This window comes from Pseudoalteromonas obscura, assembly GCF_030135505.1.
GTDB lineage: Bacteria > Pseudomonadota > Gammaproteobacteria > Enterobacterales > Alteromonadaceae > Pseudoalteromonas > Pseudoalteromonas obscura.
This window is the reverse complement of sequence record NZ_JASJUT010000002.1, coordinates 457,878-514,714: the sequence shown is the minus strand read 5'-3', so window position 1 is coordinate 514,714 and position 56,837 is coordinate 457,878. Positions and strand designations below refer to the sequence as shown.

At 43.3% G+C, this 56,837-nt stretch carries 64 protein-coding genes and 1 tRNA gene (2 of these 65 cut by a window edge); 54 read left to right on the top strand and 11 right to left on the bottom strand.

Going from position 1 to position 56,837, the window contains the following annotated elements; genetic code table 11:
• The 3 genes from QNM18_RS06470 to QNM18_RS06460 all read left to right on the top strand — a co-directional run.
• On the top strand, positions 1-866 hold the 3' portion of the coding sequence (locus QNM18_RS06470) for a CTP synthase (RefSeq protein ID WP_211009810.1). 769 nt of this gene lie to the left of the window's left edge; 866 of the gene's 1,635 nt are visible here — the last part of the coding sequence; its start codon lies off the left edge, out of view; the stop codon is at positions 864-866.
• A gap of 147 nt (positions 867-1,013) precedes the next feature.
• Positions 1,014-2,306 (top strand): phosphopyruvate hydratase, encoded by a 1,293-nt coding sequence (gene eno / locus QNM18_RS06465; protein WP_023397140.1) that lies wholly within the window; start codon positions 1,014-1,016, stop codon positions 2,304-2,306.
• 276 nt (positions 2,307-2,582) lie between these two features.
• Positions 2,583-2,957, top strand: coding sequence for a hypothetical protein (locus tag QNM18_RS06460; RefSeq protein WP_211009809.1), 375 nt, complete (start codon positions 2,583-2,585; stop codon positions 2,955-2,957).
• Between the two features lie 56 nt (positions 2,958-3,013).
• Here the strand turns inward: QNM18_RS06460 and mutH are convergent, their stop codons facing one another.
• Positions 3,014-3,688: a DNA mismatch repair endonuclease MutH gene (gene mutH / locus QNM18_RS06455; protein ID WP_211009808.1), complete on the bottom strand. Its 675-nt coding sequence runs from the start codon at positions 3,686-3,688 to the stop codon at positions 3,014-3,016.
• Between the two features lie 425 nt (positions 3,689-4,113).
• Here mutH and rppH point away from each other — a divergent pair, with 425 nt between their 5' ends.
• The 8 genes from rppH to QNM18_RS06415 all read left to right on the top strand — a co-directional run bounded on the left by rppH (position 4,114) and on the right by QNM18_RS06415 (position 14,857).
• Positions 4,114-4,632: an RNA pyrophosphohydrolase gene (rppH, locus tag QNM18_RS06450; protein WP_023397137.1), complete on the top strand. Its 519-nt coding sequence runs from the start codon at positions 4,114-4,116 to the stop codon at positions 4,630-4,632.
• A gap of 13 nt (positions 4,633-4,645) precedes the next feature.
• Entirely contained in the window at positions 4,646-6,931 is a 2,286-nt protein-coding gene (gene ptsP, locus QNM18_RS06445; RefSeq protein ID WP_284136699.1) for a phosphoenolpyruvate--protein phosphotransferase, read from the top strand.
• Between the two features lie 156 nt (positions 6,932-7,087).
• A complete protein-coding gene (locus QNM18_RS06440) occupies positions 7,088-7,912 on the top strand; it encodes a sulfite exporter TauE/SafE family protein (protein WP_247687285.1) in 825 nt (274 codons plus the stop codon).
• 9 nt (positions 7,913-7,921) lie between these two features.
• Positions 7,922-8,716 carry a prolipoprotein diacylglyceryl transferase gene (gene lgt / locus QNM18_RS06435; RefSeq protein ID WP_023397134.1) on the top strand — a complete coding sequence of 265 codons (795 nt, stop codon included), beginning with the start codon at positions 7,922-7,924 and terminating at the stop codon, positions 8,714-8,716.
• A 114-nt stretch (positions 8,717-8,830) separates the two neighbouring features.
• Entirely contained in the window at positions 8,831-9,250 is a 420-nt protein-coding gene (locus QNM18_RS06430) for a hypothetical protein (RefSeq protein WP_211009806.1), read from the top strand.
• 146 nt (positions 9,251-9,396) lie between these two features.
• Entirely contained in the window at positions 9,397-9,885 is a 489-nt protein-coding gene (locus QNM18_RS06425) for a DUF411 domain-containing protein (protein ID WP_284136698.1), read from the top strand.
• 82 nt (positions 9,886-9,967) lie between these two features.
• Positions 9,968-11,692 carry an efflux RND transporter periplasmic adaptor subunit gene (locus tag QNM18_RS06420; protein ID WP_417714793.1) on the top strand — a complete coding sequence of 575 codons (1,725 nt, stop codon included), beginning with the start codon at positions 9,968-9,970 and terminating at the stop codon, positions 11,690-11,692.
• A 12-nt stretch (positions 11,693-11,704) separates the two neighbouring features.
• Positions 11,705-14,857, top strand: a complete 3,153-nt coding sequence (locus tag QNM18_RS06415; protein ID WP_284136696.1) for an efflux RND transporter permease subunit — start codon at positions 11,705-11,707, stop codon at positions 14,855-14,857.
• Positions 14,858-14,917: 60 nt separating this feature from the next.
• Here QNM18_RS06415 and QNM18_RS06410 read toward each other — a convergent pair whose 3' ends face one another.
• Complete coding sequence (locus tag QNM18_RS06410) at positions 14,918-15,112, bottom strand: hypothetical protein (RefSeq protein ID WP_211009803.1); 195 nt, start codon at positions 15,110-15,112, stop codon at positions 14,918-14,920.
• Between the two features lie 200 nt (positions 15,113-15,312).
• On the opposite strand from QNM18_RS06410, the gene QNM18_RS06405 reads away from it, so the two are divergent.
• The 10 genes from QNM18_RS06405 to QNM18_RS06360 all read left to right on the top strand — a co-directional run bounded on the left by QNM18_RS06405 (position 15,313) and on the right by QNM18_RS06360 (position 24,319).
• Positions 15,313-16,164 carry a thymidylate synthase gene (locus QNM18_RS06405; protein WP_023397128.1) on the top strand — a complete coding sequence of 284 codons (852 nt, stop codon included), beginning with the start codon at positions 15,313-15,315 and terminating at the stop codon, positions 16,162-16,164.
• 235 nt (positions 16,165-16,399) lie between these two features.
• Positions 16,400-17,044: a hypothetical protein gene (locus QNM18_RS06400; protein WP_284136695.1), complete on the top strand. Its 645-nt coding sequence runs from the start codon at positions 16,400-16,402 to the stop codon at positions 17,042-17,044.
• Between the two features lie 143 nt (positions 17,045-17,187).
• Positions 17,188-17,784: a DUF4402 domain-containing protein gene (locus QNM18_RS06395; protein WP_211009801.1), complete on the top strand. Its 597-nt coding sequence runs from the start codon at positions 17,188-17,190 to the stop codon at positions 17,782-17,784.
• Between the two features lie 12 nt (positions 17,785-17,796).
• Positions 17,797-18,294 (top strand): DUF4402 domain-containing protein, encoded by a 498-nt coding sequence (locus QNM18_RS06390; protein WP_211009800.1) that lies wholly within the window; start codon positions 17,797-17,799, stop codon positions 18,292-18,294.
• Positions 18,295-18,304: 10 nt separating this feature from the next.
• Complete coding sequence (locus QNM18_RS06385; protein ID WP_284136694.1) at positions 18,305-19,105, top strand: molecular chaperone; 801 nt, start codon at positions 18,305-18,307, stop codon at positions 19,103-19,105.
• Between the two features lie 8 nt (positions 19,106-19,113).
• Positions 19,114-22,026, top strand: a complete 2,913-nt coding sequence (locus tag QNM18_RS06380) for a carboxypeptidase-like regulatory domain-containing protein (protein WP_284136693.1) — start codon at positions 19,114-19,116, stop codon at positions 22,024-22,026.
• A gap of 122 nt (positions 22,027-22,148) precedes the next feature.
• On the top strand, positions 22,149-22,739 hold the full coding sequence (locus QNM18_RS06375) for a FlgO family outer membrane protein (protein WP_211009797.1): 591 nt from the start codon (positions 22,149-22,151) through the stop codon (positions 22,737-22,739).
• A gap of 11 nt (positions 22,740-22,750) precedes the next feature.
• The gene (locus tag QNM18_RS06370) at positions 22,751-23,407 is read left to right on the top strand and encodes a FlgO family outer membrane protein (RefSeq protein WP_211009796.1); all 657 of its coding nucleotides are present in this window, start codon (positions 22,751-22,753) and stop codon (positions 23,405-23,407) included.
• A gap of 5 nt (positions 23,408-23,412) precedes the next feature.
• Positions 23,413-24,051, top strand: a complete 639-nt coding sequence (locus QNM18_RS06365; RefSeq protein ID WP_211009795.1) for a FlgO family outer membrane protein — start codon at positions 23,413-23,415, stop codon at positions 24,049-24,051.
• Between the two features lie 193 nt (positions 24,052-24,244).
• Positions 24,245-24,319, top strand: a tRNA-Arg gene (locus QNM18_RS06360).
• A 40-nt stretch (positions 24,320-24,359) separates the two neighbouring features.
• Here QNM18_RS06360 and QNM18_RS06355 read toward each other — a convergent pair.
• On the bottom strand, positions 24,360-25,550 hold the full coding sequence (locus QNM18_RS06355; protein WP_211009794.1) for a flagellar assembly protein T N-terminal domain-containing protein: 1,191 nt from the start codon (positions 25,548-25,550) through the stop codon (positions 24,360-24,362).
• Between the two features lie 131 nt (positions 25,551-25,681).
• Here QNM18_RS06355 and QNM18_RS06350 point away from each other — a divergent pair, with 131 nt between their 5' ends.
• Complete coding sequence (locus QNM18_RS06350) at positions 25,682-26,152, top strand: LPP20 family lipoprotein (RefSeq protein ID WP_211009793.1); 471 nt, start codon at positions 25,682-25,684, stop codon at positions 26,150-26,152.
• Between the two features lie 58 nt (positions 26,153-26,210).
• On the opposite strand, the gene flgN is transcribed toward QNM18_RS06350, so the two are convergent.
• From flgN to flgA, 3 genes are all read right to left on the bottom strand, one after another.
• Positions 26,211-26,639 (bottom strand): flagellar export chaperone FlgN, encoded by a 429-nt coding sequence (flgN, locus tag QNM18_RS06345; RefSeq protein WP_211009792.1) that lies wholly within the window; start codon positions 26,637-26,639, stop codon positions 26,211-26,213.
• Positions 26,632-26,955, bottom strand: a complete 324-nt coding sequence (gene flgM / locus QNM18_RS06340) for a flagellar biosynthesis anti-sigma factor FlgM (protein WP_211009791.1) — start codon at positions 26,953-26,955, stop codon at positions 26,632-26,634. The genes flgN and flgM overlap by 8 nt, the downstream gene beginning before the upstream one ends.
• Before the next feature lie 71 nt (positions 26,956-27,026).
• Entirely contained in the window at positions 27,027-27,734 is a 708-nt protein-coding gene (flgA, locus tag QNM18_RS06335; protein ID WP_284136692.1) for a flagellar basal body P-ring formation chaperone FlgA, read from the bottom strand.
• A 140-nt stretch (positions 27,735-27,874) separates the two neighbouring features.
• Here flgA and QNM18_RS06330 point away from each other — a divergent pair, with 140 nt between their 5' ends.
• On the top strand, positions 27,875-28,807 hold the full coding sequence (locus tag QNM18_RS06330) for a chemotaxis protein CheV (RefSeq protein WP_023397114.1): 933 nt from the start codon (positions 27,875-27,877) through the stop codon (positions 28,805-28,807).
• A gap of 16 nt (positions 28,808-28,823) precedes the next feature.
• Complete coding sequence (locus QNM18_RS06325; RefSeq protein ID WP_023397113.1) at positions 28,824-29,657, top strand: CheR family methyltransferase; 834 nt, start codon at positions 28,824-28,826, stop codon at positions 29,655-29,657.
• A gap of 47 nt (positions 29,658-29,704) precedes the next feature.
• Here QNM18_RS06325 and QNM18_RS06320 read toward each other — a convergent pair whose 3' ends face one another.
• The 5 genes from QNM18_RS06320 to ettA form a co-directional block, all read right to left on the bottom strand.
• Positions 29,705-30,874, bottom strand: a complete 1,170-nt coding sequence (locus tag QNM18_RS06320) for a glutathionylspermidine synthase family protein (protein WP_211009927.1) — start codon at positions 30,872-30,874, stop codon at positions 29,705-29,707.
• Positions 30,875-30,911: 37 nt separating this feature from the next.
• Entirely contained in the window at positions 30,912-31,505 is a 594-nt protein-coding gene (locus QNM18_RS06315; protein ID WP_211009789.1) for a DUF1190 domain-containing protein, read from the bottom strand.
• Between the two features lie 9 nt (positions 31,506-31,514).
• Positions 31,515-31,919, bottom strand: coding sequence for a DUF350 domain-containing protein (locus tag QNM18_RS06310; protein ID WP_211009788.1), 405 nt, complete (start codon positions 31,917-31,919; stop codon positions 31,515-31,517).
• A gap of 23 nt (positions 31,920-31,942) precedes the next feature.
• Positions 31,943-32,305, bottom strand: coding sequence for a PilZ domain-containing protein (locus QNM18_RS06305; RefSeq protein ID WP_023397109.1), 363 nt, complete (start codon positions 32,303-32,305; stop codon positions 31,943-31,945).
• A 111-nt stretch (positions 32,306-32,416) separates the two neighbouring features.
• Positions 32,417-34,081 (bottom strand): energy-dependent translational throttle protein EttA, encoded by a 1,665-nt coding sequence (ettA, locus tag QNM18_RS06300; RefSeq protein WP_023397108.1) that lies wholly within the window; start codon positions 34,079-34,081, stop codon positions 32,417-32,419.
• Between the two features lie 584 nt (positions 34,082-34,665).
• On the opposite strand from ettA, the gene QNM18_RS06295 reads away from it, so the two are divergent.
• The 30 genes from QNM18_RS06295 to QNM18_RS06150 all read left to right on the top strand — a co-directional run.
• On the top strand, positions 34,666-34,941 hold the full coding sequence (locus QNM18_RS06295; RefSeq protein WP_023397107.1) for a helix-turn-helix domain-containing protein: 276 nt from the start codon (positions 34,666-34,668) through the stop codon (positions 34,939-34,941).
• Positions 34,916-35,275 carry a hypothetical protein gene (locus tag QNM18_RS06290; RefSeq protein ID WP_211009787.1) on the top strand — a complete coding sequence of 120 codons (360 nt, stop codon included), beginning with the start codon at positions 34,916-34,918 and terminating at the stop codon, positions 35,273-35,275. Before QNM18_RS06295 ends, QNM18_RS06290 begins: the two co-directional genes overlap by 26 nt.
• A gap of 15 nt (positions 35,276-35,290) precedes the next feature.
• Complete coding sequence (locus QNM18_RS06285) at positions 35,291-35,710, top strand: glycoside hydrolase family protein (RefSeq protein WP_211009786.1); 420 nt, start codon at positions 35,291-35,293, stop codon at positions 35,708-35,710.
• Positions 35,707-36,105 carry a 3TM-type holin gene (locus tag QNM18_RS06280; RefSeq protein ID WP_023397104.1) on the top strand — a complete coding sequence of 133 codons (399 nt, stop codon included), beginning with the start codon at positions 35,707-35,709 and terminating at the stop codon, positions 36,103-36,105. The genes QNM18_RS06285 and QNM18_RS06280 overlap by 4 nt, the downstream gene beginning before the upstream one ends.
• Positions 36,102-36,350 carry a hypothetical protein gene (locus tag QNM18_RS06275; protein ID WP_023397103.1) on the top strand — a complete coding sequence of 83 codons (249 nt, stop codon included), beginning with the start codon at positions 36,102-36,104 and terminating at the stop codon, positions 36,348-36,350. The genes QNM18_RS06280 and QNM18_RS06275 overlap by 4 nt, the downstream gene beginning before the upstream one ends.
• Positions 36,351-36,468: 118 nt before the next feature.
• A complete protein-coding gene (locus QNM18_RS06270) occupies positions 36,469-37,305 on the top strand; it encodes a baseplate assembly protein (RefSeq protein ID WP_211009785.1) in 837 nt (278 codons plus the stop codon).
• Positions 37,306-37,307: 2 nt separating this feature from the next.
• A complete protein-coding gene (locus tag QNM18_RS06265) occupies positions 37,308-38,318 on the top strand; it encodes a phage tail protein I (protein ID WP_284136691.1) in 1,011 nt (336 codons plus the stop codon).
• 25 nt (positions 38,319-38,343) lie between these two features.
• On the top strand, positions 38,344-38,898 hold the full coding sequence (locus QNM18_RS06260; protein WP_284136690.1) for a phage tail-collar fiber domain-containing protein: 555 nt from the start codon (positions 38,344-38,346) through the stop codon (positions 38,896-38,898).
• A gap of 9 nt (positions 38,899-38,907) precedes the next feature.
• Positions 38,908-39,177: a hypothetical protein gene (locus tag QNM18_RS06255; RefSeq protein ID WP_284136689.1), complete on the top strand. Its 270-nt coding sequence runs from the start codon at positions 38,908-38,910 to the stop codon at positions 39,175-39,177.
• Positions 39,178-39,239: 62 nt separating this feature from the next.
• Positions 39,240-40,016: a hypothetical protein gene (locus tag QNM18_RS06250; RefSeq protein WP_211009782.1), complete on the top strand. Its 777-nt coding sequence runs from the start codon at positions 39,240-39,242 to the stop codon at positions 40,014-40,016.
• Positions 40,017-40,037: 21 nt separating this feature from the next.
• Entirely contained in the window at positions 40,038-40,499 is a 462-nt protein-coding gene (locus tag QNM18_RS06245; RefSeq protein WP_211009781.1) for a hypothetical protein, read from the top strand.
• 115 nt (positions 40,500-40,614) lie between these two features.
• The gene (locus tag QNM18_RS06240; protein WP_284136688.1) at positions 40,615-41,229 is read left to right on the top strand and encodes a hypothetical protein; all 615 of its coding nucleotides are present in this window, start codon (positions 40,615-40,617) and stop codon (positions 41,227-41,229) included.
• 8 nt (positions 41,230-41,237) lie between these two features.
• Entirely contained in the window at positions 41,238-41,609 is a 372-nt protein-coding gene (locus QNM18_RS06235) for a hypothetical protein (RefSeq protein ID WP_284136687.1), read from the top strand.
• 99 nt (positions 41,610-41,708) lie between these two features.
• Positions 41,709-42,605 carry a hypothetical protein gene (locus QNM18_RS06230; RefSeq protein ID WP_211009778.1) on the top strand — a complete coding sequence of 299 codons (897 nt, stop codon included), beginning with the start codon at positions 41,709-41,711 and terminating at the stop codon, positions 42,603-42,605.
• 2 nt (positions 42,606-42,607) lie between these two features.
• Positions 42,608-42,910: a hypothetical protein gene (locus QNM18_RS06225; protein WP_211009777.1), complete on the top strand. Its 303-nt coding sequence runs from the start codon at positions 42,608-42,610 to the stop codon at positions 42,908-42,910.
• Between the two features lie 73 nt (positions 42,911-42,983).
• Complete coding sequence (locus tag QNM18_RS06220; protein ID WP_284136686.1) at positions 42,984-44,015, top strand: baseplate assembly protein; 1,032 nt, start codon at positions 42,984-42,986, stop codon at positions 44,013-44,015.
• The gene (locus QNM18_RS06215; RefSeq protein WP_284136685.1) at positions 44,008-44,898 is read left to right on the top strand and encodes a phage tail protein I; all 891 of its coding nucleotides are present in this window, start codon (positions 44,008-44,010) and stop codon (positions 44,896-44,898) included. The genes QNM18_RS06220 and QNM18_RS06215 overlap by 8 nt, the downstream gene beginning before the upstream one ends.
• 14 nt (positions 44,899-44,912) lie before the next feature.
• The gene (locus tag QNM18_RS06210; protein ID WP_284136684.1) at positions 44,913-45,467 is read left to right on the top strand and encodes a phage tail-collar fiber domain-containing protein; all 555 of its coding nucleotides are present in this window, start codon (positions 44,913-44,915) and stop codon (positions 45,465-45,467) included.
• A gap of 4 nt (positions 45,468-45,471) precedes the next feature.
• Entirely contained in the window at positions 45,472-46,392 is a 921-nt protein-coding gene (locus tag QNM18_RS06205; RefSeq protein WP_284136683.1) for a hypothetical protein, read from the top strand.
• A gap of 56 nt (positions 46,393-46,448) precedes the next feature.
• The gene (locus QNM18_RS06200) at positions 46,449-47,234 is read left to right on the top strand and encodes a hypothetical protein (RefSeq protein WP_211009773.1); all 786 of its coding nucleotides are present in this window, start codon (positions 46,449-46,451) and stop codon (positions 47,232-47,234) included.
• A gap of 7 nt (positions 47,235-47,241) precedes the next feature.
• Entirely contained in the window at positions 47,242-47,598 is a 357-nt protein-coding gene (locus QNM18_RS06195; RefSeq protein ID WP_211009772.1) for a hypothetical protein, read from the top strand.
• Between the two features lie 27 nt (positions 47,599-47,625).
• Positions 47,626-48,465 (top strand): baseplate assembly protein, encoded by an 840-nt coding sequence (locus QNM18_RS06190; RefSeq protein WP_211009771.1) that lies wholly within the window; start codon positions 47,626-47,628, stop codon positions 48,463-48,465.
• A complete protein-coding gene (locus QNM18_RS06185; RefSeq protein ID WP_284136682.1) occupies positions 48,450-49,304 on the top strand; it encodes a phage tail protein in 855 nt (284 codons plus the stop codon). The genes QNM18_RS06190 and QNM18_RS06185 overlap by 16 nt, the downstream gene beginning before the upstream one ends.
• 162 nt (positions 49,305-49,466) lie before the next feature.
• Positions 49,467-49,946 carry a hypothetical protein gene (locus QNM18_RS06180; RefSeq protein ID WP_284136681.1) on the top strand — a complete coding sequence of 160 codons (480 nt, stop codon included), beginning with the start codon at positions 49,467-49,469 and terminating at the stop codon, positions 49,944-49,946.
• An 8-nt stretch (positions 49,947-49,954) separates the two neighbouring features.
• Positions 49,955-51,919, top strand: a complete 1,965-nt coding sequence (locus tag QNM18_RS06175) for a DUF4815 domain-containing protein (protein ID WP_284136680.1) — start codon at positions 49,955-49,957, stop codon at positions 51,917-51,919.
• The gene (locus tag QNM18_RS06170) at positions 51,919-53,109 is read left to right on the top strand and encodes a hypothetical protein (protein ID WP_284136679.1); all 1,191 of its coding nucleotides are present in this window, start codon (positions 51,919-51,921) and stop codon (positions 53,107-53,109) included. Before QNM18_RS06175 ends, QNM18_RS06170 begins: the two co-directional genes overlap by 1 nt.
• An 8-nt stretch (positions 53,110-53,117) precedes the next feature.
• Positions 53,118-53,336, top strand: a complete 219-nt coding sequence (locus QNM18_RS06165; RefSeq protein ID WP_023397081.1) for a hypothetical protein — start codon at positions 53,118-53,120, stop codon at positions 53,334-53,336.
• Between the two features lie 9 nt (positions 53,337-53,345).
• Entirely contained in the window at positions 53,346-54,812 is a 1,467-nt protein-coding gene (locus QNM18_RS06160; protein WP_284136678.1) for a hypothetical protein, read from the top strand.
• A 9-nt stretch (positions 54,813-54,821) separates the two neighbouring features.
• Entirely contained in the window at positions 54,822-55,259 is a 438-nt protein-coding gene (locus tag QNM18_RS06155) for a hypothetical protein (protein ID WP_211009765.1), read from the top strand.
• Positions 55,260-56,524: 1,265 nt separating this feature from the next.
• Positions 56,525-56,837: the beginning of a baseplate assembly protein gene (locus tag QNM18_RS06150; protein WP_284136677.1), read on the top strand. Its footprint extends 587 nt past the window's final position; the window shows 313 of its 900 coding nt (coding positions 1-313); its start codon is at positions 56,525-56,527; the stop codon falls past the right edge of the window.

Sequence of the window (56,837 nt, the reverse complement as noted above, 5' to 3'; positions counted from 1 at the left end):
ATAACCTAGTTTGTCGTCGTTTCTACCTTGAGTGCCCTGAAGCTGATTTATCTGAGTGGGAACAAGTGCTTTATCAAGAGTCTAATCCGACTGGTGAAGTAACAATCGGTATGGTTGGTAAGTATATTGAGCTTCCTGATGCATACAAATCAGTTAACGAAGCCCTTAAGCACGCAGGTTTGAAAAACCGTGTAACAGTGAATATCGAATATGTTGACTCTCAAGATATCGAAAGCAAAGGTACTGAGAGACTAGATCACCTTGATGCAATACTAGTTCCTGGCGGATTTGGTAATCGTGGCGTTGAAGGCAAGATCCTTGCTGCTAAATATGCCCGTGAAAATAAGGTCCCTTATTTAGGCATTTGTCTTGGTATGCAAGTAGCGTTGATTGAATATGCGCGTAATGTTGCTGGCCTTGAAAATGCAAACTCTACTGAGTTTGATGTGAACACGCCAAGCCCAGTCGTTGGTTTGATCACTGAATGGCTAGATGCAGATGGCAATGTTGAAACTCGCACTGAAGATTCAGATCTTGGCGGGACAATGCGTTTGGGTGCTCAACTATGTCATTTAGCTGAAGGGTCCAAAGTACGTGAAGTATATGGTAGTGCAGAAATCACAGAGCGCCACCGCCATCGCTACGAAGTGAACAACAACTTTGTTGAGAAACTAGAGCAAGCAGGGTTGGCATTCACTGGTTTATCTGAAGATAAAAAGCTGGTGGAGATCATTGAAAATAAAGATCACCCTTGGTTTATTGCTGCTCAGTTCCACCCTGAGTTTACCTCGACTCCTCGCGATGGACACCCATTGTTTGAAGGGTTTGTTGGTGCAGCATTCAGCTACCAAAAAGAAAACTCTTAAGAGAAAAAGCCGTGCACGAGTGCACGGCTTTTTTGTTTAAATACCTTAGGTATTGCTATGCGACTGAAACACACAAATACGGTTGCATAGCAATGCGAATTAAGCAGAAATAAAAACACTCACCACTTTGGGAAAAGAGGAATCAAGATGTCAAAAATCGTAAAAGTGATTGGCCGTGAAGTTATGGACTCACGTGGTAACCCAACCGTTGAAGCCGATGTTCATTTAGACTCGGGTGCTTGGGGCCGCGCGTGTGCACCATCAGGTGCATCAACAGGAACTCGCGAAGCACTTGAATTACGTGATGGTGATAAGTCTCGTTACTTGGGTAAAGGTGTACTTACAGCAGTAAACTTTGTAAATAAAGAAATTGCACAAGCGCTAGAAGGCCAAAATGCGCTAGAGCAACGTGCTGTTGACCAAATCATGCTTGACCTAGATGGTACTGAAAACAAAGAAAAGCTAGGTGCAAACGCAATCTTAGCTGTATCTCTAGCAACAGCTAAAGCTGCTGCACAAGAGAAAGGTGTTGCATTGTATGAGCACATTGCAGACATTAATGGCACAGCAGGTCAGTTCTCAATGCCAGTACCTATGATGAACATCATCAACGGTGGTGAGCATGCTGACAACAATGTTGATATTCAAGAGTTTATGGTTCAGCCTGTTGGTGCTTCAAGCTTCCGTGAAGCATTACGTATGGGGGCTGAAATCTTCCATAGCCTGAAAAAAGTATTGAGTGCTCGTGGTTTGAATACAGCTGTTGGTGATGAAGGCGGCTTTGCTCCTGATCTTAAGTCAAACGAAGAAGCGTTAGAAGTAATCGTTGAAGCAGTCGCAGCAGCTGGTTATGAAATGAACAAAGACGTGACGCTGGCTCTTGATTGTGCATCTTCTGAGTTCTACAAAGATGGCAAGTATGACCTAAGTGGTGAAGGTAAGGCGTTCGACTCAGAAGGTTTTGCTGATTTCTTAGCTGATCTTGCAGCACGTTACCCAATTGTGTCTATTGAAGACGGCCTAGACGAGAGCGACTGGGATGGTTGGAAAATCCTAACAGACAAAATTGGTGAAAAAGTACAGCTTGTTGGTGACGACTTATTCGTAACTAACACGAAAATCTTAAAGCGTGGTATCGATGAGAAGATCGGTAACTCAATCTTGATTAAATTTAACCAAATTGGTTCTCTTTCTGAGACTCTTGATGCAATTAAGATGGCGCAAGATGCAGGTTTCACTGCGGTTATCTCTCACCGCTCAGGCGAGACCGAAGACGCGACAATTGCTGATTTAGCAGTTGGTACAGCGGCAGGCCAAATCAAAACTGGTTCTCTATGTCGTTCAGACCGTGTTGCTAAATACAACCAGCTTCTACGTATTGAAGAGGCTTTAGGCGACAAAGCTGTTTACAATGGTCGTTCAGAGATCAAAGGTCAGTAGACTTACTAATTGCTTTTAAAAAGATAAGCCACGACTGAGCTGTGTTCGTGGCTTTTTTATATCCATCGAAAGCGCTATAACGATCAATATTTCCGTCATATCTAAACTTAAACGCTCTCCACGTAAGCTTCCAAGTAAAAAACATCAGTCAATTAGATTTATATTTTATTTAAAGTTTCATAAATAATTGTATTTAAAGGGTTAAAATTAATTGCCCTTATAGGTACAATTCGCATGAAGACTATAAATTATAATTAATACAAGGAATTTAAACCCATGAATAAAAAAGCTCTCTCAGTTTTAGTCGGTGTGTTGGGCGTTGCAGCCAGCTTTGGTGCCTCAGCAAGCAAATCTTGGTGTAGCGGTAAAGTGACAGACTTGCAATTAGATAAGAATACTCGCTTATATGCGAGCTTTGCAGGAACAGGCAGCACTCCTTTGAAAGTGTCAAATGGCTCTCTGTGTTCTTTAAAAACTTCTCAGGGCGAGAATACTTTTTGTCAGGCATTGCATAGTCAAATGTTAGTTGCGTTGACCACTCAACAGACAGTTACTTTTTGGTTTAACAATAACAATGGCGAATGTCCAAGTGGTAGTTGGACCAACTTAGAAAGTAAAGGCTTGTACCACTTTAGAATAATCAAAGGATAAAAACCTTTACACAGCAGTGGCCGTGATCAGCTAATGCGAATTGATGATGGCCACTATTAGCACGAGAAGTGATTCTTCAGTATGTTTTGGGTAAATTGCGTCTTCAAATAAAATCCTCGGGGCAAGGTTTTTATCAACCCGCCTTCAGGCCCTATAGCATCGGTTAATACTTTGCTGTTAGCTGCCTTAGGTCTGATCTGCATGACTTCCCCAAGGTGCCCAGAAATTTCATTTACTCGACCTACGGCAATTAATTCAATCTGTTCTTCCCAGTCTCGTCTCAATTGTGCTTCTTGGAGCGAGTCCGGCTGCCATAAAAATCCAGTTCCAATAGTTCTATTAATCGGCGGAATATCACGTTCAGCTAAGATTGGAAGCCAAAGTACATGGTTGAGCTTTTTCTTAACGCTAGAGCTTTGCCATGTCAATCCCGTCAGGTTGGTCAGTGGTACAACAGACACATAGGTCGTTTCAAGGGGTTTGCCGGTATAACTTAGCGGTAAGGTTTTGAGCTCTATGCCGATATGCTCAAAGTCAGGTACAGGCTTGGAGCCTGCACTGGCGCCCAATACATATTCTAATAGCTGCCCAGGCCAGCCTTTTTCTCGTAGCAAATCATCCGGACTTTTAAAGTGATACTGAGCGGCTAGCTCACCCAGAGTTAACCCGGCGATCGTCTCAACACGCTGCAATAATTCAGAAATACTAGTTGGTGGAGCGGGTTTTAGCATTGCTTTACTTACCTTATATAGATGTGAGGAAATTTTATCAAAATATAAGGGGGTTGTGGATTAAGTTGGGTTGGTTGTTTTTTGAACTGAATTTGTTTGGTGTTATTTTGAACAGTTTTAAATGGGGTGTGAATAGTTTAAGTTTATGATATTTATGCTCTTTATTGGTTTTCTATAAGGTTTGGATGACTGCGAATCTATGATAATTTGGATAAATACAGATATATGAACAACATTATCCACAGTTTCTGTGGAGAAGTTAGCTTTTTGGCTATGGAACTGTGGATTTGTTTGTAAAATGCGCTTGTTAGTTCTGAGTTATGCACAAGCTGTGAGTAACTTGAGTAAAAGCGGGAATAATATTTGCTGATGCCAGCTATATATGGAACAATCAAATAAAATAGACATAAGAATGAGGCGCTAAGGTGATTGATGCCGAAGGATTTCGTGCCAATGTGGGAATTGTAATATGTAATAACCAAGGGCAAGTATTTTGGGCAAGGCGCTATGGTCAGCACTCTTGGCAGTTTCCCCAAGGGGGGGTTGATGAAGGTGAAACCCCTGAGCAAACTATGTATCGTGAGCTTCACGAGGAAGTGGGGTTAAGGCCTGAAGATGTCGAAATTGTAGCCAGCTCTAAACACTGGCTCAGATACAAGCTACCAAAAAGGTTAATTCGTAAGGATTCAAGCCCCGTATGCATAGGGCAAAAGCAAAAATGGTTTTTACTCAAACTTAGGTGTAAAGACGAAGAAGTTGACCTACTGAGAACTCACCATCCCGAATTCGATGATTGGCGGTGGGTAAGTTACTGGTACCCGGTAAGGCAAGTCGTTTCATTCAAAAGGGATGTGTATCGTAGGGTTATGAAAGAATTTGCTCCATTTGCGATGCCGTTCAATCGCAAAGAACATAGCCATAAAGATCATTGGCGAAGACGATAGGTAGGATGTCAAAGTGCTAGCAACGTTAAGGTCAATTGCGCAGTCAGTTTCTCAACAAGATAACTTAGGTGACGCTCTAAACCTTTTCGTTGTGATGGTAAAGCAGGCCATGCAGACGGATTGCTGCTCAATTTACTTTGCTGATTATAGCCAAGACAATTTTGTTCTTATGGCCAGTGATGGCTTAAACCCCGAAGCTGTTGGTCAATTCAGGATTGGATTTACTGAAGGTTTAGTTGGCCTAGTCGCACAGCGCGAAGAAACAATTAACATCGCTCAGGCGCAGGTGCATCCTCGATTCAAACACTCTCCAGAAGTTCAAGAAGAAGGCTTTAACGCCTTCTTATCTGTGCCAGTGGTCCACCAGCGAAAAGTACTCGGTGTGATTGTCGTACAGCAAAGAAACACACGTGAATTCAGTAACGACGAGGAATCATTTTTAATCACATTGTCTGCCCAGTTGGCGTCTCAACTGGCCCATGTTGAACTGCAAACACTATTAAAACAAGATGCGACCAATCACAAAACATCAGTGCTAAAAGGTGTAGCCAGCACCCCAGGAATTGCACTTGGTAAAGCGTATGTAGTGTTACCTAAACTGGATTTTTCCAGTATCGAGTCAACAAAAAATACCAATCTGAGTGAACAAAAAAAGTTATTTAAACAAGCTGTGGATGCGACTAGACATGAATTTCACGTGCTTGCTAATCGCCTATCGTTATCTCTACCCAAAGAGGCACTAGCTGTCTTTGAGGTATATCAACAGCTTTTAGATGCACGTAGTCTAGGTCAGCAAGTAAGCAAAGAGCTTGAGTTAGGCTGGGATGCGAAATCTGCGCTTAAACATGTAATTGAAGATCTGGTAACTCAATTTGAGGCCATGCAAGATCCTTATATCAAAGAACGAGCTGTGGATGTAAAGGATTTGGGTTTAAGGGTATTACATCATTTGGTTAGTACTGAGTCGATAACAAAATCATATCATGAGCAGACCATTTTAGTCGCGGAGACACTCACACCAGCCATGTTAGCGCATGTGCCTAAAGACAAGTTGGTAGGGGTGATCAGTGTTCATGGCTCAGCGAATTCTCATGCTTCAATATTAACTCGTGCAATGGGGATCCCCGCAATTTGGGGGATTGAAAATATCCCACTCCTCCAGTTTGAAGATAAACCCATCATTCTTGATGCTTATGCAGGGAGAATATATGTTTCTCCATCTAAAGTACTGACTCAAGAATATGAGGCACTTCGGCAAAAAGAAAGCCAACTGCATGATAAGTTTGATGCGGAACATGATTTGCCGCCCATTACCCTAGATGGAGAGCGCATCAGTTTATTATTAAATGCGGGGCTAGACCTTTCTTCAGAGCATATGAGCGCAAAATACAGTGACGGTGTCGGTTTATATCGTACCGAGTCTTGGTTTATGCAACGGGGACAATTCCCATCTCAAGCAGAGCAGGAGCAGTGTTACCGAGAAGTGTTGTCTCTGTATCACCCTGAGCCCGTTGTTATGCGTACTTTGGATATCGGCGGAGACAAAGTCTTAGATTATTTTGACATTGAAGAAGAAAACCCATTTTTGGGCTGGCGCGGCATAAGAGTCACACTGGATCACCCAGAACTTTTTCTCGACCAGCTAAAAGCGATGATCAAGGCGAATGCAGGGCTCGGTAACTTGCGAATTATGCTGCCCATGATAGGTCATACGGAAGAAGTGGATGAGGCACTGGCTCTGCTTGAACAAGCTTATTTTGAACTGCAAGAGGAGTGGGCAGATCAGTTTTATCAGATAGATAAACCTGAAATTGGGGTTATGATAGAAGTGCCTTCAAGTATCTTTTTGCTACCAGAGTGGGCGGAAAAAGTCGATTTTTGCTCTGTGGGTAGCAATGACCTAACGCAGTATTTGTTGGCTGTAGATAGAGCCAATTCACGTGTTGCCAAGCTGTTTGAGCCTTATCACCCTAGCGTATTAAGGGCGCTAAATCGCATTGCCACAGATTGCCAAGCTCTGGAGCTACCTTTTAGTTTATGCGGAGAGTTGGGCTCGGAGCCTGAAGGCGCGATTTTACTCGTGGCTATGGGCTATCGCAGGTTGAGTATGAATATTTCGGCGTTGAATAAAGTAAAATGGGTGCTTAGAAGACTCAAGGTGACGGACATGGAATCCTTACTTGAGCAATGCTTGAGCGCATCAAGTGCGATTCAAGTGCACCGTTATTTACGAGAGTTTATTATTGCTCAGGGCTTAAGCGAAATCATCTATACGCAATCAGGAACAAAAAACGCTTAGATTCTAAAATCGGCTTTTTCATGGAATGGGTCGTGAGCTGAGTGAGTCGCGTTTAGTGTATAGTTAAAGAGCGCTATTTTTGAATCAAGCGAATAGGTGTGCAGGCTCACCGCAGATGCGTTAACATAGGGCACAACAATAACAAAGAGCATCATAATGAACATCATTATGTCTATTAACGCACCGTTGGTTTTAAGCTGTGCGTTACTCGGTTGTGTGGTCGGTTTTTTAGCTGGGTTGCTTGGTATTGGTGGTGGCCTCATTATTGTTCCGGTCCTATCGGCAATATTGATCAGTTTTTCAATATTACCCACTGAGCAAGTCATCGTAGTGGCAATTGCGACCTCATTAGCTTCAATATTATTTACTTCAACGTCTTCCGCAATTGCACATCACCGAAATGGCAATGTGCCTTGGGCTATAGCACCTTGGGTAGTGAGTGGTGTCGCGATAGGTGCGCTTTTAAGTGGCTTTTTTACCACCTTAATCCCTGCTTTGATCATCAAATGGGTATTTTTACTGTGTGTGATTTTAATCGCTGCAAAAATGGTGATTTCAAGCCGTAATGTTGAACAAAACGTCACTCGAAATTTACCCAGCGGTGCGACGATTACTGGCATAACCAGTATTATGGGCGCGCTCTCAGCCATGATTGGCATTGGGGGTGGGGTGCTTGTAGTACCATTGCTTAACTATTTTTCTATAGATATGAGAAAAGCCATAGGGTGTGCTGCGGTGAGTGGTATTGTGATTGCTTTGTTTGGCAGTATTGGTTATATCGTTGCGGGTAGCGAAAAGTTAACTTTGCAACAAGGCTTTTTGGGATATATTTACTTACCGGCTTTATTTGGTATTGTACTGACTTCTTGGTTTACTGCACCATTGGGTGCTAAAGCCACACATTATTTACCAGTAGCAACAATTAAAAAGGTGTTTGCATTCATACTCATCGTGATTGCAGGCAAAATGTTATTTTATTGAGGGAAAGCGATGGCTTTGCAGTTTCCGGAAATTGATCCGATTATATTTTCAGTCGGTCCACTAAGTGTCCGTTGGTACGGCCTTATGTACTTAATTGGTTTTGCATTTGCGATGTGGTGGGCAAATAAAGAAGCTGATAAACCCAACTCGGGCTGGACGAGAGAGCAGGTCAGTGACTTGCTATTTTATGGCATGTTAGGGGTCATTTTAGGTGGCCGTATTGGCTACGTGCTATTTTACAACTTCTCTTCCTTTTTATCAGATCCGCTGATGCTATTTAAAGTATGGGAAGGAGGAATGTCATTCCACGGCGGTGCACTTGGTGTCATCACCGCGATTTTTATTTTTGCATGGCGAACTAATAAGTCCCCTTTGGCTGTGGGAGATTTTGTGGTGCCTATGGTTCCTGTGGGGTTACTAGCTGGCAGGATCGGTAATTTTATTAACGGTGAATTGTGGGGACGGCAAACGGATGTACCTTGGGCGGTAATTTTCCCTTCGGGCGGTAATGTTCCAAGGCACCCCTCCCAATTGTACGAAGCGTTTTTTGAAGGGTTGGTCTTATTCTTGATTCTTGTTTGGTATCGCAAACAGCCGCGTCCAGCAGGTAGTATTGCAGGACTATTCTTATTGGGCTACGGCGTATTTAGGTTTGCAATTGAATACTTCCGTCAACCAGATGCCCATATTGGGTTACACGCTGGTATTATCTCACAAGGGCAAATATTGTCGTTGCCAATGATAATTGGCGGCCTAGGCCTGATGATTTGGGCGCATCGCCGAGAAGCAGTTAAAGCTGCTTAATTACATGCTTATGGTCTAGCTAAGTGAGTAAATTACTCACTTAGCTAGACAGTGTTTTATTCTTTGTCGATTTAGCGTTATAGTAGTACTACAAAAATCAAAGGTATCAGACTTGTGAGTGATCGCAAATTATCAAAAACAGTATATAACCCTGTGCAACTGGTATTAGTTGTGGCAGTGTTTTTGATGTTTGTGTTTCAGCCATTGGTGCAGGCAAAGATGATATGTGATCACGATATGCCGATGGCTTCTATAACAGTGGCCATGCATGATGTTCACCAGAGTATATCGCAGTCACATGACCACAGTAGCGGTATGCACCATGATACTTCTATGGCAACACACAGTGATATGGATTGTTGCAAGACCGATTGTACTTGCCCTACCAGTTTGTGTGCGCCGTTTTCTCTTTTTATCAGTGAAGCGAATATCTTTTCTACAATCAATTTAGCAACAGACAAACCTGTTTCTGGCTATGTCGGTTCACCTAACCAATTTATCAACTCCGTATATAAACCACCCATTTTGGTGTGATCCTAGGGTTATTGCGCCCTAAATATTCTGTATAAAAATTGGCCGTCTTCATGTCTGCTTATTAGCCTGTGCTGTGACAGCATTGGGTTTAAGTTTTGGCAATATGTGTCGGCGGCTATAGATCACAACTAAAAATGAGTTCCAGCATGTATAAATTTAAATTTGTAGCACTTGTGCTATGCCTTTCAGTTATTTTTGGCTTTCAAAGTCCAGTAAGCGCAACACAAAGCGTCGAGCATCCGATGTTAAAAGTATACAAAACCCCGACATGTGGCTGTTGTACGAAGTGGTTAGCACATTTAACTCAATTTAACATCTCTCACCAAATATATGATTTACCTAATTTAAGCGAGGTTAAGCGCAAGTTGGGGATCCAAGCCCGTTATCAATCTTGCCATACAGGGGTGAGCGATAATGGTTATGTTTTTGAAGGGCATATCCCTGCAAAGTTTATTAAACAATTCTTATCTAATCCGATAGAAAATGCCATTGGGTTGTCTGTTCCGGCTATGCCGCTTGGTTCTCCGGGCATGGAAGTAGGGAAGCGTTTTAACCCATATCAAGTGTTGATACTAATGAAAGATGGCAGCAGTAAGGTATTTGCCACCGTGACTGAATATGAGGAGCAGTTCTAATGGCCGTTATCTATGAGCAATACATGCCAATTCTCAATCAGCAACCGAGTTTAAATAACAAAGGTTTAGGGGGAGTACGATGATGTCTTCTGCAATAAAAACCCTTTGTACGGCTTTAATTGGGATTGCAATAGGCGGCCTATCGGCCTTGTTATTTATGGAGGGACAACCGCTCAGTGATAAAGAAGCAACACCGGAAGGCGAGAAAAAGCCGCTTTATTGGGTGGCACCGATGGACGCAAATTATCGTCGTGACCAACCTGGAAAATCACCCATGGGCATGGACCTTGTGCCGGTTTATGACGAACCTCAAGGACAAGATGAGTTTGGTCCTGGCGTAGTAAAAATAGCTTCCCATATGGTTAATAACTTAGGGGTGAGAACGGCGACTGTGAAACGGGGCTCACTGCAAGCCTCAATAAGTACAGTGGGCTATGTTCAGTATGATGAACACAAGTTGGTGCACATCCATCCGCGCGTAGATGGTTGGGTAGATAACTTATACGTTAAAGCGATAGGTGATGAAGTCGAGCAAGGACAGGCTTTGTACGATTTATATTCTCCTGAATTAGTGAATGCACAAAAAGAGATGCTCGTCGCGTTGAAGCAATCAGATAAGCAGCTGATAGATGCAGCGCGTAAGCGACTTAGAGCACTTAAAATGTCCGTGGACTTCATCGAACAGCTGATAAAGACCAAACAAGTTCGTCAAACAGTCACATTTTATACGCCGCAATCAGGCGTAGTTGAAAATCTTAAGATCCGTGAAGGTTACTATGTGCAGCCTGGCACGACCATGATGAGCATAGGTAAGTTGGATCAGGTGTGGGTTGAAGCGGAAGTATTTGAGCGCCAAGCTGCGGTTATAAAACCTGGGCTACCAGTTACAATGGAGTTAGATTACTTACCAGGCAAATCTTGGCTTGGCAAAGTAGATTATGTGTATCCCAGCTTAGACGCTCAAAACCGTACACTGAGGGTTAGGCTCAAATTTGATAATCCAGGTTTAATACTCAAGCCAAATATGTTTGCGCGTGTTGACATTGAAGCTGATCCAATACTCGAGGTTTTAACGGTTCCGGCAAGTGCAGTGATCCGAACAGGAGCCCAAAATCGAGTTGTATTGGCGCTAGGCGGCGGTCAGTTTAAATCCATTGAAGTAGAGATTGGCAGAATTAATGACACTGCCATTGAGGTAGTCTCAGGGCTGACAGAAGGCGAAGAGGTGGTTACCTCTGCACAATTTTTAATTGACTCAGAATCTAGTAAAACGTCTGATTTCAAAAGAATGCAATTTGTGGAACGCCCCAAATCTGTTTGGATGCAGGGCGAAGTAAATAGCGTGATGGTGCAGCATCGTGAAGTTAATATTACCCATGAACCAGTTGAAGCATGGGACTGGCCCACCATGACGATGAATTTTAATGTTGCAAAAGCTGTGGAGATAGAAACTTTGAAGTCTGGTCAGCGATTGCATTTCGAAGTTACAGAACAAGATGCTGGCGGATACGAGGTAACAGGTATTCATATAGTGGCACAAGCTAAGATTCCGACAGCAACAGTTAAAGGGGTGATTAATCATATAGATCAGAAAGGACGCATTTTGAATATCAGTCGAGAAGCCATTGATAAATGGAAAAGGCCTGCGGCGACAATGGATTTTGTGGTGGCTGGTGAATTGGAGTTCAAAGAGTTCAAAGTAGGTGATGAGATCTCATTCACCTTTGAAGTTCGAGATGACTTAATCATTGTTGCTATGCAGGCAGCTGACGATGAGCAAGCGCACGATAGCCATGCACATCATTGATAGGAGCCGAGCGTGATTGAATCAATTATTAAATGGTCTGTAAACAATCGCTTGTTGGTGGTGCTGATGACACTGGTGTTGACATTTGGTGGGATCTATTCGCTAAAACATACACCTGTTGATGCGATCCCTGATCTGTCTGATGTACAAGTGATTATCAAAACCAGTTATCCAGGTCAGGCACCGAAGGTGGTGCAAGATCAGGTAACTTTTCCGCTCAGTACTGCGATGCTGTCGGTTCCTGGCGCTAAAACTGTGCGTGGATTTTCCTTTTTTGGCGATTCTTATGTCTATATTATTTTTGACGATGACACCGACCTCTATTGGGCGCGAAGCCGAGTTCTTGAGTACTTAAACCAAGCAGCTGCAAGTTTACCTGAGTCAGCAAAACCACAGCTTGGTCCCGATGCCACTGGGGTTGGGTGGATATATATGTATGCACTCACCGATAGTTCTGGAAAGCACGATCTTAGTCAGCTACGTAGTATTCAAGATTGGTTTTTAAAATATGAATTGCAGACGGTTTCCGGGGTATCTGAAGTCGCCACAGTAGGTGGGATGGTGAGGCAGTATCAAGTAGAAATTGACCCAAACAAACTAAGAGCATATGACATCCCACTGAGTTTAATTGAAATAGCACTCAAACAGGGTAACCAAGAAACGGGAGCTTCAGTAATTGAAATGGCGGAAGCCGAGTATATGGTGACTGCTACTGGGTATATAGGTTCTCTCAGAGATATTGAACAAATCCCATTGGGTGTCAGTATTAAAGGGACTCCGCTGACAATTGGGCAAGTCGCACAAGTGCGTTTGGGGCCGCAGATGCGTCGAGGTGTTGCCGAGCTCAACGGTGAAGGCGAAGTCGTTGGCGGGATTGTGGTGATGCGCTCAGGAGAAAATGCACAAGCGACCATAGAGGGTGTTAAGGAAAAACTACAGTCGTTGAAGCGGTCTTTACCAGAGGGGGTAAAAGTAGTGCCTGTTTACGATCGCTCTCAGCTAATTGAGGCGGCAGTGGATAACTTATGGCAAAAATTGACAGAAGAGTTAATCGTCGTGGCTGTGATCTGCGTGGTTTTTTTATTCCATCTAAGGTCGTCTATTGTGGCGGTGATCTCATTGCCGCTTGGCATACTGGTGTCTTTTATCATCATGCATTTTCAAGGGATAAACGCCAACATCATGTCATTGGGCGGCATTGCAATTGCGATCGGTGCTATGACAGATGGCGCGATTGTAATGATTGAAAATATGCATAAACATATGGAAAGAACGCCATTGACCGATGAAAACCGCTGGGAAATAGTTACCAAATCGGCGTCAGAAGTAGGCCCTGCACTGTTTTTTAGTTTGTTGATCATTACCGTTTCATTTTTGCCAGTATTTATATTAGAAGCTCAGGAAGGGCGAATGTTTGAACCGCTTGCCTATACTAAAACGTATGCTATGGCAGCATCGGCAGGGTTGGCTATTACCTTGGTGCCTGTGCTCATGGGGTACTTCATTCGCGGTAAGGTACTTTCAGAAAAGAAGAACCCTTTAAATCGCATGTTAATTGCCCTGTATATGCCCGTACTAAAGCAGGTGATGCGATTTCCTAAAAGCACCATTCTATTGGCGGTTGTGGTGTCTGTTGTGGGCTTTTATCCTGTGAGTAAAATCGGCAGCGAGTTTATGCCACCACTTGATGAAGGCGACTTAATGTACATGCCCACGACCTACCCGGGAATATCGATTGGTAAAGCGCGCGAGTTATTGCAGCAAACTGACAAATTGATCCGCACAGTACCTGAGGTAGAGAATGTCTTTGGCAAAGTAGGACGTGCAGAAACCGCAACAGATCCGGCACCGCTCACTATGATTGAAACCTTTATTCAATTGAAGCCTAAATCGCAATGGCGTGAAGGCGTGACTACTGAGAGCTTGCAAGCTGAACTGGATAGCCTCGTTAAATTTCCGGGGCTGACGAATGCATGGGTAATGCCGATAAAAACGCGGATAGATATGTTGGCAACAGGAATTAAAACCCCTGTTGGTATCAAAGTCGCAGGTCCAGATCTTGAGGTCATTCAAGATATTGGTCAGCAAATTGAACGCATTTTACCCGTGGTTGTCGGAACCGCGTCTGTGTACTCTGAGCGGGTTGCTGGTGGCCGATATATTAAAGTAGATATTTCCCGAGTGCAGGCTAGCCGTTTTGGATTAAATATTGCTGATGTTCAGCAAGTGGTATCGACTGCGATTGGCGGCGCTGTTGTGACACAAACTATCGAGGGGCAGGAGCGTTATCCTATTAATATTCGCTATCCGCAACATTTCCGTGATTCACCGGAAAAGCTCGCCAAGTTACCGGTGATCACGCCATCAGGTAAACACATTACATTAGGTGACGTTGCTGAGGTTTATATTGATACCGGACCTGCGAGTATAAAAAGTGAAAATGCGCGTTTGAATGGGTGGACATATATTGATATTGAAGGAATTGATGTCGGCACGTATGTACGAAATGCAAAGGCCCATTTATCGACGGAGCTTGAGCTACCAGCTGGTTATTCGATTATTTGGGCTGGTCAATATGAGTATATGGAAAGAGCAAAAGCCAAGCTCTCATACGTATTGCCTCTCACGCTCGCAATCATTGTGATTTTACTTTATTTGAATTTTAAAGCGCTAAGTGAGGTGATATTGATTCTGATAACCCTGCCTATGGCCATGATTGGTGGAGTATGGTTAATGTATTGGGAAGGGTTCAATTTCTCGGTGGCTGTTGGGGTTGGATTCATTGCGCTGGCAGGCGTTGCAGTGGAAATAGGCGTGATCATGTTGGTCTATCTCAACCAAGCACTCAAAGAGCTCAAAGAAAAAGCACAAAATACAGCCACCGTTATTTCAGATACAGACTATATGAATGCGCTTATTTATGGTGCAGGATTGAGAGTTAGGCCTGTTATGATGACGGTTACAACCATTATCGTTGGGTTACTGCCAATATTGTATGGAACTGGAACGGGTTCTGAAGTGATGAGTCGTATTGCAGCGCCTTTAGTCGGCGGTATGACAAGCGCTGTTGTACTTACGCTTATTGTACTACCCGCCTTTTATAGCCTTTTGAAGCGCCGAGATATTGCAAAATTTAATCAAAGTATTGCTGTTAATAACAGCTAATTGGGGGCTGAACTTGAAGAAGCAATGTTCAAGTGAACCTTGCTTCTTTTATTGACGTCGTTACGACGCCACAGGGCAGTCTTGCTCTCTTGCCGTGAAGCAACCACTGTTGTGTATCGCATTGATACATGTTCCCTGACCTACTGTAGGGCACAAGTCTGGCTCGCCACCAGCAACAAAGTTTGTGGCGTTTGGTTGTAGAGCTTTATCACTAGACAGTTTTTTAAGTGGGGTTTTCTTGATTGTAAGCTTCATAATTTTCCTTATATATTTTGATTAAAGCAAACCTAAGCTAGCAAGAAAAAATACACAATTGCACTGCCATTATTCTCAGTGTATGTGTGAAGGTCTTCAGGTACTCGTTATATTTATCAAGCCAGCAATGATGGTTTAGCGTCAACTGGCAGTGTATGATATGGCACAGTTGATTTTAGTAGAGTGATAGGGTTACGTTAATGAAGCAATATTTAGATTTATGTCAGCGCATTGTCGATGAGGGCAAGTGGGTTGAAAATAAAAGAACAGGTAAAAGATGCCTGACGGTGATTAATGCTGATTTGACCTATCACGTCGATAAAAATGAGTTTCCACTAGATACGACGAGGAAAAGTTTTTGGAAGGCCGCAATTGCAGAGTTACTGGGTTACCTGCGAGGTTATGACAGTGCAGCACAATTTCGAGAAATTGGCTGCAACACATGGAATGCCAACGCAAACGAAAACCAAGACTGGCTCAATAATCCGAACCGCAAAGGGGAAGATGACATGGGGTTTGTTTATGGTGCTGTTGCCAGAAACTTCCCAAAGCCAGATGGAGGGAGTGTCGATTTAATCAAACAAGTGATAGACGATTTGTCTAAAGGAATAGATAACAGAGGAGAAATTATCACTTTTTATCATCCTGGCTCATTCCATTTAGGCTGTTTACGCCCTTGTATGTTTCAGCATCAATTTTCCATATTAGATGGTGTATTGTATTTAAATAGTTATCAGCGCAGTCAAGATGTACCGTTAGGTGGAAATTTTAATGCGATTCAAGTGTTTACCTTACTTAAACTGGTTGCTCAGATAACAGGTCTTGAAGCTGGTAAGGCATTTCATAAGATTGTGAATGCGCATATTTATGAAGATCAACTTGAGTTAATGCGTGATGTACAATTAAAACGAACGCCATTTGCTTCACCACAATTACATATTAACCCTGATATCAAGAGCTTTGAAGATTTAGAGACTTGGGTAACTTTGGATGACTTCGAAGTGACTAACTATCAGCATCATGATGCCATTCAATATCCATTTTCAGTTTAAGCTCAGAGCAAATTAGGGTTAGATAAATTTTATCTGGCCCTATCTGTCCCTTTTTTGTATATCCCTCTTTTGTATTGTTCCTATTTTAATTGAATTCAGGGTTTTTGTTCTTTTTTTGCTCAAAAACTAAGGTTTTTATCCGATTTATTGGACAAATCAGTCTTTTTTAGTCAGTCTAACGCCTTAGCTATGTAGTAAATCGCGTCTGTAAATTTGTTAAGGTGGAATGTGCTGTATGCCTACCAAGTTTTGGTTACCAACTTCATTAGCAGTGTGCATCTCACTGTGCTTAGCCAGCTGTGCAAATACAACTCAGACACTTGAAGAAAAAGTGGCGCAGCAAGAAGCGATACACGCCCATAAAGCCTTGGTTTCCTCATATGAAGAAAATAAGGCCAGTATTGAGCGTTTGGCAAAAATGGAAGGGGATTTGACCCAGTTACTTAAATTGCTCTCTACACAGGCTGAAGTTCCTGATTTGCATGATTACTTGCAACCCACTCAACCGGTGATTAAACATGCCGTTAAACCTGACTCGAAAAGGGGCTCGTTTGTTGAAACGCATGATGTATCTTCGGTGAGCAATACAGTTGAAGCAGAGAAAACATTTCAGACCCCAGATTTAGTGGTGGGTATTCATTTAAAGCGAGACGCAGCTTTGTCACAAGCACAGCAGATCCAAGCACAAATTAATACAATCAGGCAAAGCTATCCACTCGTATTTAATGGGGTCAACGCTCATATTGTTGAGCCTGACCGAGACAGGAAATTATTTTTTGTTACTGCATATGGCTTTAGCTCTCGACAAGAAGCAACCGTATTTTGCAAAGCGATATCTAGGGTCACTAGACATTGCTCTGAACTTAAAAATTATATATAAGTGTATAAATATAGGGACTGATTTTATGCCTATCGGGCGGTAAGTGTAATCTTATTTTAGAGCTATCACTCAGAATAAGCCGTCGCGAGACAACTAATTTTAATCACGCTTTATTTATGTTGTGATTTGTATAGGATAAAAGTATGAAAAAGAACTTAAAACAGTTAGGTTTGATGACAGCGATAGCTGTACTACCCTTTTCTTCTTTCAGTGCTCAAAAAGCGACATTTGATGCCAAAGTGAAAGTTAAAAACGCGTTTCAACTGGTCAAAAACAATGACTTAGATTTTGGTACAATTCGAGCTGTGGCTGATAATACTGGTACAGATACGGCCTCATTGACGATCCCTGCTGATACGACACAAACGCCGACTGTTGCTTCTACCAATGTGAATAATGCTGAGATTGCTATTATTTCTGCTGGCAGCCCGGCGCAATTCCAAATTTCCGGTGTTGTGCCATTTGCGACTTTATCTATTACCGATCCTGTTGAGACTGATGTCTCATTGGCCGCTGGTAGTGGCAGTGGTGCTGCAGGATTTAAACTTGGCTCATTTACATATTACATCGAAACGGGTGCTTCGAACTCAACTCCTGTTGTTGGTAAGCAAATCCAAGTAAATGAAAATGGCGAAGCTGTTTTTAATATTGGCGCAACGCTATCAACAACAACGGGTAATTCTGCCAATTATCTAGATGGTGATTATATTGGTACTTTCACATTGGAAGTGAGTTACTAAAGGCTAAGAGCTGTGTCCTTGATCTCAGTCTGTAAAAGACCGCATGCGAAAGGTGTCCAACACGCTGTATGGGCCGGGTTATTATTGCTAATAAGTTACTCTGCCAGCAGCCGAACTGAGGTGATCACACCATTGGATTTTGGCACAATTGTAATTTCAGATCACACTCAAGTTGGTCGTGTTCAAATCGGTGCGAGTGGGCACAATGTAACAAGCGGTCCTGTGCATTTGGTGTCTGGAGGGCAAGCCGCAGAATTGCTTTTTTCTTCGTTGCCAGCTTTACATAGTGTCACCGTTTCAACAAGTATTATCACGCCTATGCTTTCCCATAGTAACCTATACGTACAGGGAATAAATTTGGTGCAGCTAGAACATGTGGATAGGCTATTTAGTGACGCACAGGGCAACGCTTTATTAAAGGTGGGGGGAACCATTGAGATCGGAGCTCAATCTACCCAGTATCCAGACGGGACGTATCGTGTTTGGGCAAATATAGAAGTAAGTTATTAGTTTTATGAAAATGCAATTAGTAAGTATCGGCTTTGTGGCCCTTTCTTTTTTTACTCAGGCTGTGTATGCCTCTTTGATGATTTCGCCAACGCGTGTGGTGTTTGATGAGCGTCAACGCACGGCCAAAGTATTCTTAATCAACAATGGCAGTGAAGCGAAAACTTATCGCTTGGGGTGGAAAGAAAAACAAGCCTTGCCTTTTGGCGGATATCAAGATCTTCAACCTGAACAGGTCGGACCGTGGAAATTGAGCCACTTGATGAGAATGACACCAAGGCAAGTACATTTGGCACCCGGTGAAAGACAGGCCATTAAGTTAGCGCTGCGTCGAAAGCAGGGGATGAGCGCTGGTGAGTATCGCTCTCACTTGTTATTTCAAGCCTTGCCGACAGAGCAACTCGATAACTCTGAAGCAATCGGCATTAGCCTAAATATGATATTGAGTTACAGCATTCCTGTCATTTATAGAAAAGATGTTGCTGCGCCCGAAGTGCGCATTGCTGCTACAAAGCTAGCTACCGATTTAAATGGCAAGACCGTGATTGCAATAGACTTGCAAAGAAGCGGTAACGCCAGTGCGCTTGGAAAATTGCAAGCCCATTGGCAGCCTAAAGGTGCGAAGGAGTGGCAAGTTGTGGCAACAGCAAACAATTACGCAATTTACCCTGAAGTAACTAACGCAAGCGTCGAATTAAACACTTTAGCTGGCAAGGCATTAAAGGGCGCAGGACAATTACGTGTTACCTATACGGGTCAAGAAGAGTATCGAAATCTGGTATTTTCACAACGCACTTTTGATATAGCGCATTAAACCCAGCTGTGATCTCCAAGTGTTTCATTGCTGCGCTCGTTTGTGTCAGTGCAGCGATCCCTTATTTTAGTCATGCCAATACAGAAAATACTATAGGGAAAACATACTCCGTACTTAGCTATGGCGAAGACCGCATTCAAACCGGTGAAGTACTGTTTTTTTCACTCTATATGGAGGGTTATTATCTCTCTGAGGTGTTCGCTAGGAAGAGTAAAACAGGGGTTCAGCTAGAGTTGCAAAGCCTGTTTTCTGCTTTAGATTTTGCGATTTCATATGACGAAAATGGATCTCGATACAATGGGTGGTTTATTGATCAAGCGCAGCGTTTTTCACTTGATTTAAAGCTCAGAGAAGCTGTTGTGGGGGACCAAATAGTGCGTTTTGACACAAGCGATTTTGCTCAGATTGACGGTGAAGTCTATTTTGATGCTCGCAGAGTATCGAGCTGGTTTGGGTTGCAGTTCAAGTTTAATTATCAAGACTTAAAGTTGCAAATGAGCAGTGAACAACAGCTACCAATTGAGCGGCGTATAGAGAGGCAAAATCGTCAATTCAGCCCAGGAACAGCTCAACAGTCACCAGTTCTGCCTTGGAAAGCGACCCCGTATCAAGTGTGGAGCCCGCCTTTACTTGATATTCAAGGTTCATTTAACACAATGAATTTGAAAGACAATGTCGCCTCTCTATCTTTGCTTGGCAGTCAAGATATCGCATTTTGGAACACAGCTTATTTTTTAAGTGGGCGCTCAGGCGATCTTTTAAGTGAAAGCCGTATCAGTGCAAGTAGGGAAAATGAAAGTGGGGTTGATTTTGGTCCCATCACAGCGACGCAAGTTGAAATTGGAGATGTGCTGGGTACGCGCATTGGAGGTAACTATCGCACCTCATATGCTCGTGGGGTCCGAGTCAGTGACAGGCCTCTCTACAGGCAAATTGATACACAAACTGTGAGGATCAGTGGTGTGATCCAAGTTGGTTGGGATGTGGAGCTGTATCAAAATGGATTGATGATAGATCAAAGACTAAACGTACAATCTGGGTTATATGATTTTGAATCAATAGAGCTCTATTTTGGTAGTAATGAATTTGAACTGGTGATGTACGGGCCACAAGGTCAAGTGCTTCAAGAGAGCCGCTCTTACTTTGTTGCAGGGAATAATATTGCCGAGGGTGAAGGGTATTTTGATACATCGATTGTTGACACTGGAAAAACGCTATTAGGTGACAATGTAGGTATGCCTGATATTTCGGGCTGGAATCTACTCAGCAGGTATGACTATGGCTTCAGTGATGACCTTTCTGTATATGGTGGCATGCGCTATGGCTTAGAGGGACAAGAAAATGTTTATCAGCTCAATATAGGGGCAAGTTATGACGTTTGGAATAAGGGGATTTTAAACGTGGATTTAAGCCGTGATGAACAGGGCGCACGTTATTATCAGTTTCAAGGTCGTACGCAGGTAAATCAGCATGCACTTAGTTTTGTACTTACTGATCACAAAGTGCGTACTGAGCTAGGACAAGCATCGCTGCAACACACACAAGAGTTTGCTGTTCGGGCTGCAGGTACATTATACAGACATAACCATGTGCGGCTTAATTACCAAAACACACTTAACTGGCGTCGTGAACAAGCTGGAAGCGATTTATTAGGGTCCAGTTTACTTTCTGTGGCGACGCAGTTTGGCACTTTTAGTAACCAGTTGGATTACCACCAAACTAATTCGGCGTCAGACCACACACTGAAGGGGATCACGCGTTGGCAAGGACGAGTCCGAGGTACATATGGCCGGATTGGGCTGGGTTATCAGCTACACCCACAAAAACAGCTATCTGATTACCAAATACAGCTGAGCCGTATCCTAGACAGCCAGTTTGATGTTGAGCTGGACTACACTAAATCGTTGATTAATGAAGATTATGAAATCGGTGCAGGGGTAAATTGGCAACACGACAGATTTAGACTAACTGGGCGATTTAGCTATCTTCAAAACGATGACTGGCAAGTGGGGCTGACTGGACAATTTAGCTTGGGTTATCAAAGCTACAGCAATGAGTTTTTTATCACCGACAGGCGTCTTGCCAGTACTGGCTCGGTATTAGTAAAAGTCTTTTTAGATCAAAATAACAATGCGATATTTGATGGCAATGATAGGCTTTTGGAGGGCGTGAAAATACGATCAGTACAAGGTTTTTCCCAAGCGTTTACCGATACGAAAGGTGTTGCTTTGCTGGGAAACATGCCACTCAATAGGCAAACTGATATTGTGATGGATGAAGAATCACTGCCAGATCCATTTTATATTGCAGCACATGACGGTCGTTCGATCACGCCTCGTAAAGGATTTCTCGCTTATTTGGAATATCCCGTGGTGCATGCCGGTGAGCTCGAAGGCGTGGCCTATGAAAAAGATCTCAATGGACAAGAGCAGCCTTTGGCGTACGCTGATATTGAGTTAGTTGGCCGCAATCAAAAGGTGGTTGCGACGGTTAAATCAGCCTACGATGGTTACTACGTCTTCAGTAATATTCGACCCGGTCAATATGAGGCGAGGGTCAAAAAGCGTTCAACGGATAACTTTAGGCAGCACAATACGGTAGAAGTGGCGCTTTCAAATCACGGTGATGTACTGCTTGAAGTTGATTTGTTAGTAGAACAATTGCCCCATTACAAAGGCTATATTGCTAGAGGAGGGGAGTTCGACTCTTTGACAATATTACAGGCCTACGTGGCGATTGTGTTTAAACGGTCGAGGCATTTATTTTCGACAAAGCCTTTTTACGTACATGACAAAAAGCGAAAAAAATACTTACTTGGTTACAAGTTTGCTAAACAGTCACAGCAGGCGGCAAGAGCTTGCCTTAAGCTTAAGCAAAATCACATCACGTGTGAGGTTGAGCGTATTTCCGTTGCGCAATAAGCGTTAAGCAAATCCATGCAAGATACGACGTGATAAATCTTTGTGCGACTTTTATATTGTATAGAATCTGATTTGGTTCGATTTTTGCATTGAATACGTCAATAAACCAGAGGTATGTCATTATGCGATTTCTAATCTTGGTGCTTGTAAGCTTGCTTGCAGGATGTAGCACAAGCGCTTGGCTTGGCTCAAGTGCAAAACAAAGTCCAAAGCAAGCACCTCCCATGCGTAGCGTTCACAGCTATGTTGGAGAGTTAGCGACACAGCTAAGTCAGTATAGCAAGCCACTAAAACCTGGCGTTTCAGTCGCCGTCACCAGCTTTTTTAAAGATAATGGGCTCGGTGCCGATACGTTAAATAATCAAGGTGCTGGTTTGAGTAATCAAGTGCAAGAGAGTTTCATTACGTATTTAACGCAAATGGGCTTACAGGTTGTTGAATTTCGGATGCAAAAAGCAATCAATCTATCAGACAGTGCCGATAGTGTTTTGAGCCGAGATATAGAAAAGCTCAAAGATCGTCACAAATTTGACCTTATTTTGACGGGCAGTGTGAGTGAGAGTATTAATTCTTACACCATACACGCGAGGTTAATAGATATGGTCAATAGCAAGACAATGTCAGCCGCTTCAATTAGCTTGCCAAAAGAGACCTTGTGGGGAACAGAGCAAGTACAAATGCGAGATGGGTTACTTCATCGCGGCCAATATTAACGGAGAAAGATATGAAAAAGTATGCATTATCACTTTTATTGCCTGTGTTATTCGGCTGCTCGAGTACTGACAGTGATCGTCATAACAGCAAGGCAATGGTGGTGGATAAAAATGCTTTTGCTAGCTCTGAAAGCCAGTTTCAGGTACACCCTGGAGGAATGCATGGCATGACCGTGTCTCAGCAAATGGCTAGTCGAAATGTGACCCACTATGTACAAAATTTGATGCAAGACATGATTGGTAACTTGCGCTATGTGAACGACCGAACGCCAATCGCAGTAGCGACCTTTGTCTTTTTAGATGAAGATTACAACTATGGCTCGTTGCTAGGTAACCAGCTGTCAGAGAGCTTTGTTCATGAGCTGCATAACTTTGGTGTACCTGTTGTTGACTTTAAAACGACCGACTTTATGCGAGTTACCAAGCAAGGGGACTTTATATTTAGCCGTGACTTTTTAGAGTTATCAGATGAGCATACCTTTAACTACGTGCTGGCAGGAACTTTGGCAAACCATCAAGGTGGTGTGCTAGTCAACGCGCGAATTGTCGGCGTAAAAAGCAAAGCTGTCGTGGGGACTGCACAGGGGTTTTTGCCTCAGTCTGTTGTTAACGCGTTACGAGATGGTATTGGCCACGATGGCATTCGATTGGAAAGAGCAAGCAGGTAATGGCAATGAAACACAGCATAGCATTAGTTAGCTGCCTGGTAGCGCTGTTTGGCTGTGAGAGCAGTCAGCATTCGCAAATAGTGCCTAAAGGGCAGCAGTCGAAACAAGCACAGCAATCGTTGCAGCTTGCTCAGTTGGCCAATGACTTAAACACACCCTCAGAGGTCGAATACACTGATCCGGGCTTTGTCAGCTACTCCCATAATAAGCAGCTGGCCAATTATGCTGGACAAATTGCATTGGAGTTAACTGATTCCATGTCGGGGGTTTCTCCCAATGCAGTTGCAATTACGAGTTTTGTGAGTTTTGATAAAAGTTTGCGAAACAGCAACCAGCTGGGAAATCAGCTGGCTGAGTCGATGATCCACCAATTTCAAAAGTTGGGTTACCCCGCGCTTGACTTTAAATCTCACCGCGGTATTGCAGTAACTAGAAATGGTGACTTTATTTTGTCTCGGGATGCAAAAAAACTCCCACAAAACCCGGTACCAAGCCATGTTTTAACCGGAACTATGATCTATCGTGACAGGGGAGTAGAGGTCAATTCTCGACTATTGGATTTTGATAGCCGTTTGGTTGTGGCAAGCAGCAATGTGATTATTCCTTATTTTATCCTTCATCCCAGTGCGACAGTCACTTATTGACCTGCTAGGCTTGGCAGCTGTAAGTAGTCAAGCCATGGCTCCAAAACTAGCTCATTTCTAACTCTATACCTTAATTGCGTATTTAGGTTTCTGTTTTTGCGTACTATTTTCAAAATATACTTGTCATTTAGGGTTTAGCGCTGTTATAAATATAACCGCACAAACAAGAGTTTACCCTCTGATGTGATAGCGTGTCCCCGTAGTTTAATGGATAAAACGGGGCCCTCCTAAGGCTTTGATGTAGGTTCGATTCCTACCGGGGACGCCAGCTGAATAATTTGAGTTTAAAAGGCTCCAGAGAAGCCAGGTTATAGTGCAAAGTCTTCACTGGGGGCGATGATAAGTTCGACAATATCGTTTATTTGGATATTGTTCATTGGTCTGCTGTTTATATTTTTTGCGATGGCATTTTGGGCATTAACTTGTGTTACTTTGACACGATTAATTGTTTGAATGCTGCGCGTAAAAAACTGGTTTCTCTCACCTGCAACGTCACTGCGGTGTGCGATACTCAAAATCTGTCCTTCTTTTAGCCCATGAGCACTGCCTAAGTTAATTACAACCTGATCTTGATCTTTGTGAAGGATCCTACCTTTTGTTGGCAGACATGAAAAAGCTTGGTTTAGATCTTGGGCAAGGCTATTAAAAACACCTTGTATACGTTTGCCATAGTCAGTATGCCAAAAGGTGTCGCTATATACGTCGATGATCTTGGTTTTTTCATAGGGCCACACACCTGTTACGCTATAGTGTTGTTGCCATACTTTATCTTTGCTGATTGCGTCGAAAGCGGCAAAATCTATTTTGAAACTTCTCACGTATTCGTCATCTTGCCAAAAAGCATAATCACTGTTTAATTGTTGTGTACTGGCGAGGTCTGTTATTTGGCTGAGCAATACATATTGGCTATTGCTTGAGGCTGTGAGGCTCTCAATAAGCTGAGCGTCGTAATCAAAATTTTGTGAAAAGAACGCACGTACATTAATGCTCTTATCTATAAATGGGATAGGCTTGACCGACATATTGCGTTGCATCAATGTGTGATACATGCGTTCACTGGTCGATTTATGTATGTCAAAAATTTGACCAAGTCTGGCTTGATGAGGTTGCATCAGCTGGCTTTGGGTTATCGTGATCTGTTTATTAAACGACTCTTCAGGGCACTGCTGTTGTTTAGGGAAGATATCTAAGTGAAGAGTTACACTCATAACACCATCTTTAGTGTTTTCTGATACTAGATTGATCTCTTGGATTTCACCGTGGCTTTTAATTTTTATATGATCTTGTGCAAGCACGCCATCTGCGAGCGTTTGAATGCTTGATACAGTGGCACCAGAAAAAATCAGCGCTTGTGTTATGGCATCTTGCACAGCTTCTTGCCTTGCCGCTGCTCTGTCAGTTGTGTATGCATTTGCATACCCTGTTACTTCAAACCATTCTGCTTGAGCACTAAAGCTTAGTAAACAGGCTACAAGAGCTGTACTACTTACTTTTTTCATCGTTCAATACCATATCAAAATTTTGACTTCTATTTCATAGTTCAGCAAATCCTATGCCAATAGCATTGGCGCAATTTGTGCATGCCATATTAACACAAAGGCAATTTGGCATGATTAGGAGTCGGTAACATATGCGAAAGTTATTTAAAATTAGCAAAATTTTAGCCATAGGTGTAGTGGTAGGTCTTGCTGGCTGCAGCTCAATTATCGACAAACATGTAGAATATAGTTACGTTCAACCAGATAGCTACCCGGTTTTAAAAGCGATAGGGTACGCGCCTTTGGACGCACAGCCAGGGGCGAGCGATAGTGAAAAAATGCTTATGGCAATTAAAGTATCTAAACTGGAAGCGTATCGAGAGCTAGCCGAGCAGGTTTACGGCCACCAGCTTAATGCCACGACTACCGTGCGGGGCGTCGTTGCACAAAATGATGGGTTGCGCAGCCAAGTTCAGGGGGTGATCCGAGGTGCCCGAGTACTTAAGTCATATGCGGTGGGTGATATTTATACCACTGAGTTGGAGCTCGATATGAAAACCGTATATGACCTTTATATTGGTCAAGTAAAACCGAAAAAGATTCAAAGAGTCACGTACTACTAGCCATTTCTAACAAAAAAAGCACTGTCGACACAGTGCTTTTTTTGTCGCTAAGATTAACTTAAGCTTTGAGGTTTTTGACGATTTCGCCTACGTTTTCAACCACATTTCCTTCTTCTGTGTAAGTGGTCGACATTGGCCTGCCAATCAATATCTCTTTTAATTCACGCACTGTCATATGTGCTAAATGAGCTGCTTTGGCATTCACCTCATTTTGGTTTTTGCATTTGATTAGCAATAAATTGATTTGCTCCGTTAAGGGCGCCACATCTGGATCTTGAAACAACTCTTTCGGGTAAGTTGATAAACTTTTATCAGTCTTCTGTATTGTATTTAAGAAGGTAATTTTTTGCCGCGCGATATCTTTTAAGCCATCGCCGTTTCTAGAACTGAGCGCGGTTAGTTCATCGTCTAGAAGCTGGGTCAAAGCTTCTAGTGATGTAATTTGTGCCGTAAGTTGCTGTATACACAGCTCAATATCTTTATCCATATAAATCGAATTCAAATGCCGCTATATTTTTGGCAAGTTTCTCAGCGTCAACCTGATACTTGCCTTCTGAAATGGCTTTTTTAAGCTCTTCTACTTTCTTACTATCAAATGCTGGAGTTTGTTGTGCTTTGTCTTGCAAGCCTTTTAATTGCTGTGCCTGTGGCGTCAAGCTAACCGAATCTGAGGCCGCTTTTTGTTGAGCAGCAGGCTTTGTTGCCGTATTACTTGCATCATTTCTTTGCAATTCAGCACGTTGTTGCTTAATATTATTAGCAACATTGTTTGGCTGATTTTGACCGTTAATGTTATTAACCATGACATTGACCCATATAAATAGTTGTTTCAGTCTTTTTATCGACCATTCCACTACTAACTTTAGCAAAAATTTTAAATATTGACCGCAACTGAATCAACATCTTTTACGCGTGCTCGGATGGTTTTCCCTGATTTTACATTTTTTACACGAATTTGCTCGCCGAGATTGCCATCTTGCAGGGCGATCCCCTGAGTTTTGATAGCAAAGTGCCCATTGCCTGCCACTATTATGACAGAGTCTCCTTTACAAACCATACAAACATGACGCAAATTGATGGCTTTGTCAGCTTGGATGCGACGTTTCGTTTTACTACCAACCAACATATCAATGCTATCAATGTTTGAAGCGCGAACAAAGTGTTTTGGACGCATTGCCATTTTCAGATCGCCAACTTGCAATACAGTCCCCTTGTCCAGCTGCTGAGTGCTGACAATGACCGGATATAAAGTTTCTATTTTTATATGCACAAATTGTACCCAGTTCTTCTTGTCGTTACAGCGGACCTGCACTGTAACTTGACGGTTAAAAGGAGGAGAGGCTTTGCTAGAAACTTTTAGTGGCAACTTACATTGTCGATTGGGGAGCCGAGAATCCAGTGGTAACGCAGAGACATTAACTTCCCCTTTTGGGTCCGCAGTGGTATGTTTTTCCACATACTTTATTGCGACTTCCTGAATTTGTTCTGGCTCATAGGTGTGAGCGTAAACAGGCTGCTTGGCTAAAAAACATGCCAAAATGAGAAAGAATTGAACTGCAATTGTATTTTTTAACAAACTCATGATGTTTCGACTATGCTTATGGGGTGAAACAAGGTATAAAGATTTTGCGTGAATTGCTTCACCGCTTCAAGGGCAACTTTGAATGCTATATGACAAGCAAACATTGTTCCGATAAGCTGTATTTTGAGTAGGAGAATGAAATGGCAGGTATTTTAGACTCAGTTAACCAACGAACACAGTTGGTGGGTCAAAACCGACTTGAACTATTACTCTTTCGTTTGAAGGGGCGCCAACGCTTCGGTATCAATGTTTTTAAAGTAAGAGAAGTATTGCAGTGCCCACCTCTTACAGCCATGCCAAAATCTAATTCGTATGTGCGTGGTGTTGCACATATTCGTGGCCAAACTATTTCCGTAATTGATATGTCGCTTGCGGTAGGTGGTCCCCCAATTGAAGATATTAAAAACTGTTTTGTGATCATTGCCGAATACAACCGCTCTGTGCAGGGCTTTTTAGTTGGTGCTGTTGAGCGTATCGTGAACATGAATTGGGAACGAATCATGCCTCCGCCATCGGGAGCTGGTCGCTATTCATACGTGACAGCGGTGACAGAAATCGAAGAAGAACTGGTAGAGATCCTTGACGTTGAAAAAATCTTGAACGAAATCTGCCCAATAAATACTGAAGTTAGTCAAGATATTGTCGCAGATGGCGAGATGCAAAAAGACCTTGGTGAACGTATTGTATTCATTGCAGACGACTCTGCCGTTGCACGAAACCAAGTAAAAAGAGCACTTGAACCTTTGGGTGTGCAAACTGAACTAGCGAAAAATGGTAAAGAAGCGCTAATCAGGCTCAAAGAAATTGCAGAAGTAGATTGCCAAAACGACATCACAGAGCGTGTTGGGTTATTAATTTCTGATGTAGAGATGCCAGAAATGGATGGCTATACCTTAACGGCTGAAATTAAGGCAGATCCTAAACTAGCGCCTTTACATGTCATCCTACATACTTCACTGAGTGGGGTATTCAATCAGGCAATGATTGAAAAAGTGGGTGCAGATGACTTTATTGCCAAATTTAACCCGGATGAGCTGGCTTCGGCTGTGAAAAAATGGGTTCATTGTGATTAATAAGTGGTGGTAAACCTTGGAAAATAAACATTTAGAGCAAAGCGAGTACGATCAGTTTCGCACCTTTTTAGAGCAGCAGTGTGGCATAGTACTTGGCGATAATAAGCTTTATTTGGTCAAAAGCCGCCTTGCGCCTTTAATGTCCCGATTTAATGTCGATTCATTATCGTCTTTGGTAACAAAAACGCTCAGCCCACACGAAAGACAGCTCAGAGCTGCTGTGGTCGATGCGATGACGACGAATGAGACTTTGTGGTTTCGAGATCAATACCCGTTTGAACTGCTTAAAAAGAAAATTTATCCTGAATTTAAGGATTTACGCAGGCCCGTAAAGATTTGGTCAGCGGCGAGTTCTTCAGGCCAAGAGCCTTACTCGATTGCGATGTCAACCAGTGAGTATCAATCGCAAAACCCTGGTGCGTTAAAGATGGGCGCACAAGTGGTGGGTACAGATATTTCTAACACCATGCTGGATATGTGTAAAAATGCCGAATATGATGCATTAGCGCTGGCGCGAGGGTTATCTCCTGAGAGACGTAAAAAGTTTTTTATGGACAGTGGAAATGGGATGGCACGAGTTGTTGACCCAATTCGAAAAATGGTCAACTTCCGTCATTTAAACCTACTGGATTCCTACGCGCTTTTGGGTAAATTTGACGTTATCTTCTGCCGTAACGTATTGATTTATTTTTCTCCTGAAGTCAAAGCGAAAATCATTTCTCAGTTTGCTCAGGCATTGAATCCAAATGGTTATTTGTTTTTGGGAGCATCAGAGTCGATGGCGGGACTAAGCAATGACTTTGAAATGTTACGTTGTAATCCAGGGATAATTTACCAGAAGAAATCCTAATCTAAAAAGCAGTCGAGAGACTGCTTTTTTTCACCGTGAGAGTGCTATCAACCTAATATTATGTGAGGTACGAAGCGACTCATATCTTGTGTGATTAAACTCGTATCAGCTCTCAGCCCAATCCCTGCAGGTTGGTCGCCTATCATCCAACTGCCGACCACAATATGTTCACCTGCAAATTTTGGTAGTGCTTTAAACTCTTGATATATAAAACCTTCATCACCATAAGTGCCAGTAGAATGCGCTATCACTTGCCCTTCTCTTAAAATTTCAATATTTGCTCCCTCACGCGAGAAAATAGGCTTCTTAACACTGCCTTTTCGCGTGTCTAGTTTGTATTTTTGATCACTAAAATAAGCTGGTAGTAAATTGGGGTGGTTTGGAAAGTATTGCCATAGCAAAGGTAAAATGGCTTTGTTGGATAGTATTGATTTCCAAGCTGGCTCTAACCATTGAGTGGACAGAGTTTGCAACGGATCCGCATACTCATCATTAAACATAAACTCCCATGGATATAACTTAAAACACCAGTCGATGGCATTGTCTGCCAGATCTGTAAAACGATTTTCAGTGCTGAGCCCAATATCTTCAATGTAGGTGAATCGACAGGGGATGCCCGCTTCAAGAGCGCAACTTCTGAGGTAGTCCACCGTACCTTTGTCTTCTTCTGTATCTTTGCAGCAACTAAAATGCAGGACATGAGTTCGATTGAACTTGTGTATATGACGAAATCGAGAGATCAGCTGCTCCTGAATACTATTGTATTGATCACTGCTTCTCGGCAGGCTTCCGGCTGATACTTGCTGCTCTAACCACATCCATTGCCAATAAGCTGTTTCAAACAATGATGTCGGCGTATCATAATTGGCTTCTAACAGCTTAGCATGGGAGGTGCCGTCATAGCAGAAATCAAAGCGACCGTAGAGATGAGGATCTTTGCGCAGCCATGAGCGCCTGACTGTCGACCAGAACTTTTCTGGGATAGCAAAGCGGTGCAATAACTCATCGTCATCACATATTTTATCAACTAAAAAGAGCAGCATCTCATGAAGCTCTTGCGTTGGAGCTTCAATATCTTGTTCTATTTGCGTCAGGGTAAATTGGTAGTAGGCACTTTCATCCCAATAGGGTTGACCATGCATAGTATGAAATTTAAAGCCCAATGCATTGGCTTGCTGTTGCCAGTCAGCTCTAGGCTGGATCGGTATTCTTAGCATAATGTGTAGGAGTTGGTTTACTGTGAGGAGGGAGAGGTTATCCCCCCCAGCTCCTCGAACTGGCACTGCGGCCAAATCCACCACGACTTTTTGTTCGTGTTACGGTTTTACTCGGTTTAGGTTGATAGTTGATCGACGTGCTTTTTACTGTTGTTGTGCCGGCGGAGTTGACGCTGGAAACGACGTTATTTTGTGCATTACGATATTGAAAAAAATCATCTTTGCTGCGATAAAGAGGTTTGGCACCAGAGTAATATTTTCCGCTTAAAAAGGCTGCTTTTCTTTTTTTGCGTTTTTTCATCGCATCTAGACCTTCGTCTACGGCTTCTGCAAGTAACGCAACCATAAAGCCAGCCATAACGGGACGCCATAAACCGCCATTATTCTCACATCGCTCATACCCAAAGTCGCTTTCACACAGCTGCTCAGTCGCATATCGCGGAGCTTCCGATAGATGTTGATCTTTGGCTTGTTCGTAATGATATAAGCAAGACTCTGTCTCAACACCAAATGAAGTGCACTCATTCACATCTTCAAAGAGTAATGCAGATTCTTCAGAGTCTGAACAGCCAGCTAAACCTGCTGTGGTGCCCATCACTAGAGTAAGTTTGATTTGCTTGCTGCGTTTCATACTTACTCCTTAATAGGTCATACAGGCAGCATTAAGAATACCCGTTGCCAGTGAAGCTCCACCTAGAAACAATCCAGCGCTTATATGATTGTTTTCAATTTTCTCGGACAATTTAGGCATGTATAGACGTACTAGAAAGAAAGTTACTAGCTGCATTACACCCGCAATGATGCCCCAAATTGCAAAATCTACCAAGGAAACTGCGTTGACTGCTGCGCTGGCAATTGGCAGAGTGAAACCTATCAATGTGCCGCCAAATGCTGTTGCCGCTGCTGGATTATCTTCTTTTACCAATTTCCACTCGCAGTGTGGTGTTACTTTGGTATAAACATATAAAAAAGTCAGGATCAGCAGGTAGCCGATCAAAAAATACAAAATAAATGGAATGAATCCCTGTAAAGACTCCAAAATCATGGGGTTATATACCTTTTATGTTCTTATTCGTGAAGTAGTAAGTGCTCCAATTCACGGTGAAGAATATCATCATCACCGATGTTTAATTCTATCAAACGTTTCAAGTGGGTAACACTATCTATGTCTATCTGTGCACAGTGTAATCCTAAATGAGCTTCCTCGATATGGCGAATTTCGACTTCCATGTTTATTTCAATTTCACTGCCTGGCAGCATAAATTTTAAACTAGCCGGTTGTCCTTTTAGTGGAGTGAGTCCAATAGGGAGCGTGATAAGAGCCCCATTTAATGACAAGTCAATAATTTCGCACTGATAATCACCAGTGGTTGTCATCAGCGTGGCTGCGTTAGAAAATAGAATCCGGGAAAATTTTCTGCGTTCTGTCATAAGTTGATCTCGTCATACTGTTAATTCAAGTTTAGTCATATTTTGGCGGACTAACCAGATATAAAAAAGCCCTGAAAAAGGTCAGGGCTTGTAATTCAAAAGCGGTTCGAATTAACCGATCTTTTTGTATTTGATACGCTTAGGCTCAGCCGCTTCAGCACCAAAAGTTTTCTTTAACCACTCTTCGTATTCAGTATAGTTACCATCAAAGAAGTTAATTTGACCCTCGTCACGGTAATCGAGAATGTGCGTTGCGATACGGTCAAGGAACCAACGGTCGTGCGAAATACACATAACACAGCCTGGGAATTCCAAAATTGCGTTTTCCAATGCGCGTAGCGTTTCAACGTCAAGGTCGTTGGTTGGTTCATCCAGTAGGATCACGTTGCCACCCGCTTTTAGTAGTTTAGCAAGGTGTAGACGATTACGTTCACCACCAGAGAGTTCTTTTACGAACTTTTGCTGGTCGTTTCCTTTAAAGTTAAAACGACCAACATAGGCACGGCTTGGGATTTCAAAGTTGCCAATTTTAAGAATATCTTGGCCATTAGAAATCTCTTGGAAAACCGTGTTGCCGTCGTCCATGTTATCACGGAACTGCTCAACAGTAGCAAGTTCGACAGTGTCACCTAATTTGATCTCACCACTGTCCGGTTGTTCTTCACCGCTTAGCATTCTAAATAGTGTTGATTTACCCGCACCGTTGGCACCGATAATACCGACGATAGCCCCTTTTGGCATAGAGAAGCTTAGGTCGTCAATTAGAACGCGGTCGCCAAAGCCTTTTTTCAGGTTATTCACTTCAATAACTTGATCACCTAAGCGTGGACCAGGTGGAATAAAGAGTTCATTGGTCTCGTTACGCTTTTGATAATCTGACTGCTGAAGTTCAGTAAACTGAGCCATACGTGCTTTTGACTTCGCTTGACGGCCTTTTGGATTTGAACGAACCCACTCGAGTTCTTTTTCAATTGATTTTTGGCGTGCTTTCTCAGATTTTTCTTCTTGTTTAAGACGTGCATCTTTTTGCTCAAGCCAAGAAGTGTAGTTACCTTCCCAAGGGATACCATGGCCGCGGTCTAATTCTAAGATCCAACCTGCAACGTTGTCTAAGAAGTAACGGTCGTGGGTAATTGCGACAACAGTACCTTCATAGTCGTGCAGGAAGCGTTCAAGCCATGCGACCGATTCGGCATCAAGGTGGTTGGTCGGTTCGTCCAGAAGCAGCATGTCCGGCTTTTCAAGTAGGAGGCGACAAATTGCAACACGGCGTCTTTCACCACCAGACAAGTTTTCAATTTTTGCATCCCATTCTGGTAATCGCAATGCATCAGCCGCACGCTCTAGTGCATTGTCTAAGTTATGACCGTCATGAGCTTGAATGATCGCTTCCAGTTCGCCTTGCTCTTTTGCTAGCGCGTCGAAGTCAGCTCCGTCCATCGCATACTCTGCATAAACTTCATCTAGACGCGTAAGTGCATTTTTAACTTCACTTACGGCTTCTTCGATGGTTTCGCGGACGGTTTTGCTTTCGTCTAATACTGGTTCCTGTGGTAGGTAACCAATTTTCGTACCGGGTTGTGGACGAGCTTCCCCTTCAAACTCAGTGTCTACACCTGCCATGATGCGCAGTAGGGTAGACTTACCTGCGCCATTTAGACCAAGTACACCAATTTTCGCGCCAGGGAAAAAACACAAAGAAATATCTTTTAGGATAGTGCGCTTAGGTGGCACAACTTTGCTCACCCGCGACATTGTATAAATATATTGAGCCATGAATCTGTTCCGACTTATTTTTTATTTCCGCTATTGTAGTTACAACTTACGGTGCATTCAATGCAAGTCAGAAGATTAGGTGGCAAGTTAGCTTGTCTTGAGTACTTTTTGATACGAAACAAGGTCAGTAGCACCTCTGGGATCACTAACTACCGACTGCAAATCATCAATCTTTATTGCTCAAAAGAGCTTAATTTAATTTGTTTACATTTGAAAATAAATTGAAACAAAGTGTGGTGTTTAATATGTGGGAAATAAGAGTGTTTTTTTTAAGTCTTTATTGTTAGGGCATTTTTGACCTGTTTCAACTCCTAAAAAAAGGTATTATTTACCTATGCTCAGCAAAGCTATGAAGAAAAGCCGTTAACTTCTATGTTGCTCAGAGCACCTCAATAATTGTTCATAATTATATATGAGAACAAATGCTTCCTTATTAGGAAGCCGAAGAATACGGACAGATTAGCATACACTGCAAAGCGAGCAGTCTAGATAAACCTCACAGCTTTTGGCTCTGATAATTCACCATTTGCTGAACACATTTCACATCACCAAGAAGCTTAACTGACCAATCGGTAAGGATCGCAATGACACAGTCAAGTTACTCATCAAACAGAATTTTTAAAAATAAGCGAACTCCGCTTGGCGCGGAGATCCTCCGTTTTGCTAGACGCATGCGCGGCTTCACTCAAGCCGAGTCTGCGGCCAATTATGGGATTGAAGAGCGCACTCTCAGGCGCTGGGAAAATAAAGAGTACAGTCCGAAATGGAATGATGTGATTGGTCTAGTAGAAGATGTTTATTCACTCGATATTTTAGAAGTAATAGGAAAGCTCAATGATTGCGACACAAATAACCATTAAACAAATTCGCACAGCCTTAAGACGTTGGGGCAAATATTGGCGGCAGCGAGAACTGGGCAAGGGCTTCAGCCGTCAAGCCGTCACCGAGCAAACTGGAGGCGGGCATACCAATTACTTCTCCAGTGACATGATGAACGTACCCGAAGAAATTGAATTACTGGGGCAGTTGATCAGTAAACTGCGACCAGAATGTATCCGTGCAATACGAGCAAAGTATTTGCTGGATGTTGAACTGAGTCAGGCTGCAAAAATGCTTGGCTTTGATACAAAACGCTCGGCAGAGTTTTGGCTAACTAAGGCTGAAAGAACGCTTATGCTGGAGTTGAGCTACTAAATAGTAGGAAATCATATGTCGATCATGAATACGGTTGAGCAAATCAAGAAACATGAGGGCTATCGACGCTTTCCGTATTACTGTACGGGAGGAAAACTGACGATAGGTTATGGCAGAAACTTAGACAATAAAGGAGTGGATAAAGATGAGGCGGAGTATTTACTCGCGCAAGATATTCAAAATGCACTGGCAGGTGTAAAGCGTCGTATCGACATTTCGCACTGCAATGAAGCGAGGGTCGCGGTGCTGACAAATATGGCCTTAAATATTGGCTTGCAGGGGTTGATGGGATTCAAAAAAATGCTTGCTCATGTACAACAAGGAGAGTTTGAAGATGCAGCAGTAGAAATGCTTGATAGCCGGTGGGCGAGTCAAGTACCTAGTCGTGCACAGGAATTAGCACAGCAGATGTTGAGCGGGGAGTGGCAATCATGAACTGGTTAACCAATTTGTTTTCAGGCAGTGTAAAGGAACCATTGCAAGTGGTTGGTGAGATAATAGACGACTTGTATACCAGTGAAGAGGAACTGTTGGAGCAACATGTCATTAAAGCTAGGTTGCTCAATAAGCAAAGTGAAATACAGGCGCAAATAAACTCAGTTCAGGCAAGTCATCGCAGTCGTTTTGTCGCAGGTGCAAGGCCTTTTTTAATGTGGGTATGTGGGCTTGGGTTTCTATTTGCTTTTGTGATCAACCCAATTTTGCAATGGCTATTTCCAGAGCATGGTGTGCCTGTGTTACCACTTGAGGTGATGCTTGAGCTTACTTTGGGCATGTTAGGTCTGGCTGGGCTCAGAACCATTGAAAAGTTGAAAGGAGTAACAAAGTGAGACAACCTGAAAACTGGCAAATGAAAAAGGAATTGAGTTTGGCCCACATTCTTACGACGATTGCCTTGGTTGTATCAAGTATCTTATACCTAAGTGACTTAGATAAAAGAATTACTTCTAATTCCCAAGAGCTCGCGCACTTGAAACAGATCCGAAAGGAAGATCAAAAACGGATCGAAAAGCGCCTCGACTCTATCGACAAAAAGCTCGATGCCTTGTTGAGTGCAAACCGCAATAACCCCTAGTGCCTATTCAGGCCACTGTTTAAAAATCCATTCTTTGTAATTAATCACTTAAATCATGTGCACAAGCTATGAGATTGCATGTGCGTTCGTGTGCAAACGTATTATCAGGAGACGAATTGTGAGTACAGCCATCGAATTAGCTAAACTGCCACCACCTCAGGTTATTGAAGCGCTTAGTTATGATGAGATTTATAAGCAAATGGAGCAAGCGTTGCTCGAAAAGTTGCCGGATCACGCTTTGTTGGCCTCTGATCCAGCAATCAAATTAATTGAAGTTGCCTCTTATCGAGAGCTTTTGCTTCGCCAAAGGATCAATGATGCTGCAAAGTCCGTGATGTTGGCATTTTCTCAAGGTGATGATTTGGATCATTTAGGTGCTTTGTTTGGAGTAGGGAGAGATACGGACGAAGCCGACGAGCGATACCGCCAGCGCATTCCTTTGTCATTAGAAAGCTACAGTATGGCTGGAACCAGAGGTGCATACGAATATCATACCTTATCAGCCAATGATCAGGTGAAAGATGTGTATGTCGACTCAGAGCAACCGGGGTATGTGAATATCTATGCTTTGATAAATACGATGACAGAAACACAAGCCAATGCCATAAAAGCAGATATTGATACGCGTTTAAATGATGAAGATATTCGACCCCTTACTGATAAAGTGGTGACGCAGTGGGTAATGCCGACAAAAGCGACGCTCAGTGCTCAAATTTACCTAAATATCGGTGCTAACAAACAGCAAGTTGAACTGACAATACTACAATCACTCGATGCATTTATGGCGATGAATTGTAAACTGGGCACGGAAATTCCACACTCAGGGATCATTGATGCGCTTCATCAGCCCGGAGTGAGAAAAGTTAAGTTGCTCACGCCTACAGAGGACTTACAGCCGTCGGTAAATCAAGCGTACAACCTTGACATTAACTTGCAATTTCCTGACGAGGCCTAATTATGAGCGATAAATCACTACTGCCTCGCAATAGCACAGATTTAGAATATCAATTAGAACAACATTTATCACATACCAGAGAGCAGTTCGACACACGTACTGTGATCCCTGATTACATTGGCTCTCAATGGGATCCCATGACCTGCCCTGAGGCGCTTTTACCTTGGTTGGCTTGGGCACTTTCAGTCGATGAATGGAAAGAAGACTGGCCCGTTGAAACAAAGCGAGCGATGATTGTTAATTCAGTCAGTGTGCACAAACACAAAGGCACAGTGGGTGCGGTAAAGCGCGCACTAGAGTCGCTTGGACTAGAGATTGAATTCTTTGAGTGGTTCGAAGATGTTGATGATGTATATCTCGCTCCTCATCACAGCGGAGAGCCACACACCTTTATATTTATCGCATGGGCAAATGACGTGCCCTATACCAGTCGCACGGTGGTTTTAGACCAAAAGTTATATGATGCGATTAACCGTGTGACGAATCAAACTAAGCCCCAAAGGGCGCATTTTGACTTTTTAGTTGGTATGAAAATGTCGTCGCAAGTAGCTGCTGCGAGCAGTAGCCACGGCTTTGCGTCGAGTCGACTTTATGGCAAAGTTATGCCGCACACAAAAACGCGTGCTGGTAGCAATACACTTTCACTCGCTGGTGCTATTTCTGGGCATCGCACAGCCTCTTCTCGCTATTATGCTGCATCTTCTTCTGAGCGTAAGATCACCTCAACTGCTCAAGCCGGATGTGCCCTTGTTATTAGAAAGCAGGTACCGCTAGTCAGTCGCCAGCGCGTGAATACCTCTAGTGAGCGAAAACTCAGAGTGAGCTCAAAACTTGGCTTTGGCGCATCGCTTTCGACAGGCTCAGGTCAAGTTGTTAGAACTTATATTCGCAGTGACCAAACCATGCCTTCGCGCTTTATTGAATTTAGCTGCCGTGCTGCGGGAGCCATGACAAAAAGTGCAAAGCAAACGACAGTTTGTCGTTTGTATTTCAATGCAGTGTCTGCATCTTAAATATTGACAAACAAGGAGTGCAATAGTGAGCACGATTTTACAACCGGTGATCACGTCAGCGGGGCTGGCTGCTGTGTTCAGAGCACAGCAAAAAGGCTTTAAGGCAAAAATCACTAAAATAGGTATAGGCTCAGGTGTGCATCAAGTGGATGAAAGCACGACAAGCCTAAAAGCGGAGCAATATCGATTAGATATTGACTGCGCAGAATACGATGAAGCGCAAAAGCAGCTGCATCTGACGGTACGAGATGACTCTAAAGTGGCGGGGGAAGGCTTCTTTGTAAATGAAGTGGGCTTTTACACGGAAGAAGAAGTTAATGGCCAAATTCGCCATGTTTTATTTGCTGTTTACTCAGCAGCGGACCCGATAGCGTACAAGTCTAACGATATTGATTTACTACTGGCGTTTGATTTGACTTTAACTGGTGTGCCAGGCGACGCCATTACCATCATTGATAAGGGCGTAGATTTCAATATCTTAATCGCTCCCGAACTTGCCAAAATGGCTCGTTCACAGATCATGAATATGTATCGTCATTTAAAACAAAAGTTTGCATTAATTGACAAAGGTATTTTGTAAGGAAATTTCATGAAAAAAGTAGATAACCAGCGTGCACAAACTTTAGCTGAGGAAGCGCTAAAGCTGATGCAAGAGGCAAAAGTTTTACAACAGCAAGCACAATGTCAGGCGGCTCGTATTTTAGGCTATCAACAGCAAAGTGACGGGCTGGCATTTAAATATTTAGCCGCGCAAGCGGAGCACGGCGAGCACAGTCAACAAGCATTTGACGCAAAGCAAGCTTGGTTTCATGCCAGAAAGTCTGTTCAGGCTCGTTATCCAAAACTTCATGGAAAATAATTCGAAACAGATTTTTTAAAAGCCCGCTCAATGCGGGCTTTTTGCATTTATGGAGAGATTCAATGTCTTTAGAACAAGATATCACTCGTGTTGTTGAAGCCACTGAAGGTTTAACGGCAACGGTTGATAATCAAATCACGGAAATAAAGCAAACACTGAGCTCAACGGTTGCCAGCACCAAAACGCAAGTGGATGCGCATTTAGCAAGAGCAGACGCTTTGCTAAATTCGTATGAAGAGCGCCAGTCGCATTTCAGAATGAGTAAAAACCAAGCTTTAGTTGCTAATTCAGCGGGCACTTTCCCCGAAGCATGGGCAAGTGGTTTTGTCACTAAAGCAACTTTACTTGAGAAAGTAGAAACGGGCGTTGAAACTAATCAACGTACGCCACTCGCTAGAGAGTTCTTGCAGGCAATCACATCAGATACTAAGTGGTTTGCACAAAACTTCAATATTTGGGAGCTGGAATATGCGCCTAACCGTGGCGGTGAAAACAGTCACGTAGATGCGTATATGATGTATCAATACTGTCGTAGACCAACTCAAATGACAGTAGCGGCAATTGTGAAGCATATCAGAGGGGTTGTTCCCACAGGTTTTTGGTGTACTGGATTACAGGCTAACGAGCCTGCGAAGGTATGTGGTGCCCATTATGGAGCTGGTGGCCGAAATCATTATATGCACTGTCACCCCTATGTTCCAGGCAAAAACTTACCAGCGGATCAAACTGGCGTTATTCAAGTTGCACTTCCAGCTGTTGTATCGGGTCACGTACCACTAGACAAAGCTTGGAGTCAGTTTGCCTACATTGGTGACGCAGCCTTTGATGTGGTTGCGTAAAGTAAAGGAGATATAACATAAATGGCTAAACTAATTGTAAATGGACAAGCAGTAGAGCAGTTTTTTGATGCGAACATGCCACAGCATGCGATTGCACAGCTAGTTGCGGAAAACTTCGGTGAACAGAGTACATTTTCTGTTGAGCTGACAGTGGATGAAGCTTTGCAACAAAGCCGTGAAATTGTTCGCTCAGCGCTTGAGCAACAAGTTGCTGATTCCGAATCTCTGCTTGGTACAACATCAGACACAGTACATTTGCTACTCAACGAGCTGAGTGGCTTTGTAAATAAATTAAGTGCAGCGCAAACACTTGCAGATATGCGCGCTTCTACTGAGTCACTAAAAACAGCGATTGGTGATGTAGAAACAAAAGTAACCAGTGGCGAACTAAGTTTTCCTTATCAAACCAAAGGTCAAAACGACGTAATGGCTGACATTATCGCCCGTGCAAACGGCGTCGATGCTGTCATCAAGGCGCAATAAGCGCAGTATCAATTGGGTATTGAGCACACCTTATTGATTTTAAGTTTTCATTTTTGAAACTAAACGCAAAGCCCACCAACAGGTGGGCTTTTTTATTTTTACTTGGAGGTAAATTATGTCTTTAGAGCAAGACATTGCAAATGTCGTCAGTGCAGCGGAGCAGTTAACTGGCATCGTAGATACAAAAATTGAAGATATTAACAGTACGGTTAATAACAAAGTAGCTGAGATGAACTCGCAAGTTGCTGTAAAAAGAAATGAAATTGATACGACAATTTCTCAGCAAGTGCAGCGTGTTGATAATGCCTTAGAGAATAAGCAAATACTGGGTGATGGTGGTCGAGGAACCCGAAGTATTGATATCGCAAGGTTTTTTACAGCTACAGTTGGTGCTACATATATTCATATAAAGCTGCCCTATAAATTAGATCGAGATAATCGAATGTACCACATCAAGGTGAGTGGTTATGAGTTTCATAAAGCTAAGCTCGTCGACACAACGTTTGTTGGATACTGTTACAAAAACGGCAACATACTTGGCTTTAAGCAAGAGCTAGGGACACATGAGCCATTTTCATATGTTGGCAGCGATAACCATGTCTATTTGCGTCTGACTATCGAAGATAAATATTATTTAAATCTCAGTGTTGATTCTATGTATATAGGAAATGGCATGGTACTAAAACCAGGCGATATCGCAATGATTGAGAGTACAGAATTACAACTATAAGGAAAATAATGATGGACAATATGATAGCAGACCAAATATCGATAGATAACGAGAAACAGATTATTACGAGAAATGAAAGGATTGCGAGAAGGCAAAAAATTACAAGTCGAGTAGCAGACGAAGGTAGTTTGTTAGGCTCTACGTCAGATATTTCCCATATTTTACTTCATGAACTGAGCGTTTTTGTAAACAAGTTATCAACTGCTAACTCTCTGGCAGAAATGCGCACCTCTACGGAATCATTGAAAAACGCCATTGGTGCAATTGAAGGAAAGGTGGCTAGTGGCGAGGTAGAGTTGCCTTATCAAGTCAAAGGCCAAACAGCGGCTTTGGATGAAGCGCTTATGCGTGCCCATGGCGTAAGCAGCCTTCTGAAGTAATGCCCTAGATTCTGCAGGATGAAATCCAGCATTAAAAATTTCAAACAAACCCAGCCCACCAACTCGGTGGGCTTTTTATTTCTAAACGGAGGTTGAACTATGTCTTTAGAGCAAGACATTACCCGTGTTGTTGAAGCTGCAGAGAAGCTCAGCGATGTGGTTGATACTAAAATTGAAGATATTGACAATCGAGTTGCGCAAAAAGCGCAGGAGATTGATCAAAAAAATGCGGCTGTGGAAAGCCGTTTAACGGCTAAGGAACAAGCGGTTGATGCGAAAATCCGCGATTTTCAAAAATCCTTACCACTGGCGCCAAATACATTGGTTGACTCTAAATATTTCAATTCTATTTGTGAAGCTAACAACACACCAACGGATGTTTTGGTTGCACATAAAGCGCCTTGGACGGCATTTTTGCATGATGGCACGGTAGGCACGGGTACGGTCACTCGCGTAAGTTTAGACAAACTAGACGAATATGGTTTGACACCCAACGAAGATTTTCAGAACCGAGGTATTGGTTATAAAAACCATGGTGGAGAAGCTTTTTATGGTTCTAATTACCGTGTTTTACTGTTTGATATTGAAATTACCAAAGGGCGCAATAGTGACGTAAATAATGGCAGCTTTTTTGTCTTATCTCAGGGCTGTGATACCCATTTTGGGTGGGGGAGAGGTGAGTTTATAACTCAAGCAAGCTGTTGGGTTAATGTGCTCGAATGTGCGGATACAATTCGCTTTTATCCTTCTTCAAACCGCTCGGCAACCATTGAGTGCAATCACTCAGATTCAGGAAAAGGGTGGCAATATAAACATGCTATCAGGTCTGGGTGGGGCGGTTGCCACCAGCCTTTATTTAGTGGCTTGGGTAAAATGAAAGTTGCAATGTGCCTACCTTATGTTGGTACCGGTAATCACGGCGATAATATGGTTTGGGCAGACAGCGTTGGTTTCCCATACACTCACACTGACACCGCTGCAACCACAGGAGCATAAACATGGCAATTTTAAAGCAAATTTCAACAGGACGCATTGTAGCAGGTGGCCTGACCACACAAGAGAGTGCGCAAAAAATAGCTAAGAGTGCAGGAGTGGCTGAAGGAGATTATCAGCTTATTTTTTCTGAAAAAGAGGTTTTAGCTTTTCGCCGAGATGGGTATGCGCAGTCATGTGACCATTTATTTATCGATTATATGGCTAACCTCACGGAGCTTGGCGACGCGGCACAGGCAACCATTGATGCTAAGCAAGCATGGTTGGATGCAAGGGCTGTAATTAAGGCCAACTATCCAAAATCTTAAATTCTTTTCCTGTTCCTTGTACCTGCTGTGATCAGCGCAGGTGCTTCTCTTAAATCTATTGAAGAGCTTAGTTATGTCATTGACAAACTTTAGCGCCATTGATCTCAGCCGTTTGCCGGCGCCAAACCTCATTGAACCTCTAAGCTTTGACAAGATTAGGGATGAGATTTTAGCTGATTTCCAAACTCGTTTTCCAGAAGCTGAACAGAGCCTTGTAAGCGATCCCGTAGTAAAACTCATTGAGTCATTTGCTTATCGCGAGTTGTTGCTGCGCCAGCGCATCAATGACAGCGCAAGTGCGGTGCTACTGGCACATGCCACCAGCAGTGAACTTGACTATTTAGGCAATCGTTTTGGTGTGGAGCGAGCGTTGTTGGTACCAGCTGACAATGACCAAGTACCTCCTCGTGAAGCTGTATACGAGCAGGATGAGCGTTATCGCGAGCGTATTGCATTGGCTCTGGAAGGTTTCAGTACAGCAGGGCCTGCCGGTGCCTACGCTTTTCATGCACTTAAAGGGTCGCAGCATGTTAAAGATGTACATGTTGATGCGCCGCAATTTGCCTACGCGGATTTACCTGCGCAAGTACAAAACCTGTTGCCACCGAGCGCACGTCTTCTGGTTTGTACAGATGACGCTGGGTTGACACCAGATGTACTATCTGGCGCCCAGCCTCCAGAACCTGTACCTGGTGACGTTGTTGTAACCCTGCTTACAGATCAAGGCAATGGCCATGCTACGCCACAGGTCATTGAGCAAGTGCAATCCCAACTGAATAAAGAGAATGTGCGTCCGTTGACAGATAGAGTACATATTAAGTCGGCAGACATTATTGAGTTTGAACTTGATGCAGTGATACATATTTATCCAGGTATGGATGGGGCTGCGTTAGTAGATGAAGCAAGAGACAGCTTAAACGCATGGCTCAATGAACACCATAAACTTGGTCATGATATATCGCTTTCTGGCCTGTTTGCGGTACTTCATCGTGAAGGGGTTCAGCGCGTAGAACTTAGTGCACCACAGTGGGATATTGTTGTACAGGCACATCAAGCCGCATTCTGTACTCGGGCTTCGATTCAACTAGGGGATGAGTATGTCTAACTTTACCCTGCAAGGGAATACAACAGAGTTAGAGTTGGCCTTGGAGCATTGCAGTGACCGAGTGCTGCAGATCCCCGTCAAAATCGATCATTTATGGGATCCGTGGAAATGCCCCGCAACGTTTTTACCATGGCTTGCTGATGCATTGAGTGTCGATGTGTGGGACAGCGGTTGGCCCGAGCACGTGCAGCGCAAAGTCATTGCCGACAGCGTGCCGAGACATAGGTATAAAGGCACATCAAGTGCAGTTAACAATGCGCTGAAAGTGCTCAGTGCAAAGGTGGAACTGCAAGAGTGGTGGCAATATGGTGGCGTGCCACATAGCGCAAAGCTATTGGCGATAGCAAGCGAAAACCTTGATAGCAATGGCAATACTTTCCTGAGCCCGAAATTACAGGGACAAATGTGGCAGTCTGTGGTTGCGACTAAGCCGATGCGAACGCAAATTGACTTTACAATTGGCGTTAACTTGAAAAACGACATGCACGTATTTGGTGGTGCTCAGAGCCCATCACTGCAAGTTGCTTTACACCGCGATGACCCGATATTTAATTTTTCCACTGTGGCTTTAAACACGATGGCTTCAGCACATTCAAGCAATATGCAGACGATCACACTGGGTGACGATCCCAGCTTGGATTTTGAATTGGCTAGTATTCAAATGTTCTCAGCCAGTGTATCGAGTCAACTGGGGGCGGGGCGTTTTCAAGATAATCCAAAGGCCAGTTTTACCACATTCTCGACGGTATCGTCTGCTGCGAACACTGCTAATCTGGCCTGCACTCAAATGAGAGATGCGCCTAAGTTTCGCTACGCATCAAGCAATTCTGTATCAAGCGGTGCCCATACCGTTTCAATTCAAAATATCACGCTTAACTTTTAATCTAAGGTACAAATATGAATGTATATACACCTGTTGTGACTCAACAGGGGATAAATGCTGCGGTCAGTGCCCTTGAGCAAGGGGTCAAAATTCAAATTGGTCATATTGCTGTGGGGGACTCAGGCTATACACCTGATAGAAATCAGACTGCATTGAAGAGTCAAAAAAATACGGCGCCAGTATCCGGTGCCGAAGTTGTTGGCAATGGCCAGTTTCATGTTACGGCAACATTTACTGATGACAAACAGTATGCGGTAAAAGAGGTCGGTTTTTATCTCAATGATCATGCAGATGAAAGTCGGCGTACTTTATTTGCAGTGTGGTCACATCCTGAAAATGTGCTTTTTTATCAGACGCCCATTGCAAAGATTGTGCAGGGCTTTGATCTGCTTTTGACTGCCGTACCGCCTGAAAGTTTGGACTTCAACGTGGCGGGTGATTTGAGTTTATATTATGCCGACGAATTTGCAGCGCTCACTATCGCACAGACAAAAGCAATCAGTGCGCAAATTCAATCAAATTTAAGACAAATTCATTTCAATGACCGTCTGCTTAAGTTAGAGGGGTAGTTTGATGTCAAGTTTATCAAAAAGCGTTGCGGAACTGGCCAATAGCAATGCCAATTTAGGCTTAAAGTGCAGTGAGCTAACCGATGATGTGAACCAGCTTTTACTTACTGTGGATAGCAAAGTCGACACTGCGTTTTCTAAAGTAAATACTGAAATAAAAAACACCCTTGAGCAGACTTTTTATGTCAATGCCGATCCATCCATAGGCAGTGATAGCAATGAGGGGGCTAGCCCGCAAACACCTTTGAAGACGGTCAAAGCAGCGGTTGCAAAACTAGTACCGGGCAGCTTTGCTCGAATAAAACTTGCTGCGAATAATGTTGAGCACCTATCGGCGACTGTGGAGGTACCTGATTGTTCGGTAATCTTTTCTACTTATACACAAGATGATTGGCAGTCCATCGGTTTAAAAATGCATTTCACCGGCTCGATTGCATTTAATACTCGTGGTGATAATGCCTCTGTTTCACTAGAGCTATTTGGTGAGTTTCAAAAAACTATCTTGATGAGTGGCAATCGCTTGTTCGAAAATTTGGGTAAGGCAACTTATTCATTATCTAGTGACAGTGCGAGCTTTCCTGTGGTGGTATTTTATCGCAATACAACAGGGCAGTTTTTCCCTTATTTTGTTGCGGCAAACTATGCCAAATATAGCAAGATAGGCATGCTGTCGATGAGCAATGTTACATTCGCATCTCGGGTTGTAAATATAGCTGGCGAAGTTGTTTATGAACCCATGCCTCATATCCGTTTGGATACACCTCCAGTGGGCGGTGCCGTACTTGCAGTATTTAATAACGTTGATATGCACTGTGAGCAATTGTCTAATCCAGGTGTTGAACTCGCTGCTGGCAGTTATCTAATCTCGAAGGCGGCGGGGCTAAACCATATTGCACCGCCTGTAACAGCAAGCGCTGAAGCCTAACACTTTACTTTTCTAATTCCGTCTTTTTTCAAAAAACTATATTGAGGACAATATTTATGTCTACACAAGCTAAAACGCTTGAGCAGTTGATAACAGAGCTGCATACGACAAATGGTGAACTAGTTTCAGCAAACAGGGAACTAACAGATACGGTTTTAAACAAAACCGCTGAACTTGATAATGCTGTTATTCAGGCACGACAAGATATTCAAACAGCAGTGGCTGAAGCAAAAAGTGACGTAAACAAAGCAAAACTTGATTTCGCAAAAAGCCACGCTGAGACCAAAGTTAACTATTATGACCGCAAAGTGCATACAAAAACGTCATTAATAGCTGACAATGGTTTAGTTGTTGATCCGAATGATGAAACAAGGACCGTTTGGGTTAAAGTACCTACGGGTGGAAGCTGGTCAGGCTTTCATACTTACCCTGAAACAAATACATTGACTATGCTTCATACCGTGTCTGGCTATGCATATGCGCCTGGTTACAGTGAATCAACCAAGTATCAGCAAGACTGGAGTATCACGAATATGGAGTTTATCTTGACTAATGATGAGGCGACCAGTGAGCAAATCAACGACAATATTGCTTCATTAGGAATTGATGTCGCTATATCTAGAACTGGTGGTTGGTGGGACGGCTCACGCGTTTTGCAAATCCCAGCAATGAGGTTAAATGGCTTGCATCCATATTGCAGTTTGTATGTCAGACTGGTAAATAGTGTTTTTTCACAGGTGCCAGATAGAGGCTCAAAACAACCTCAACACGTGGTTGACTTTGGTGGTGTATGCAATTTTGCGATAGATCGTGTTGTTAACTACCCTCATATTCCAGCATAGGTGATACATGTCTGATATAAATTTACTCGATTACAAAGATAGTAGTGTAAACCACACCAAAGCTGAGCAGCGCACACGTATTCACTACGCGGTTGCAGATGCTGACTCCTTAATTGGCACAACTTCAGACACTGCGCATGTGTTGCTCATTGAGTTTGCTAAATTGACAAAGGCGATAGCGGCAGCGGCAACGCTTGATGAAGTGAAATCAGCAGCTCAGCAGTCTGCGACTATGTTTGCCCCACTGTTAGATAAACAAGCGACTAACCAACTGACTTTTCCCTATCAACACAAAGGTGTAGATAACGTATTAGGTGAAATCGAAGCGCGCGCGCAAGGCGTGGCTGATATTATCAAAGCGTAACAGCACCATCCCACCTAGAGAAAATCTATGAACTCCCAGTACTTTGATTTTTCTGCGCTACCTGCGCCAGATATCATTGAGCCACTGGACTATGAAAGCATTTACCAAGCCCGCAAAGAAAGATTTAAATCCATTGCGCCACAGTATGCAGATGCATTAGAGCTAGAAAGCGATCCCTTGACGGTATGTTTACAAGTGGAAAGTTACCGAGAGCTATTGCTGCGCCAGCGTATTAATGAGGCGGCGTATGCTAACTTGTTGGCAACCGCACAAGGCGGCGATTTAGATCAGCTTGGTGTGTTTTATGGTCTAGGGCGTGCCGAGAGTGAGGAAGACGGAAATTACCGTCTTCGCATTCGGCAAAAAACTCTGGCCTCCAGCACCGCTGGTAGCAAAGATCATTACCGCAATGCAGCGCTCACCGCTGCTCCCAATGCTATTCGTGATGTCGAAGTGGATAGCCCAACCTCCGGACGTGTCCGCGTATCGATCTTATTTCAAGACAGTGAACAAGCTGATGCACTATTACAGCAGGTACGAGACTATGTGCTTAGTGACCAAGTCAAAGTCTTAACTGACCAAGTTGAAGTCAATTTTGCACAAGAAGTGCCAATCGATGTCAAAGCCGATATTTACCTTCAGCACAATGTGCCGAATTGGGTATTCACCCAATTGGAAGATAAATTGCGCAATGCGTGGCAAGAAACGATGGCCCTTGGTGTTGCTATGACACCGAGCTGGCTGAGTGCACAGCTGCATGTAGATGGTGTAAAGCATGTTGAAATACATACACCGGATACCTTGATTGATATCGCATCAAATCAATACGCTCAATTAGGGCAAATTCAATTATGTCTCATCACCTAGATACAGATAGTGACGTTTTGCTCCCCTACAATCACAGCACCTTACAAGAAGCAATTGTCAAACATGGGCAACTTGAATCTGTGCTGGGAGAGGGAATACAGCTATTACGTGGCTTTAAATCCCACCCCAAACAATCCTTACTACCTTGGTTAATATGGGAATACGGCTTGGGAGCCTTGGTTCCTTATCTCGATGACCTTGACCAAGTTTTACAGCAGGGACTTGCCTGGCAACGGATCCGCGGTACACGAAAAAGTCTCGAAATGGCCTATGGTTGGCTTGGCTTTTCAATTGCTGACGTTGAAGAATCTCGCTCTTATCGTCATTTTTACCGTTATCAATGCCATCTCGAACAATTACCCATTCTAAATGATGCCGAGCGTATGGCTCAGCTGGCAGAGCTTAGTGCGCCAGCGAGAAGTGAGCTCACTCGGATCACCTATAAACTCGATATAAGAGACTTGACACTCTCAGCCAAGCCATTTGGAACCTTACTTAGCGATCATTCCGGTTTTAGACATCGACTAAAAAATGGCAAGTTGCTTCGCATTAGTACACGGCGAACTCATCCTCATCAATTTAGTTTTGATGGTGAAGCCGCGAGTGGCTTAAATCGCAAGCATAATAGTTTTTGGCAGAGCTGTACTTCTCAGGTGCTTGGCATTTTGCGCCTTAGTGAGTCTGTAGCGTGTCAATTCAGTGCGGCGTCGACACACAGTCGAAAAACTAGCCGTACGTATTCACTCGGCCAAGCGCAATGGTTTGGTTATTGGCAAGCGAGTACTTGGTCTGCGACTAGCTCCCCTCAGGTGGTTATTGCGCACCAAGGACATCGCTAATTTTATTCAACACTTCAAACTAACCCTAAACTCGGTTCTCAGCAACTGATTCTGAGCCACTTAATGTGTGTAAGGACAGTATTGCACGGTTGATATATGGATATATAAGGCGAATGAGTTAGCAGCGATGAATAACTGAATTAGGGCTAATAAGGAAATATTTTGGCTATTCTTACTCGTGCAGGGCGAACTCTGTTTGCCCAAACTATTGCACAAACTCCGATATATTTAGCTTGGGGGCGCGGTGCATCGCAATGGCAAACACCGTCGGCAGAGCCCATCAACGCTACCGAATTAGCAGATCCAATAGGCTATCGAAAAGCCAAAAAGGTTGGATATTGTTATCCCGACGATCAAGGTGACATCCTTATCCAAGGTGGACGCTTTTCTCTCTCAACACAACCCACTCAACACGTTTACTGCGAATTTTCGTTTGATTTTACCGATGGTGCAGGTGAAACCGTGCGGGAGTTGGGCCTGATGTCAGGCACACAGGCGAACGCCGACTTACCTGATGGCTTGGTGTATTTAACACCAGAGCAAGTAGCCTCATCAGGTACTTTATTGCTGCTTGAACATCGTGCTCCGTTAATACGTGAGCAAGGTGTGAGAGAGAGCTTTGAATTTGTTGTCAGTTTTTAGAGGTGTTTATGCTTGAAGATTACTATGAAAAATTTCATGCAGACTCCGGCTATGAACGATTGCTGTTTAGAGCTGGTAAAGGTTTGCAAAGCCGCGAGCTTAATGACTTGCAGTCACAAGTTAGCCATCAGCTAAAAGGCGTCGCTGATGTCCTGCTTAAAGATGGGGACTTAGTTAAAGGCGGTGAAGTGGTGATTGACGCAAAGCTTGCAACTGCTTTGATCACTGAAGGGGAAGTGTATATCGCGGGACAGGTTCGCCCCGTTATGAGCAGTGTCGTGCCAATTGATATGGCTGCCAGCGTCGATGTAGGCGTTTGGCTTACCCACAATGTGGTCACCGAGGAGCAAGATCCGAGTTTACGAGATCCCGCTGTTGATGCAATTAATTACGACGAGCCAGGCGCAGCGAGACTGCAACAGATCTGTCAATGGGGGCTACTCAGCGATGCTATCGGTCCTGATGATGCGTTTTATCCGGTACATAAAATCGAGCAAGGTACGCTGATAATTAAACAGCCTCCACCACAGCTCGATGCGGTGACACAAGCGCTAGCTAGGTATGACCGAGAAGCCAATGGAGGGAGCTATGTTGTTGAGGGGATGTCACTGAGCTATCGAGGTGCTGAACTTGAACAGCAAGGGTTTAGTCTTGAAGAAGGCAAGGCGCATATCGAGGGTTATGAGGTGGCATTTGCCACGGCAAGAACAGCCCAATTTGACTACGATCCAGATATAGGCTCAGTCAAGGAAGAACCAAAAACATTCCAAGCCAACGATCAAGGTGTAATGCGCATTGACACGGACTTTTTCCCAGTCAGGCAAATAGAAGAAGTTAATGTAACAGTAGAGAAAGCAACGCAGCTTACACGCGGCCAGCTTTCTGGTGGTGAAGATTTACTCCCTGACGAGTCAGTACTTGAAATTTTGAGTATTACGCAAGGTGATACAACGTATATTCAAGGCGCGGATTTTATCTTTCTAAGAAATCATATTAGTTGGCAGCTCAGTGGTCAGGAACCTGCTGGAGGTAGCCAATATGAAGTGACTTACCGATATCGAAAGCAGTTAACGGTCGATTATGACGAGTATGGCTTTAACCTTAATAAGCAGCTGGCTGACGGCGGCAACGTAGTAGATAACACCTTGGTGACGATAGATTATCAGTGGTATCGGCCACGAATCGACCTTATTGTGCTTGACAGGCTCGGCCAAATTAAGCGTATAAAAGGACAGGCTTCCCATCAGTTTCCAACCGCACCTAAAGCACCTGCTCATCACTTGGCTTTGGCACAAGTTACCCAGTCTTGGCTCAGCAACCAAGCCCCAGACATTGAAAACCTGGCTGTACGGGCTGTGTCTATGTCACAGCTTGAGCAGATGCAAAACCAAATAGGTGATTTGTACCAGTTGCTTGCCATTGAGAGACTCCGCAATGATGCAAACAGCCAAGATCCGGCGAGCAAATATGGCGTGTTTGTTGACCCATTTATTGATGACGACATGCGTGATGCAGGCATTGCGCAAACCGCAGCTATTGTGGACGGGGAGTTAGTTCTGCCACTGAGTGCTGATATCGCTGAGTTACCAGTACCAAATGAAGGTTTGCTCACTTTGCCTTTTGAACTAGAGGATGTGTTAGAGCAACCGAAACAAACTGGCAGCATGAAGATCAACCCTTATCAAGCGGTTGAGCCCATTCCGGCAACAATTACTTTAACACCAAGCTTGGACCACTGGACTCAGACACAGCGCAACTGGACAAGCCCGATAACAAGGCGATTTACGCGAGGTGGTGGCTGGGCCAGGCGCACAACACAAAGCACGCAAACTCAAGTGGTAAGCCGTACAACTAGAAGTGCTGAATTTTTACGTAGACGTTGGGTGAACTTCTCATTATCAGGGTTTGGTGGTGGAGAAGCGCTGCAACGTGTAGTTTTCGATGGCATAGCGGTCACACCTGAGGAGATATAATGATTAACGCAGATCCTAGCGGCCGCTTAAGCGGCCGTTTTTACATTCCAGAGAATATACCAGTTGGTAGTAAAACAGTGCGCTTCGTTGGTGAGAAAGGTTCATTCGGTGAAGCAACTTATACAGGTAGTGGGACGATAGTCAGTGAAACTGCAAGGCGGATCACAACCATTACAACTGTTCGCTTTGACCCTTTAGCACAGACATTTACGTTGCCACAAAGCCGTTTTATCGCCGGTGTGGAGTTATGGTTTAAAAAAGTAGGCGCTGATAAACCCGTTCGAGTTCAGATCCGCGAAACTGAAGTTGGTATCCCCAATCAGACAGTGTTAGCCGAAGCATCTTTAGAGCGCAGCATGTTCCAGGTCAATGGTGCTCCAACGCTATTTGAGTTTGATCCAGTATCACTAAATGCAGGACAAGAGTACGCCATTGTGGTACTGACCGATGATCCTGACCATGAGGTCGCGATTGCGGAGCTGGGTAAGTTCGATAGTGACAGTGGTTGGGTAACTTCACAACCCTACCAAGTTGGTGTGTTGTTGTCGTCCAGTAACGCATCGACATGGACACCACATCAAAACCGTGACTTAACTTTTCGACTAAAAGCGGCTCGTTTTACGCAAACAGAACAAAGCGTGCCTTTAGGTCAGATAACGCTTGATGAGCATAGCGATATATTGGCTATGGCGGTAATTGAAAGGCCGAGCAGTGAAACACAGTTACATTTTGAATTCAACGGTGCACAAATCGGCCAGTTCAATCTACAGGAATGGCAAGCGCTGAGACTGGCGAATAAGGTGAAAGAGCCTTTACAAGTAAGTGCAAGATTGACAGGCACCAGTACGCAAACTCCGGTTTTGTTTGACAGCGTTCAAACTGCGCTCGGTAAAGTAAGCAATGAAGCTGACTATGTGACTCGCGCTATTCCTTGCCAAGTGGGGGGGAGCTTGAAAGTAAGCTTTGAAGCTCAGTTGCCAGGTACGGCCAAGGTTGAAGTTTTGATTCAACAGCAAGGGCAGTGGCTGAGCATTCCTCTCAAAACCACTCAGCCGCAAGGTGATGGTTGGCTGCTCTGTAATTATGAGTTTTCTAACCTCAGCGAGGCTCAAGCAAGAGTTAAGCTCATACTTTCAGGTACGCATATTGATAGACCACGTGTGCGCTCACTTAGAACCTTCTCAATATAGGAGGGAATATGATTGATGACAAAACCTTGTCTTATTCCTTACCTCTCCCGCATCCAGACAACCTGTTACAGCAAGATGTAGAGCGCATACGTCAGGCCATCACTGATGTTGACCAACTGCTCTATATGCAAACCAATCTTGACCAGCAGCAAGATGCGCTGCTGAACGAGAAACTAAGACGAGTCAAGCTGAATCAGCTGCTCGGCGAAACACTATTAACTATATAAGAGGACATTATGGCGAGTATTCAAAATGCCGTGCAAGTCATGGTAGATAAGCTAGTTGCCGATATGGAAGGCAATCAGCCGCTTACAGCCGAAGAACAAGCATTAGTGAGTAATGCTATTACTAAACTGACCGACAATGCAAAACTTGAGCAAGCGGTTGTGGCTGTCGCAGAATCACATATTAATGATGCGACGTCGACATTACAGCAAGTTTCTCAGTCTACAGGTGCAGCCTTGCAGACGGCGACTGAGTCTCTGACGCAAACAAGTACGACGCTTGATACTAAATCTAGTAAACTAGATTTGTTAGATTCCATGGCTCCAAATTTAAATCGCGTCGAATCATTGCAAGCGACTAACAATGCACTGCTGGTGCGTCCGCTGTTTTCGATGACACCGATCGATACACCAAACTCTAATGCCACGCACAGACGTGCTACCTCTGTTTTTGCTGTTTATGATAATAGTGGTGAAACTTATGTGGTGCGACCTGGCTTTACTCATAATGCGAATACCGAGCAATGTCGGCTAGAGTATTTAAGGCTTAGTGCCAACGGTGCGGAAAAAACCACAACTCACACTAGCTTTGTTTATTCTAATGCGTTTGAGCAAAACCCGGCGAGTAAGATTTACTATTATGGTACCAGTGCTTATTTACCACTTGCGAGTAAAAATAACGCAGCAGATATTCAATACGAAATCGTCTACAGCACGCAAGATTCTCAAACGACTGCAGTGGCAAACTATGGAGGTGTATTCTGTAAATCTTCGGGTTTTACCTCTATCACTAAGCCGAAGCAAAACCTAGACGCAACGGATCAATATGGCGTTAGCACTTCAACAAATCACAGTTATAACCAAGTGGGTGTTTTGTATGACAATGCTAAACACTGCTTAGTGATGGTCGATGAGGGGACTTCGGTACTAGTAGAAAAATACCGTGATGGCAACGTTGTGACAAATACAGCTATTGCAAATGCTGAAGAACTTCAAGCTTATGTAGATGCAGGGGACTTTACCGTTGTTAAGTTCATTTATCACAACTTGCAGCACGCTCATGGGATCCACTATTACAACCATTCTGAAACGGCAATGAGTAGTTATGGTGTGAGTTATTATGGTTACTTTGGGCGTTATAACGGTGTGACTAAAATGGGAGAGAACAAGTATAGCGCGCACTATCGCTTTACTCATGAAAGACGCCTAGAGCCTATCAACTACTTCTTTAGTTGTAGCACTGGTCATTATAACTCGCATAACTCACCTGATGCTGAAGTCAAAATTGTGCTTGAAAGTATGGCTGGTGAAATACTCGGTATGTATTCATATCATTCAAGGCCATACAACGCAGGTTATGACAATGGTCTCATGGGGGCCGCAGTTAGCTGTATAAACCCTTACTCTGGTGCAGGCATTATCAATGAACACTACACCTATAACCAATATGGTCTTGGCAGAACATGCCGCGCATTTTAAGGAGAGAACATGAGCTGTGAATATTTTGCCGACAAAGGCATGAAAATTGATGGAAACTACTGGTTAGTTCATCCACAAACTGGAGTTGCTTGGAATGACACGTCTATTGCTGACTACAAGCAAGCTTATGAAGCACAACAAATTCTATTGGCTGAAACGCGCTTAAACGATGAAAAATCGGAAAAGCTTAAATCAATAAAAGAAGCGGTATTTGATAAGTTAAGCAATGAACAGTGGCGAGTACAAAAAGCCCAGGAGCATGTGCTAAGTGCTGAGTTGGCTGGTGATCAAGCTGAGATAGGCTTGTGCAAAGCACATTTGGCTGAATTGCTAGCACAGCGCGAGCAGCTTCGCCAAGCGAGTGATGAAGCAGAGCAAACTCTTGCGCAGATCTCAACATACGAAGAGTTGGAAGAGTTTACATTTGATGTAAATATTTCATTATAATTTCGACAAAATGACCCGTTTTATTCCCAATAAACGGGTTAGTATCATGAATGCTTGCGAAAGCAACAGACTTGTTATTCCACAACCGAAACCCGCTTAGCTGTGTCGAGCGGGTTTTCTTTTATTGAGTTTTAAGGTTTTTTAATATTATTGCAATTAGGGCAGGAATGACCTGTTTTAGAACCTTAAAATCAGTAAAATACACCTATGCTTGAGAAAAGCTTCAAACAAAGAGTGAAGCTTTTAAGCTGATATCATAAGCCCAACAACATCAACGCCATATTGCTTTTACCTCGATAAAAAGTATTTGGCGTTTTTTGTTTTAAGGGACACGTAAAGCTGTTTTAAGGCGGTCATAAATGACCTGTTTTATTTCCTTAAAATCAGTAAAATACACCTATGCTTGAGAAAAGCTTCAAACAAAGAATGAAGTTTTTAAGCAGACAGAATAAGCCTAACAACATCAACGCCATATTACTTTTATCTCGATAAAAAGTGACTGGCGTTTTTTGCTTTAAGGGACAGGTAAAACTGTTTTAGGGCGGTCATAAATAACCTGTATTACTTCCTTAAAATCAGTAAAATACACCTATGCTTGAGAAAGGCTTCTAACACAGGATGAAGCGGCTACGCAGGCAGAACATACCCAACAAGATAAACGTCATATTACTTTTATTTCGATGAAAAGTGATTGGCGTTTTTTAGTTTTAGAAATTTGTATAGTTTTTTTAAGGCGGTCATAAATGACCTGTATTACTTCCTTAAAATCAATAAAATACACCTATGCTTGAGAAATACTTCAAACACAGTATGAAGTGTTTAAGCAAACAGAATAAGCCCAACAACATCAACGCCATATTACTTTTATCTCGATAAAAAGTGATTGGCGTTTTTTAGTTTTAGAAATTTGTATAGCTGGTTTAGTGCGGTCATAAATGACCTGTATTACTTCCTTAAAATCAGTAAAATACACCTATGCTTGAGAAATACTTCAAACACAGTATGAAGTGTTTAAGCAAACAGAATAAGCCCAACATCATCAACGCCATATCACTTTTATTTCGATAAATAGTGAATGGCGATTTTTGCTTTATAGGCATATGGAATAGATGAAGATTGGCGATTTGAAGCGGTCACAATTGACCTGTTTCTAATCGCTAAAATCATTAAAATAACCTTAAGCTTGAAAGAGCTTTACACAGTTATCCCATGAATCAAAACCCGCACTTATTTAAGTGCGGGTTTTTTATTTTTACAGGAATCTTATGAGTGGTTTTACTAAACTGGACCTGTCAAAAGTCCCTGTGCCAGATATCATTAAAACACTTGATTTTGAACAAGAGTATGAGCAACTTAAAGCACAATTCTTGTTGCAAAACCCACAGTATCAAGCTGCTTTATCATTGGAAAGCGATCCTGTGTCAGTGTTACTACAAACACTTGCATATCAGCACCTACTGCAAAAGCAGTCCCTCAATGATGCAATAAAAGGAAATATGCTGGCATCTGCGCAAGGGCATGATTTGGATGCGATTGCCGCGAGATACAACCTCGCTCGAAAAGCTTCACCTGAAGAAT

Excerpts from the sequence above, each read along its gene's own strand:
- eno (WP_023397140.1), top strand. The coding sequence starts at position 1,014 with ATGTCAAAAATCGTAAAAGTGATTGGCCGTGAAGTTATGGACTCACGT.
- QNM18_RS06460 (WP_211009809.1), top strand. The coding sequence starts at position 2,583 with ATGAATAAAAAAGCTCTCTCAGTTTTAGTCGGTGTGTTGGGCGTTGCA.
- mutH (WP_211009808.1), bottom strand. The coding sequence starts at position 3,688 with ATGCTAAAACCCGCTCCACCAACTAGTATTTCTGAATTATTGCAGCGT.
- QNM18_RS06440 (WP_247687285.1), top strand. The coding sequence starts at position 7,088 with ATGAACATCATTATGTCTATTAACGCACCGTTGGTTTTAAGCTGTGCG.
- lgt (WP_023397134.1), top strand. The coding sequence starts at position 7,922 with ATGGCTTTGCAGTTTCCGGAAATTGATCCGATTATATTTTCAGTCGGT.
- QNM18_RS06425 (WP_284136698.1), top strand. The coding sequence starts at position 9,397 with ATGTATAAATTTAAATTTGTAGCACTTGTGCTATGCCTTTCAGTTATT.
- QNM18_RS06420 (WP_417714793.1), top strand. The coding sequence starts at position 9,968 with ATGTCTTCTGCAATAAAAACCCTTTGTACGGCTTTAATTGGGATTGCA.
- QNM18_RS06410 (WP_211009803.1), bottom strand. The coding sequence starts at position 15,112 with ATGAAGCTTACAATCAAGAAAACCCCACTTAAAAAACTGTCTAGTGAT.
- QNM18_RS06405 (WP_023397128.1), top strand. The coding sequence starts at position 15,313 with ATGAAGCAATATTTAGATTTATGTCAGCGCATTGTCGATGAGGGCAAG.
- QNM18_RS06400 (WP_284136695.1), top strand. The coding sequence starts at position 16,400 with ATGCCTACCAAGTTTTGGTTACCAACTTCATTAGCAGTGTGCATCTCA.
- QNM18_RS06395 (WP_211009801.1), top strand. The coding sequence starts at position 17,188 with ATGAAAAAGAACTTAAAACAGTTAGGTTTGATGACAGCGATAGCTGTA.
- QNM18_RS06385 (WP_284136694.1), top strand. The coding sequence starts at position 18,305 with ATGCAATTAGTAAGTATCGGCTTTGTGGCCCTTTCTTTTTTTACTCAG.
- QNM18_RS06375 (WP_211009797.1), top strand. The coding sequence starts at position 22,149 with ATGCGATTTCTAATCTTGGTGCTTGTAAGCTTGCTTGCAGGATGTAGC.
- QNM18_RS06370 (WP_211009796.1), top strand. The coding sequence starts at position 22,751 with ATGAAAAAGTATGCATTATCACTTTTATTGCCTGTGTTATTCGGCTGC.
- QNM18_RS06365 (WP_211009795.1), top strand. The coding sequence starts at position 23,413 with ATGAAACACAGCATAGCATTAGTTAGCTGCCTGGTAGCGCTGTTTGGC.
- QNM18_RS06355 (WP_211009794.1), bottom strand. The coding sequence starts at position 25,550 with ATGAAAAAAGTAAGTAGTACAGCTCTTGTAGCCTGTTTACTAAGCTTT.
- QNM18_RS06350 (WP_211009793.1), top strand. The coding sequence starts at position 25,682 with ATGCGAAAGTTATTTAAAATTAGCAAAATTTTAGCCATAGGTGTAGTG.
- flgN (WP_211009792.1), bottom strand. The coding sequence starts at position 26,639 with ATGGATAAAGATATTGAGCTGTGTATACAGCAACTTACGGCACAAATT.
- flgM (WP_211009791.1), bottom strand. The coding sequence starts at position 26,955 with ATGGTTAATAACATTAACGGTCAAAATCAGCCAAACAATGTTGCTAAT.
- flgA (WP_284136692.1), bottom strand. The coding sequence starts at position 27,734 with ATGAGTTTGTTAAAAAATACAATTGCAGTTCAATTCTTTCTCATTTTG.
- QNM18_RS06330 (WP_023397114.1), top strand. The coding sequence starts at position 27,875 with ATGGCAGGTATTTTAGACTCAGTTAACCAACGAACACAGTTGGTGGGT.
- QNM18_RS06320 (WP_211009927.1), bottom strand. The coding sequence starts at position 30,874 with ATGCTAAGAATACCGATCCAGCCTAGAGCTGACTGGCAACAGCAAGCC.
- QNM18_RS06315 (WP_211009789.1), bottom strand. The coding sequence starts at position 31,505 with ATGAAACGCAGCAAGCAAATCAAACTTACTCTAGTGATGGGCACCACA.
- QNM18_RS06310 (WP_211009788.1), bottom strand. The coding sequence starts at position 31,919 with ATGATTTTGGAGTCTTTACAGGGATTCATTCCATTTATTTTGTATTTT.
- QNM18_RS06305 (WP_023397109.1), bottom strand. The coding sequence starts at position 32,305 with ATGACAGAACGCAGAAAATTTTCCCGGATTCTATTTTCTAACGCAGCC.
- ettA (WP_023397108.1), bottom strand. The coding sequence starts at position 34,081 with ATGGCTCAATATATTTATACAATGTCGCGGGTGAGCAAAGTTGTGCCA.
- QNM18_RS06295 (WP_023397107.1), top strand. The coding sequence starts at position 34,666 with ATGACACAGTCAAGTTACTCATCAAACAGAATTTTTAAAAATAAGCGA.
- QNM18_RS06290 (WP_211009787.1), top strand. The coding sequence starts at position 34,916 with ATGATTGCGACACAAATAACCATTAAACAAATTCGCACAGCCTTAAGA.
- QNM18_RS06285 (WP_211009786.1), top strand. The coding sequence starts at position 35,291 with ATGTCGATCATGAATACGGTTGAGCAAATCAAGAAACATGAGGGCTAT.
- QNM18_RS06280 (WP_023397104.1), top strand. The coding sequence starts at position 35,707 with ATGAACTGGTTAACCAATTTGTTTTCAGGCAGTGTAAAGGAACCATTG.
- QNM18_RS06265 (WP_284136691.1), top strand. The coding sequence starts at position 37,308 with ATGAGCGATAAATCACTACTGCCTCGCAATAGCACAGATTTAGAATAT.
- QNM18_RS06255 (WP_284136689.1), top strand. The coding sequence starts at position 38,908 with ATGAAAAAAGTAGATAACCAGCGTGCACAAACTTTAGCTGAGGAAGCG.
- QNM18_RS06250 (WP_211009782.1), top strand. The coding sequence starts at position 39,240 with ATGTCTTTAGAACAAGATATCACTCGTGTTGTTGAAGCCACTGAAGGT.
- QNM18_RS06245 (WP_211009781.1), top strand. The coding sequence starts at position 40,038 with ATGGCTAAACTAATTGTAAATGGACAAGCAGTAGAGCAGTTTTTTGAT.
- QNM18_RS06240 (WP_284136688.1), top strand. The coding sequence starts at position 40,615 with ATGTCTTTAGAGCAAGACATTGCAAATGTCGTCAGTGCAGCGGAGCAG.
- QNM18_RS06235 (WP_284136687.1), top strand. The coding sequence starts at position 41,238 with ATGATGGACAATATGATAGCAGACCAAATATCGATAGATAACGAGAAA.
- QNM18_RS06230 (WP_211009778.1), top strand. The coding sequence starts at position 41,709 with ATGTCTTTAGAGCAAGACATTACCCGTGTTGTTGAAGCTGCAGAGAAG.
- QNM18_RS06225 (WP_211009777.1), top strand. The coding sequence starts at position 42,608 with ATGGCAATTTTAAAGCAAATTTCAACAGGACGCATTGTAGCAGGTGGC.
- QNM18_RS06220 (WP_284136686.1), top strand. The coding sequence starts at position 42,984 with ATGTCATTGACAAACTTTAGCGCCATTGATCTCAGCCGTTTGCCGGCG.
- QNM18_RS06215 (WP_284136685.1), top strand. The coding sequence starts at position 44,008 with ATGTCTAACTTTACCCTGCAAGGGAATACAACAGAGTTAGAGTTGGCC.
- QNM18_RS06210 (WP_284136684.1), top strand. The coding sequence starts at position 44,913 with ATGAATGTATATACACCTGTTGTGACTCAACAGGGGATAAATGCTGCG.
- QNM18_RS06205 (WP_284136683.1), top strand. The coding sequence starts at position 45,472 with ATGTCAAGTTTATCAAAAAGCGTTGCGGAACTGGCCAATAGCAATGCC.
- QNM18_RS06200 (WP_211009773.1), top strand. The coding sequence starts at position 46,449 with ATGTCTACACAAGCTAAAACGCTTGAGCAGTTGATAACAGAGCTGCAT.
- QNM18_RS06195 (WP_211009772.1), top strand. The coding sequence starts at position 47,242 with ATGTCTGATATAAATTTACTCGATTACAAAGATAGTAGTGTAAACCAC.
- QNM18_RS06190 (WP_211009771.1), top strand. The coding sequence starts at position 47,626 with ATGAACTCCCAGTACTTTGATTTTTCTGCGCTACCTGCGCCAGATATC.
- QNM18_RS06185 (WP_284136682.1), top strand. The coding sequence starts at position 48,450 with ATGTCTCATCACCTAGATACAGATAGTGACGTTTTGCTCCCCTACAAT.
- QNM18_RS06175 (WP_284136680.1), top strand. The coding sequence starts at position 49,955 with ATGCTTGAAGATTACTATGAAAAATTTCATGCAGACTCCGGCTATGAA.
- QNM18_RS06170 (WP_284136679.1), top strand. The coding sequence starts at position 51,919 with ATGATTAACGCAGATCCTAGCGGCCGCTTAAGCGGCCGTTTTTACATT.
- QNM18_RS06165 (WP_023397081.1), top strand. The coding sequence starts at position 53,118 with ATGATTGATGACAAAACCTTGTCTTATTCCTTACCTCTCCCGCATCCA.
- QNM18_RS06160 (WP_284136678.1), top strand. The coding sequence starts at position 53,346 with ATGGCGAGTATTCAAAATGCCGTGCAAGTCATGGTAGATAAGCTAGTT.
- QNM18_RS06155 (WP_211009765.1), top strand. The coding sequence starts at position 54,822 with ATGAGCTGTGAATATTTTGCCGACAAAGGCATGAAAATTGATGGAAAC.